Genomic DNA, 41,533 nt, shown 5'->3' with positions numbered 1-41,533 from the left:
GCAAACTACTATTTATCAATCATTTATTTTACAACAAAAGGGTTAATCTCTTAAATCGAGACATTGTCACAAATTATAAACCACAAATAATCAAAACATGAAGCTAGTAAAATTTAAGGTTCAAAATTTCAGAGGTTTAAAAGGAGAGCATAATGAAATTCAGTTCAAAAAGTCTGATATTATATTTCTTATAGGACAAAACAATACTGGTAAATCCACTTTTTTAAGAGCCTACGAATTCTTCACTAATTCCAAGCAGAAAGCGACTTTAGATGATTTCTATAATCAGGATATCACCAATACAATAAAAATGGAAGGATGGTTTGAATTAGAGAAAGATGATGATAAAGATAAATCCTATTCCAAATCAGACCCAGACTGGGCTACTAAGTGGGTGAATAGTGATGGATATATTAAAATAAAGAAAGAATGGAACAATATTAATCAAGATTTCAAGAAATATACATTTTCTCCTAATGAAGGACACTGGGTTCTTAACGGATTCGGGGGATTTGATAGTTTATTCGGCAAAGCAGCCCCTACTCCAATCTCAATAAATGCCATGGAAGATGAAGCTTCTTTAGGGGAGAAAGTGAACAAGTTGATTCAAGATCAATATTTAAAATCTTTGAAAGATAACCATCAGGAACAATATGAAAAAGTTCTTCAAGAAATACGTAATCTACAGAACTGCGTTATTGGTTGTGCCACTATCCAACAACAAGATGAATTACTCAACCAATCTTTCCAACACGTATTTGACGGATTAAAGCTTAGCATAGAAGCCAATACCTCCGAAAACATTAAAGTAGAAGATCTATTAAAAAAGAATCATACAATTACCATACAAAAAGATGGAATAGACAGAAAAGATTCTTTTCAAAGAAGCGGTCATGGTATCATACGACAGGCGCTCTTCAATTTCATAACCTTTTTATTAAATATGCAAGAAGAATCGCATCGAAAGGAGTACATTATCTTATACGAAGAACCAGAACTTTTTTTACATCCAAAAATCACTTTTAAGTTGCGCGAAGAATTGTATAATCTAGCAGCTCCCGGTAAACCATATCAAATATTGTGCGCCACACATTCACCTATGATGATTGACATATCGAAAGATCATTCTTCGCTTATTAGAGTTGTTAAAAATCAGGATGAAGAGACTATCACATACCAAGTACAAACTGGAGTTTATACAGAAATGTATTCGAAAGAAAGAGTACAAATGATAAACAGATTTAATCCTCATATATGCGAAGTTTTTTATGCAGATAAGGTTTTATTGGTAGAAGGAGATACTGAAACCATTGTATATAGAGAACTATTAAACAAGTTCTTTCCAGAGAAAGAAATCTTTGTCTTAAACACAGGTTCCAAAATGAACATTCCATTTTTCCAAGACATCTTAACAGCATTTCATATCAAACATTATCCAATCCATGATGTAGATTCTAAGCTAATCAATACAGTTAATGGACAAAAAACAAGTGCAGCATGGAGTCTTAATGAAAAGATATGGAAGAAAGTGGAAGCTGCCAATATTATTGAAAACGGATTATCAAACAGATATGTCCACAACGCTAATTTTGAGAACGCCCATAAATACAACTTATCGAATGGGAAGGATAAACCTCTGAATGCATTCCTCTTTGTTGAAACAATCAAGGATATCAACCAAGATGTTCCTTGCCTAAATTGGCTAAAAGATATACTAGGCGAATGTAAAATTCGGCATGATCAAGAACATGTAGAATCTATCGCAAAAACGATAGAAACAATCGAGAATGATAAAAAAACGTATAAAACAATCTCAATAGACGATTCAAATCACAGTATTTAAACAAGATAGTTCAGATAACAGATTAAAGTAGTTATGAGCTTTTTCTTCTAATACTCATTCAAAGAAAAGAAATCATTCTACTTTTATGAATTATTAAACACATTCCTTATGAAAGACAAGTTTCCATATTTTCCTCATTCCTCCACTACTACAGAAAAGAAGTGGGACAAAGAACTTTTTAACAATAAATTTATACATCAGTATATTCACCCTATCGCTATTGAGATAGAGTATCATTACCCCTATTACGGTTTGTTAGATAGAAAAGGAAAAAGAATCGCATTTTTTAATCGACATCGTGAACCTATACCTAAAAGTCACAGAGACAGTGAACTGCGATATTGGTACAAAATAGACATTAACAATATCGAATATTACACCTATAAGATTGAATATGAAGAATTTCAAAATATTAAATGTGAAGTAATTCAATTTTACGATCAATCCAATGCAGTCAATGATGAAAAAAGTTTCACTGAATATATTAAAAGACTTAATCATATAGATGAAACACTATTAGAAGTATCCCCTATGCAACAACGTTTTGCCCTGACAATAAAAAAAGCCTATGAATTGAAAAAAGAAAATGATTACCTAAATATTGAGAATGAACGATTAATGAGAATAAACAAAGAGCTACGTGAAGACATAAGAAAGAGAATAAGAGATGCAAATAATGCATAAGGAGCATAATGAAAATTCCTATTATATACAAATAAAATAATCCAAACGCTTCCCATTCCCAAAATAAAGCCCTACTTTTGTGGAGAATTCTGTTTGCTATATTTACAACAGTATTTCACAAATAAAATAAACCCAACAAGATGAAAGAAGAACCCGACAGTCTGTCTGTCCCCTACAATTTCTCCCGGTGTTTCAATGACCAATGCCCACAAGCCTCGAAATGTTTGCGCTACATAGCTGCACAAAATGAAACAGCCGATTACCTTTATATCTCCATCGTTAATCCGGCACGTTATCCTGCGGATGGAAACCAATGCGAATGTTTCAAGACTGCTGTCAAAGTTCATGTGGCGTGGGGACTAAAACGGTTGCTCGACAGAATCCCTTATGAGGATGCAGTCAGTATCAGAATGCAATTGGTAGGACACTATGGGAAAACAGGATATTACAGGTTTTATCGCGGAGAACGAGGGCTTATGCCTAAAGACCAAGCCTATATCAGACAACTATTCCGTAATAAAGGGATAAAAGAAGAACCAACTTACCAACATTACACAGAAGAATATATTTGGTAAGTTGCTGTCATCTGTCACAGTTTAGGGGTTAATAGTTTAGTAATGAACCGATAAGACTGTGACAGCAAGAGGTGACGGCAGGGTGATGGCATTTTTGCCATCACCTGGTTATTAGTCTTACGACATGATAAAGAGTACCGCTACGCGTATGTTTGGAAGGTATTTCTTGCTTTTTCAGTATTCTTCCGAAGGAATTAACCCTCTTGACAGACATCGGGATTGAACTGCCTTTTTGAATATCTTCCATAATCTCCGCTGGAGACAACCACTCCCCTTCTTCAGGCTGTGCGGCACGGAAATAACGGAAGAAAAGTTGCTCTTCCGGCGGGACTTGTTCAAATTCACGGTTGTTTTCCACCATGATCTTTTCTTCCTCCTGGTCGAACCAGTAACGTTCGCCATGTTCCAATTCGTACATAGCTTGTGCGTAAAGCTGCTCATAGTCTATCGGACGGTTGGTGTCAATCACTCCGGTCACTTCGATGCAAATAAAACGACGACTGCCGGAAGGGTCGGTCAACAAGTCTTTCTGGTTACTTGTAGCTATGAATGAGGCGTACCGACGCATTTCAAGCACGGCACTGCCATGAGGTTTCTTCACATTCAGTACAGGCTTTTGCAGAATATGTTTCAGAAAGCCTTGTTGTGTCGAACTCACCTGGTCAAATTCATCGATATTGATAAGCGCAAAACGATTGAGGTAAAGTTCGGCATCTTTCTTTCGGGAGAAATCAATGCTGTCAGTATAGTAGGAACGCTCGGAAGGGGGCATTATGCTCCGGCAAAAGGTGGATTTACGTGTCCCTTGCGGTCCGACAAGTAAGGGCGAAACACTGTTTGCATACTTTTTATTGCTTCCTTTCCAATGAGAAACCATATTGAGGAACCAACGGTGGAACAAATCCATCCAATACGGATTCTTACAAGGGACGGTGGCTGCCAATGCACGAATACGGTCTTTACCGTCCCATGCGGGAAGCCGGTAGAGGAAATCTTCCAACGGGTTGAATACAGGGACGCGGTTGGAGTAAATATAACGACTAATATCCCTATCCCACAACGGGATACCTTCCATCTGTGCATCCAAAGCAATGCTGTTCAGCGCACGTTTATCGAGAGGATTGAAACGGAAACGAAAAGAAAGCCTTTCACGATATTCTACCTCACCAATTTGGGTATTATGACGGAATTCATAGCGGCGTTTCATAAATTCTTCAGTCTGCAAGGCGAGTTGCTGCTCTTTAGTCAGGCTGATATTCTTGCCGAAACCTTTGCACTCGGTATATATATTGCCAATCATTTGCCGGATAAGCTCTTCCTGTCTATACATATAGAAGTGGAAAACAGTACGTTTCACAACTTCTTCTTGTGGAAGTCCCGAAGCAAAACAGTTTTTAGCCAGTTGGACAACTAAAGGATGCCATGTGTCTTTGCTCAATTCGAGCCCCGCTTCCCGGAGATCGGCATAAGCTTTCCGAAAAGCGGCTTCGAAAAGCATCAGGAAGGCATTTTCCGCATCATATCCCGGTACGGCACGGGTCAATGGAGATTTCTCCGCCTGAACCGCTTCACGGAAAGTGGTTTCTTCGGGCATTGATGATGGTTGAGAGAGATAAAATTGGACTGAATTCGGACGATATATGATGTCCGGATCGTGGGATAATCGCGAATATTGTTCCAGAGTCGGTTCTTTGGGAAGTATATCGAACGGGATTTGGGGCTGATAACATTTCACAGCCAGTCGATAAGCATGGGCATGGAATAGTTCCGCTTCTTCCCGTGTTTTGGGAAGGGAGTTGTCCGGTCGGGTGAAGGTAGTCCATATTTTCACAGTTTTGCCACTTGAACCCATAAAAACACAACGGGTTTGTGGTTGCTCACAGGCTTTTTGTTTCACTAAAGCGATTTCCGACTTATTGGATAAAGGGCCAATGGTCAGTTCTACAATACCGTTGTAGCTTTTCATCTGTTTCTGACCGTTTACTTTTCGGAATTCAGCGGCAGGAATTATCTTGGGCAGTTTATCGGCAAACATACACCGTTCATCGGAAAGGGTATATCGCAGATGTTCTCTGAATGTAGAAACAGGACGGGATTTTATTTCTGTCTTTATCTTATTTACCAGTATATCAAGATCCATTACGCTGAGCGCTATCGTATCTTCATTCTTACGAAATTGAGTAATTTTCATTAATTTGATAATAAATTGTTTTGTCAGCGCCTTTGTGATCGTTGAGACTGCTAAATTAGTCATAATATCCGAAACCAGCAAAGAAAACAAGTTTTTAATACAGAAAATTATTGATATATCAAGCATCTCTTTAACCGAAAGAAACGGGATTGCCACCGCCGAATTACGGGGCAAATTAGTTTTCCCTGCTTGAAACTAAAGTTCCAGCTAAGGGAAACTGTAGTTTCATCGGTGAGAAACCAATGGTTTCAAGCAATTGGAACTATAGTTTCAAGCGTATGAAACTAAAGTTTCGCACCTTGAAACTGTTGGTTTCAAGGCAGGACACAACTCATAAGTACGAGGATAATAAATTGAACTACTAATCCATTGATGGCTGATACTATTTATTTTCGAGCAGCGTCTTTATTTTGTCTTTGTTTTCTAGGTGACAGCATTATTGCCATCACACTGCTGTCACACTGTGCTGTCACACTATTAAATACTTATACTCTGCAAGTTAGATTATAATCTGTGACAGATGACAGATATATTTTATTTTTTATTTCATAGAGATGCTGATATGACTAATTTAATACTTTATATATCCTTCTTGTTCATACGCTTTCCCATATTTATGAATCATTGCCACCAATGGCCTTAAACGTTCGTCAGAAACCAACATAGCCCTATAACGCAAATACTGATTATCATAAAGCTGCCGGTTTCCGTCCTTGAGGCGTTTCTTCACATCCGCAGGAATGAAAAATTCCGCACGGTTGCCCAATTTGACATAGAATTCATTTAAAAAGATAGAAATGCCAGCCAAATCTATGTCTCCGAAATGAATATAGCGATTGGGAATTATCTTTAGCCAGTTACACAAATCCTTCGATTGCGGATAACGGGACACGAAAAGAACTTTCATTCCTTCAAACAAGTACTTTTGGGCACGGATATGCTGAAAATTCTCTCCATTCTCTATACCCACTACTACAACATCTTCAGGAATACGGAAATATTCGTAATCCTGCATGAAAATAGAAGTGCCTTGCAAAGGAGAAAGCACACATGGTTCGCCATGAAACGTAGCTTCTATAGGCGTATAACAATTAAGGAGAAAACCTTTGAACGTACGGGTATATCTCAATTTAGAGTCCCCCGCCTTCGCCACTTGCTCCGAACGTGACACTTCATCCGGACAGTTCTTCATCTCAATCCAATCTTCCAGCTCCATGCCGGAAGTATAATTCTGGGAGATGTAGATACGGCATCCTTCCGGGTCAATCATACGAAAACTACGCTTACTCCCTCGGGGAACAATAGTGATGATTCCCTCATCCATTAATCTATTTGCTATCAGTCCATCAAACTTTGTGTAAGGTATGAGCTCACCGCCCAGCATTTTCAGAACCAGCCTCGCCATTGCCAATGTAAATAAACTGCCACTCATTTTTCTATCTTATTATAGGTTAACAATGGGACAACCTGGGTATTTGACCGCCCGTCTTTACTCAATAAATAGGTATAACGATAGTCTTCCACATTGTAAGTAGTGGGAGAACTGTTTACCAACAAAATATTCCGGCAATTGGCAAAGTCCAAAATACCTTTCACATTGTTGGGGTGTAACTTGCCTATTTCATCCATCATACAATGGATTTTAAAGTCACCAAACTTACGTGACGCCTTTTCTTTGAATACATTAATCAGCATGATATTGACCATGGCTTTCACCAGAATGTCCGTACCGTCGGAACCTACATTGGCAATCTTCTCCACCCATCCCGTGTCATTATCATTCTCTTTCACGCGGAACTCCAGTTTGAATGTATCGGCAAGCGCCAACCGCCTGCGTCCCGGATCGTCGAGCAGGAATTTCATAAACGACAACAAATGCCGGACAGCCACCGCATTGACATCTTCACGGGAATCCTGCGAGAACAAGTCAACCTTTCCCATATTATATTGGTTCTCATCGCTAAACCGTTTAATCTCCAGCAATAACTGCATCAGTTTATCGCTGCTCTGAAGCGGGCGAAGAGCTATTTCCTTTATTACTCCGGCAAAATTCCGCTTGACAAAATCGTCGTTGATATCCTTTATTGTTCTGTGTATCTCGCTTTCATTACGGGTCAGTCCTCCCACTTCCTGCGAAATCCGGCGGATTATATCCGTATACCGTTCACTGATATGTTTCTGATAATCGGAAATCTTATCATTATCCACAAACTCGCACAGATTGGAAGCGAAATCATAGTAATCCTGTTCTCCAACCAGTTCCGTACGGAAATGAAACGTGTTTTTTGACGAGAAGTTTCCATTGAACTGCGTCACCGCTTTCTTGAATTCTTCTGTTTTTCTGATAGTGGATACGATGAGCGACTTCAACTCTTCCACAATAACATCGCAATTTTTCCGGGTAGGCTTCTCTCCTATTTCTGTCACAGAAGGCGGACAGAAAGTTTCATCTTTCCGGAACATATCCACTTTATTCAATCCATCCTCCAATAAGTGCAATTCCTTGTTAATCCGGTCGAGGTGCTCGTCCGCCCCTTTTTTCTGAACCTGCAACTTCTCCTTTTTCAGAGCGAAACGTTCGTCCAATGCAACTAGCTTCGCATCCTGTTCTTTCTTCCGGCTTCGCGTAGCAGGTTCTTTATCAAACAGTTCCTCCTTGTCTCTTTCATAATAAAGAACTTGCGGGCGGGATTTACCTATATAATCTAATTCTTTATTTATTTCGGCAAGCCTGTCATCATACTTGCGGATAGTGACCGTATCAGCACCCTTTCCATTCAATTCATTCTCCTGCGCCTGCTTCAATTCCTTTTTCCGCTCCGCAGTTTGCTGTTTCATCCGCTCTATCTCTTGCTGAATGCCGGCAACAAACTCCTCCAGTTCCTTCCGGAGTTCCGTCCTGCTGTCATTATACACTTTCCGGCAAGCTTTCAACAGTTTTTCCCGTTCCGCCAAATGCTTCTCCTTCTCGCCTTCCGCCACATAAAGACGATGACCGATATCATTCAGTTGCGCCTGTAATTCTTCGACACAAGCTCTTTTCCATTCCTCCTCTTTCGTCTTCCATGAGGCGTAATCAGCCTGCAAATTCTTCAATTTTGCAGGAATCTGCATTCGCTCGGCTTCCATCAGATGTTGTTCTTCCAAAATACTATGTATTTGCTTCGAATACTTCTTCTCCAAAGAAGAAACAGCTTCCCCCTCTTCTTCCGTCAGTCGGGTGAGACGGTCGGTACAGAGTTGCCGGGCTGCTTGTTGCCTGTCGCGCTCCTGCTTCATTTCCTCGGGAGTGCGGACAGAACGCTCGATTGCTGTCAGATTGAGTGAAACGCCGAACAAAGTAGCTTCCTTATTCACTAATTGAGGTTGCAGTTCATTGTTGTACAACACCAGTTCCTCATCCGCCACCTTGCCTATCGTCTCCTGCCAATCCGGTTTGTTCTTCTCCAGCCATTCACACAAAGAACCTTTTCGTTTCTCAATCAAGGCATCCAATGTTTGTAACTGTTCTTCAATCGCGCTCCGTTCTTTACGAACGGTCTCCATCTTTGCCTGAAATTCCCATTTCAACTCTTTCACTTTCCATTCACACTCCTGCCTCAACTGCTTTATTTCTCCTTGTTGCTGACGGATGCTATGTTCCAGTTCCTTGTCCTTTTTGCGCAGTTCGTTGATGCCGTCTTCACAATCGGACATTTCCTTTTGATGGGGATGTTCGTATTTCACCTTTTGAAGTTTCAGGTTACACTGTGCCTGTTCATCGCGCAACTGCCGGATACGATTATCCACAGTCTGCACTTTCTCTTCTTGCGTTGCCCTTACTTTCTCTTCTTCCACACGAAGTTGTTGCATCAATTCTTCCTGCTTGCCGGCAATCTCCGCATTCCGAGCATTTATCCGTGCTTGCTGGCTATTCTCAAAAGTACGGAAATCAGCTTCCAGTTTCTCAAACAGCAATCGGTACTTACTCAATACGTCCTCATAAGCCCTTGTCAGTTCCGATTTCATATTCCGGACTTGTTCAAGTTCCTGAATCAGTAATTCTTCGCAAGATACCCGTTTGATGATTTCTTCAATCTGCATCTGCTCGTAATGCAGACGTTTCTCACGTATCTTTTTGAGCAAATCGTTTATTATACCTATATCCCTAATCAAGCCATCACGCTCATTGGTGTACTTTTGTTGCAGTTCACCCATAAGCCGCAGCAACCGTTCACGTTCCGTCTCCGCTTTAGCCTGTTCTTCCTTCACTAACGGAATCTCATGCAAAGCCTGTTTCTCCGCAAAGTTAAGCTCCGCACGCCCTTCACCAATCTGCTTTTGAGTATAAATCAAGTCACGATAGGCGTTCATTACTTTCTCCGCCATCTTCCGGACAGGCACTTCTCCATTCTTGTTCTTTGTAAACCAAAGCATCACGTCCCTGTATTCCTGCTCGAATTCCTTTATCTGGCTACGATAGAAGTCCAAATCGACAGAGATATCCTCATCACTCATCGAACGGATAATGGTATCTTTTATAAAATCAGCATCCAGTTTGGAATTTAAAAAGACGTTCTGTATCGTACGGGGAATATTCTGATATTTTGCACTTTCCACAATGGCAAACTTGCGGTAAGGTATCATTTCATGCTTGCGGTTATTACCGAAAATAATGTCCCGATACATTTCATAGCTAGTCACTTGTGCAGTAATCTGAATCTTCGAACCGATATGTTCGCGGATGCGTCCCCACTCGGAATGTACCACATTGTGTTCGTCAATGAACCAGTCCTGTTGGAATGGCGCATCAATAAAACGGAAAAACACCCGTCCCTGGGATTTGGCAGCTACCACACAATACGCCCCATTCTCCCGCATCACTTCATAGATAATGTAAGAATTGGCGTATGGAAAGTAAAAAGCATCGAAGCTTTTCTTCTCCTTCGGAATGCCTAGTCTTAGTTTGTCAGCATTATAAAAGAATAGGATGGCACGGAGCAGCGTACTCTTACCGACACCTTGCGTACCTATAAAATGTACGTTCCCATCCAACTTCACTTCCGCATACGGAATATGGGCACTGTTCAGAAAAATAATCTTATTCAGGTATCTCATCTTGCACCTCCTCTGAAATTGTGATACAATCAACCAAGTCCTCCATATAATGGAAAGCCGACAATACTTTATACGTCCCGTCAAGTTCGTTTTCTTTCTCTATCAGTCCTATACTCTCCAGTTCTTTCAGCAGTTTGCCGACTACTTCATCATATTTCTTCTTATCCGAAAACAGTTTAGTTGCCTTTTCTTTCAGTTCGATATCGCATCCTATCTGAATCTCAATATCAGCAGCACGAAACAGAAAGCCCGGGCCGAATGCCGAATGATAGGTTTTCAGGAAACTCAAGTAATCAATCCACTTCTGAATTGCTTCCAGTTTACGTTCCAAATCGACTTTCGATTCCTTGCGAGTAAAGTAGTAATAACCGTCACCACCTTCCAGATAAAAACCGATGCCTTTATAGTAATCATAATAATCGGGCAAATCTTCCTCAATGGCATCATACAAGCGTTTCACTTGGGTAGAGACACTATTGGAAGAAATGAATCCCCCTTTGCTAAGTATATTAAATATCTCTTCAGTATATTTCATAGTCATCTGTTTTTAGCATTCAGCATACATCATTTGGCATATATTAAAGGGTATTCCACTTCATCGGAGATTTCATAAGTATCCGTAAAGCGAAGTTCGTCGGCATACTGTGATGCCAGTTGGCAGAAAAAGATTAATTTCTCTCCACGTGTCACCTCTTTCCGGTAGCGATAGTTCATCACAAAAGAGAACAGGTGGGTGCTGGACGCCATAAATGAATTATGCACTTCCTGCAAGTTTACGGTATCTATCATTTGCGACTGCCCATCCAGGTATCCTTCCGGAATGGCATCTGCCAGTTGTTTCATTCCTTTCGGAGAATTTTTCTGCCGCGCGACAAGTTTCTTCAAAATCTGAAAAGCCTCATCGGAAGTCCGTAGATTATCAATGGAAAGCTTGATGCGATAACCGACCTGCGGCTCCATCCAGACAGGATTTTTTTGTGCGGCAACAGAACGGATACTTGTATGTTCTTCCAACAAGAACTGGTCTTTCAAGTACTTCAACTTCTTTACTTTCTCAAAGATACGGTTCTGATAATCTATCAGATTCAGATAATGGATGATTTGTTTCTGGATTTCAATCAGGTTATGGTACGAGTCATTTAGCTGAAGTTTCACGTCACTAACTACATTCCGCATTTGTACGTCCATCGCCACCCGGAAGAAAACAGGCTGTCCGTAGTCTATCAATTCCTCACTTTTACGAATCAGCAGAGCAATATTATTCCGTTTCTCATCGAGGCGGACAAGTTTGGTCTTTTTTATCTTATAATTAGGTTCGTTCTTATAGGTATTATCCATGTTTCTTTTCAGATCCATCACATTGCGGACTGTAGTCAGAGCGATGTTTTTCAAGCAGCGTTTCACTTCACGCTGGTAGTTGTATTTACGTTGTTCGTTATTCTCTTTCAAGTAATAGTCAATGTTTTCATTCAGTCGTGTCAGGTAATCCTGCACGAAAGATACATTGATTTCTTCATTTACTTCGAGCACATCTTCAAAGAATTTCAGATAAATATCCTCCATTTCAAGAAAGTCGCCAGTGTCCCGGATGACTCCATAGTCTATCAGATAGCGGATACGCTCTTCTTTGTACTCCGTCATTTCAAGCGCATAATCATAACGGAACGAAAGAGATTTCCGTTTAGCAAACATTTCTTTCAAGAGTTCTTTCTCCCGGTCCAGACTTTTGACAAGTTCTTCTATAGAACGAAAAGTGCTCATATTAGTTTTGTCTTTTAATGGTGTGTTACTACTTCCAAATATTTACATAGTATATATTTCAGTAATAAGATATCACAAAAATAACACAAATGAAATAGTAAACCTAATTTCTGTATCAATATTTTTATTACTACAAAAATTAAGAAACTAACTCTACATATTCATTATACAACTATAAATTTCAAGTAAGAATTTGCAAAGGCAATTACTATTTATACCTTTGTGACTTCAACAGAGAATATGATTTCAATAGAGAATTAGTAACCCGTTAAAAGAGAAATTGATTATGCGTTCATTCATAGTATTTCTTTGTTTAGTCCCCACCCTCCTGTTTGCCCGACAAACTCAACTTGAGACACAGTTGAAAGAAGCCATCAAGGGAAAGAAGGCCGAAATAGGAATAGCCGTCATCATTGATGGGAAAGATACGGTAACTGTCAATAATGATATTCACTATCCACTGATGAGCGTATTCAAGTTTCATCAAGCATTAGCATTGGCCGATTATATGGGAAAACAGAGGCAATCGCTGGAAACCCGGTTACCCATTAAAAAATCGGATTTAAAGCCGGATACTTACAGTCCGCTACGAGATAAATATCCGCAGGGCGGAATTGAAATGAGTATTGCCGACCTGCTAAAATATACACTCCAACAGAGTGACAACAATGCCTGCGATATTCTTTTTGATTATCAGGGAGGTCCGAATGCCGTAAACAAGTATATCCATTCACTGGGAATTCGGGAATGTGCCATTGCCGGTACGGAAACTGCCATGCACGAAGACTTGAACCTATGTTATGAAAATTGGACTACTCCGTTAGCCGCAGCCGAATTAGTGGAAATATTCCGTAAGAAGCCATTGTTTCCCAAAGTGTACAAAGACTTCATATTTCAAACAATGATAGAATGTCAAACCGGACAAGACCGTCTGGTTGCTCCGTTGCTCGACAAAAAAGTAACCGTAGGTCATAAAACCGGAACGGGAGATCTTAATGCGAAAGGACAACAAATCGGTTGTAATGACATCGGTTTCGTTCTTTTGCCCGGTGGACGTACTTATAGTATAGCTGTCTTCGTGAAGGATTCTGAAGAAAATAATCAAGCGAACAGTAAAATTATCGCTGATATTTCCCGTATCGTTTACGAATATGTAGTGCAGCATTAAGATGGAGACAAAGTACATTCGGTACGAATGAAGATTGAAACAAAGTAATAGAAATTAGAAAATTCATTTATATGAAACTACATCATATCGCTATCTGGACTTTTCGTCTGGAAGAACTAAAAGAGTTCTATGTCCGCTTCTTCGGAGGAAAAAGCAACGAAAAATATATCAATCCCAAGAAAGGATTCGAGTCCTATTTTATCTCCTTTGGAGAGGGAACAGACTTGGAACTGATGAGCCGTACAGATGTACAGAACACTCCCATTGAAGAAAACAGGGTTGGACTGACACACTTTGCTTTCACCTTCCCCAGCCAGGAAGAAGTATTACGCTTCACCGAACAAATGCGTTCGGAAGGATATACCATCGCCGGCGAACCGCGTACTTCGGGAGACGGATACTTTGAAAGTGTAGTCCTCGATCCTGACGGAAACCGGATTGAGTGCGTATATCGGAAAACTGCAAACGAATCGAAAAACAAAGCAAGACAGGAAACTGACATAGAAAATATTCCCCCCGTGACGCTCCATACAGAACGTTTATTTCTCCGCCCTTTCGAAGAAAGAGATGCTGAAGCGTTCTTTGCTTGTTGCCAGAACCCGAATTTGGGAAACAATGCCGGATGGCCACCCCATCGTACGTTGGATGAATCCCGCCGGATACTTCATTCCACATTTATCAACCAAGAGGGAATATGGGCAGTGATACTAAAAGATACAAAACAGCTAATCGGTTCGGTAGGAATTATCCCCGATCCTAAACGCGAAAATCCGCAAGTGAGAATGTTGGGTTACTGGCTCGACGAATCTCATTGGGGCAAAGGGTACATGACCGAAGCAGTGCAGGGTGTCCTCAACTATGGCTTTGAAGAATTGCGGCTTAGCCTCATCACAGCGACCTGTTATCCGCACAATAAACGTTCGCAGAAAGTACTGAAAAAGAACGGTTTCATCTATGAAGGTACACTTCATCAGGCAGAACTGACTTACAACGGAAACATCTACGACCACCAGTGCTACTACCTGCCCGGCATCTCCCAACCTACTCCGGAAGACTATGATGAAATCCTCCATGTATGGGAAATGTCCGTTCGCCACACGCATAATTTCCTGACGGAAGAACATATCCAGTTCTATAAACCACTGGTACGGAAGCATTATCTACCCGCTGTTGAACTTTTTGTTATCCGGAATGCCAACGGAAAGATGGCCGCCTTCATGGGATTGAGCGACGAACTGATCGAAATGTTATTCGTACACCCCGACGAACAGGGAAAAGGATATGGCAAACGATTAATGGAATATGCAAGAGACAAAAAACATATGGATAAGGTGGACGTAAACGAGCAGAATGAAAAAGCACTCCAGTTCTATCTCCATTTGGGATTCCAAATCATCGGCAGAGATGAAACGGACAGCATGGGCAAACCTTTCCCTATTCTCCATTTGCAACTGCCGGAAGCTGATTCCGCTAATAGAGATTAATTTCCCCCAAACGAAAGCTACATGAACCTACGTGCAAGATTATCCGAACGAGTACACATTGAAGATATCAGAGAGGTACTCCACTTTATACAGGATGATGAACGGCTTAGAGAAGAAATCTACCAACTGATATTCGATGAAGACGCTATCGTCTCCTATCAGGCATTGTGGGTATGTACTCATTTCTCAAAGGCAGATGTAGCATGGTTGAGCCGGAAACAAGAAGAATTGATCGACGCTGCCATGACCTGCCCACACTCGGGAAAACGGAGAATGATCCTGAACCTGATATGCCAGCAACCTGCCGCCGATCCGCCACGAGTGGATTTCCTCGATTTCTGCATGGAACGCATGATATCCCGCGAGGAACCACCGGGCGTGCAATCGCTCTGCATGAAACTGGCTTATCAACTGACACGCTCCATCCCGGAACTACAACAGGAACTACGCACAATACTGGAAATCATGGAGCCCGACTTACTGGTTCCCGCTATCCGTTCCGTACGAAAAAACACCCTGAAAGCCATGAAAACAAAGAAAAACAGATAATTTCTATCGCTTTTATCTCACCGTTCAATTAGAGTATATTCAGATGGAATATCTGGGATATACCCGTCACCGAAATCTGAATACCGATACAGAAAGTAAAAAAGGCTACGAGCTTATTAATAATTTGATTTCCCACCGGTCCCAACCTCTGAATAAACCTCTGTCCTTGTGAAAGGAATACATAAAAGATGGCCGCCATACAAATAATGACAAGCGCAATGACCAAATAATTAATCCCAGTTTGCAACAATTTGCCTTTAACACTGGCAGACGCCATCAAAGTAAAGATAACCGATATACTGCCCGGTCCGATACTGATAGGAAACGTGATGGGATAAAATATCTTCTGCTCGATGTTTTTCCATCTGAAACCGTCTACATTCTTACTGGCTTCTTCTTTATCAGACGAACCTGAATCGCCCAACAGCTCCATTGCCGTCTTACAAATCAATATTCCACCTCCTAACTGAATAACAGGAATAGCCAAACCGAAAATCAATAGAAACAGATGTCCTATCACCAATGTCCCTACACCGATCATTATAAAATTGAGCGTCAGCTTCTGAATGGCTGCTTTCCGTTGTTGAGGATCGAGGTCTGTAAAGAATCCATTGACGACAAAACCATTCCCCAAAGGATTTATCACCGGAAACAGCGCCATAAACGATGACGAAAATATGATGAGAAGATTACTTAATGACATAATACCTGTTTTTTGATACTTTATTAATATCTGATATGTATCTAAAACATAAATGAAACGTTATTGTTTTGAGAATATGCTTTTGCGAGAGGAATCCGCATCGGTTGAATACCTTGTGAAAGCAGCTTATAATAAACCTTTAACTAGAAATTAAAATTATGTGTACAAGAGTCGTTTATTCGGGAAAAAATGGAATGGTGGCAACCGGCCGGTCTATGGACTGGAAAACAGAAATGCACAGCAATCTTTGGGTATTTCCCAAAGGTATAGAAAGAAATGGAGAAACGGGAGCCAACTCCCTGAAATGGACGTCCAAGTATGGCAGCGTGGTGACTTCGGCTTTCGAGATTGCCAGTACAGACGGGATGAATGAAAAAGGATTAGTTGCCAATCTGTTATGGTTACCCGAAACGGAATACCCGGTCAGAGATCAAAGTAAACCGGGACTTGCCATTACTGCATGGGTGCAATATATGCTGGATAACTTCGCCACCGTAGACGAGGCCGTCGCTTTCATTGATGAAAATACTTTCCAAGTGGTATCGGACCTGATGCCGGATGGTTCCCGCCTGGCAACCTTGCATTTATCTATTTCCGACGCAACGGGCGATTGTGCGATATTCGAATATACGGGTGGAAAGTTGACTGTTTACCACAGCAAGGAGTACAAAGTAATGACCAACTCCCCTACCTACAACAAGCAACTGGCACTAAACGAATACTGGAAATCAATAGGAGGATTGAGCTTCCTGCCCGGAACCAACCGTCCGTCCGACCGTTTTGCAAGAGCCAGTTTTTATATCAATGCCCTGCCCCAAACAGATGATGTGAGAATAGCCATAGCAAGCGTATTCAGCGTTATCCGTAATACTTCTGTTCCTTATGGCATATCCACTCCCGAATTTCCGGAAATTTCCACCACACAATGGAGAACGGTATCGGATAGTAAGAATTTGCTCTACTTCTTCGAATCAAGTCTGACACCTAATACATTCTGGGTAAACTTACGGGAAACAGACTTGTCGGAAGGAGCTCCGGTACTCAAATTATCTATCGCCAACGATGAAACTTATCATGGAAATGCAACGAAAGAGTTTAAACCGGCACAGCCGTTCAGATTTATGGGAGTAAAAGGATAAAATTATCCCCGGAAACGATCCATCTGAAGCACATCCCAAAAGTTTTTGTATCTAACTTTTGAGACGTATTTCGATCATTTCCGGGGATAAAATCTGTTTCTTTAACAGCTTGCCATTAATTGAAATAATAAAGGAACACAGCAATTCCTTCAAGTGCTTTTTTCGGTTGGTCTTTTATTTCGATAGCAAACTTGATTTCCGCTTTTGCCACACCACGCAGATTAGTCAGCGAGTGCAAAGTAGTCACCAGACGGATGCTCTGTCCTGACAATACAGCCTGACCGAATTTCATTTTGTCCATACCGTAGTTAATCATCATTTTCAGGTTATTTACCTGGATAATCTGATTCCACAGACAAGGAAGCATAGACAATGTCAGGTAGCCATGAGCAATCGTGCTATGATAAGGGCTGTCTACTTTCGCACGTTCCGTATCTACATGAATCCATTGATGATCCAGCGTTGCATCAGCAAAAAGATTAATACGTTCCTGCGAGAGTTCCACATAATCGGAAACACCTATCTGTTGACCTACTAGTTTTTCGAATTCTTCGTACGAATTGATAATTACTTTTTCCATAAGTCTTATCGTTTTTATGGGGGTTATTTACTATTAAATTGGGGACAAAAATAGGAAAAATAAACTGATATGCCACCAAATTTATAAATAAAAGCAAGGAATGAAGTATTTAGGTATGTTTTACAAACCGGAAGCCTGTTTCAGTGCTTCTGTCAGAATACTATACCCCTTACCATTCAAATGTAAATCGTCGAGAGTCAACTCCGGATTCAGCCTGCCATCCTGCAATAAACGATTGAATACGTCCAGATAGACAATATCTGTTCCCTGCAATTTTTCGTGTATCTTCCGGTTAAGGATCTGGATAAATTTATTCACAGCCGTACTGTAATCATCATAATCATTACGCGGAAAAATACAGAAAAGATATGTTTTCAGTGAAGGGACGGCAAGAACCGCTTTTACATAACGCTCTACATATTCATCTATATTTTCATCGTTCAACTGATAAATATCATTGGTTCCGAATTGAACAACGACCTGGCAACCGGAAGTGTCTACCGCAAAAGACTCCACATAGGCCAGCCCTTCACCGGGAGCACCATAGTTCAGACATTCCCATTGTGGGAAATAGATATCCAGTGCCCAAAAAGCCATGTGACTGTTGCCAAGAAAGGCAAATTTTGGTTTTTCTTCTATCCTATCCATACAATTTCATTCAAACGTCCACGTTATCTCACTCAAACTCTCAAACAAATATAGAATAAAATTCGCGGATTTACGTTACTTTTGCAAAGGTAATCACATTCATTCATATATATAAACCGATGATACATTTTTTCAAGAAACCCGTTTCTCACCTTGCGTTGCCGGAGAAATTCACTTATCCTTTCCATTATACACCTCATCCATTGTGTGTGTTGGCTGCGGAAGAAGTGAAAGAATATATTGCAAGCCGGAAAGAATGGCAAGAGGAATTGGCTTCCGGAAAGATGTTTGGAGTGTTGATTGTGCAAACGGACAACGGAATAACAAACAACGAAGAAAATCAGATTGGTTATCTTGCAGCTTTCTCCGGCAATCTGGGCGGAAAGAATCTGCATCCTTATTTCGTTCCTCCTGTTTATGACCTATTACAACCAGAGGGATTCTTCAAAATCGAAGAAGAACAGATTTCTGCCATTAATATCCGTATTCGTGAATTGGAAAACAGTAGTTCTTATCTCGATTCAAAAGAGAAATGGAAGATAGAAACGGAACAGGCTAAAGCTGTTTTGAATCAAGCAAAAGCGGAGCTTAAAATGGCAAAGGAGGCGAGAGAGATTCGCCGCCAGTCATCTCCGGAGCTTTCCGAAGAAGAACAAGCCTCCCTGATTCGGGAAAGCCAATACCAAAAAGCGGAATACAAACGACTGGAAAAGGAATGGAAGAAACGATTGGAAGAGCTCGAAACGGAAGTCAGGCACTTCGATATTGAAATAGAACGACTGAAAACCGAACGAAAAGAACGTTCGGCAGCTTTACAAAGAAAATTATTCGAGCAGTTCCGGATGCTAAATGCCCAAGGAGAGGTGAAAGACTTATATACTATTTTTGAGCAAACGGTTCAGAAAGTTCCTCCTGCCGGTGCGGGTGAATGTGCTTTGCCTAAGTTATTGCAATATGCGTATCTTCATCAATTAAAGCCATTGGCTATGGCTGAATTCTGGTGGGGCGACTCTCCTAAAAACGAAATCCGGCATCACGGATATTATTATCCTTCCTGCAAAGGAAAGTGCGAACCGATTCTGCAACACATGTTGCAAGGATTGGAGGTAGACGAGAATCCTCTGCTGAACCCTGTTCATGAAGAGGAAGAACTGGAAATCGTGTTTGAGGATGAATGGTTACTGGTAGTCAATAAACCGGCAGGGATGTTGTCCGTTCCGGGAAAAGCAGAGGACAGAGATTCAGTCTATCATCGTTTGAAGAAGAAGTATCCCGAAGCTACCGGCCCCATGATTGTACACCGGCTCGATATGGCTACTTCAGGATTATTGCTCGTTGCCAAAACAAAAGAGGTACATCGGGATTTACAGGCACAATTTGCAAACAGAAGTATTAAGAAACGCTATGTGGCGGTGTTGGATGGGGTGATAGTGCAGACAGAGAAGGAGAAGGAAACAAAACCAATAGCAGAGGAAACAACATTAATAGCAGAGGAAACTGTATCAACGAAAAAAACAGCAAAAGTAGAAAGAACTGATTTAGCACTAGAAAATACAGAACTAAGACCAGAAAGGACAGAAAAAGTAGAAAAAGACAAAAAGACAAAAAGAACAGAAAGAACAGGAAATACAAGAAGAATCGAACTCCCTCTTTGTCTGAATCCTCTCGACCGCCCTCGGCAAATGGTCAGTAGCGAACACGGGAAAGAAGCGATTACAGAATATCAGATCATCAGTGAGTCTGAAAGAATTACCAGTGAATCTGAAAACACTTTCAACGAATCAAACAGGATTAATGAATCAGAAAGTAGTATCAATGAGTCAAGAAAATACACCCGGATTATCTTCTATCCATTGACCGGACGCACACATCAGTTACGGGTACACGCTGCTCATCCGGAAGGCTTGGGATGCCCCATACTTGGAGACGAACTCTACGGAAAGAAAGCAGACAGACTATACCTCCATGCCGAATATATAGAGTTCCGCCATCCCATATACGGAGACATTCTCTGCATACAGAAAGAGGCCGATTTCCATAAAAATATGATTAAGCCATGAACCAAATTCTTTTTGAAATGTATATAGGGGTAATTACTAATTTTCAAAAAGAACCTGACTATGGACATCAAATTCCACATTACAAAGTATTTAGCTGTATCTGCTTTAGCAATGCTGCTACTGGGAGCCTGCTCCAAAAACAATATCTACATCAACTATCCTGACGAAGAAAACAACGGAGGTTCATCCGGCTCCGGCAATGATGACAACAACGGCAACCCGGCCAAAGAAAATGCACTGATTACTTTCAGTGCTTCCGTAGAAGGACGAAACATCACACGAGCCATGTCCCCCATGGGAAAAGGACTTCAAAGCTGGTTGTGTGCCTATACAGCCAACACATCGAACAATATCACAGGCGCTCCCGTTGCTCAAGGCAACTATGTCACCTCCTCCCCCGGTGTACTGACAGGAAATCTAGGATATAAAATGTATTTGAGCAATGCTATCTATAGCTTTTATGCCGTATCATGCAATTCCACCAGCCCGGCGCCCACTTTCACCAACGGACTATCCGAACCTTTATCCAACGGAGTAGATTATCTTTGGTGGCACGCGGTTCATCAGGACATCGCCAGTTCACAGGTAAATATCCCCATAACCTACCAACACGCAGCCACGCAAGTAGTTGTAGCGATCGCCGGAGGAGAAAATATCACTTTAAACAAGATACTTTCCGCTACCATCACTCCGCCGAAACCGGGCGCAATCATGGACTTGTCAACAGGTATCATCACTTCGGAAGTCAGCTATGACAAAGCAGCCGATATGGGAATCAACGACTTCACCGTACAATATATCATGCTACCCGTAAAGAGCTCCTCTCCCATGACCTTGACACTGGAGCTGATGGTAAACGGAGAAAGCTTTTCACGTACCTACACCACTCCGCTCACTCCACCCAACAACCTCCTGTCAGCCGGAAATTCATACCTTTTCCGGGCAGTTATCAATGAAAACTCCATCTCATTCGCCAATGTCAGTGTGAAAGAATGGACAGAGGTAGACGAAAGCGGAAACCCGCTATACCCTGTACAAGATTAAAATATCCGAAATAAAATCAAAGCAAACCAGGTTACGCAAGCCACAAACCGGGTTATGCAAACTGCAAACCGGGTTACGCAAACCACCAACCGGCAATCATGCCACCGTTTGCGTAACCTGACTATTCGTAAATACCTGCTTCTTCAACCTGCGATAAACGTAGATAAAGGCCGGCACGAGGAATAAGTCTGCCGCTATCCAAGCCATCGGATCACCGTAGCAGACAGCAATAAAACCAAATACTGGTACGGCATAGAGACTGACAAGAATACGAGCAATCATCTCCGCCACTCCGGAGAACATGGCAAGATTGGTAAAGCCCACTCCCTGAATGGTATAACGCAAGATGCACAACAAACCAAGCATCGGGAAAAACATACAGGAGACATGCAGGAACAACTCCGTATCCAGCAGAATCTCCGTTTCCGACGGGTCTACGAAGATCAACGCGAAATATTTAGCCCCTACCATCAGAAGAAGGAACGTGAAAGCCGCATAAATAATCATCATCAGAGCACTAGCCTTGATTCCCAACCAAATACGTTCCGGTTTACCCGCTCCGTAATTCTGTCCGCTATATGTAGCCATCGCAATGCCCAAACTCTCGAACGTACAGATAAAGAACATCTTGATGCGCATAGCAGACGTAAAGGCTGCCACACACGCCGTTCCCAAGGCATTATTCGCACTCTGAAGCATGATGCTGCCGATAGCCGTGATAGAAAACTGCAATCCCATAGGCACACCGATGTAGAGCAGCGTCTTAGCCAGTTTCGACTGAAACCGGCGTTCTTTCGGAGTACCTTGCAATATTTCAAACTTCCGGTACATATAAATGTAGCAAAGAACAGCCGACAATCCTTGCGAAAAGACAGTAGCAATAGCAGCTCCCGCCACTCCCCAGTCAAGTACCAGAATACAGAACAAGTCGAGAATGATATTCAGAACAGCCGCAAACAACAGAAACCAGAAAGGCGTCTTACTGTCTCCCAACGCACGGATAATGCTCGAAAGAAGATTATAGAAAAACGTACACGGCACACCGATAAAAGTGACAAGCAGATAAGCATAAGCCCCTTCAAAAATATTCTCCGGTGTACGCATGATCCGAAGAATATCCTCACATAAAATACAGGTGAGAAGCGCAATCACCACCGACATTCCCGCAGCCAGTTTCAGACTGACAGCCACATAACTGCGCATCGTACTGTAATCCCGCGCCCCAAACTTCTGCGCAACGGGTATTCCGAACCCTCCGCAACATCCATTGCAGAACCCGAGAATGAGAAATACCACTGACGTGCTGGCTCCAACAGAAGCTAACGCGTTTATTCCCAAGAACTTTCCTACAATTGCAGCATCAACAAGCGAATACGTTTGTTGCAACAGATTGCCGAGTAAAAGCGGCAGTGTAAACTTTAAAATGAGAGGTAATGCCGGCCCCGCCGTCATTTCTTTAGAAGTTGCCATACGTCTATGTTCTAAAATTGGGCGCAAAGATACGGAATATTCAACGAATTAATCCTTGTTTCCCATCCCTCTTTTAGTTGACATAAATCAAAAAATTGTGATTAAACACTAAACAGTTAATCACTTAACAAGTCGTTTAGGCGAACCATGCCACGAACAACCCAGGCAGAAAACCTCTGTCAAGTCGAACCCTTCCATCGAATCTTCCGGATATTTGGGAACGACTTCACCATTTTCGAGCACATAAACCAGCAGCCTTTCCCCCTGTTCATTCTTCACATACATGGCTGCAATCTTGCATTGCGGACATAATAACTTTTTCATGCCGCAAAGATACAGATTGTTTCCGTCATCCACAAGCTCTTCAGAAGATGTTTCAAAAAGCCTGTTCATGATTTACCATCAGAAAAGAAAATACCCACCAAAAAGATGCATTTTAACAAAATACGCCTGTGATTCTACATAATCTTCGCTATCTTTGTCAATCCAAAGTGTAAAGAAGAAAGAGATGAAGGTATCACGCATCGCACACGAAAAGAAAACAGTAGAGTTAATGATCCGCCTCTATTGTCGGAAAAAAGAAAAAAACAAGATTCTTTGTACCGACTGTGAAGAGCTGCTTCGCTATGCGCATGCCCGTCTCGACCGTTGTCCGTTTGGAGAGAAAAAGGGTGCATGCAAAGAATGCACGGTACATTGTTACAAGCCTGTCCTGCGCGAACGAATGCGACAGGTAATGCGTTTTTCCGGACCGAGAATGTTGTTCTATGCACCCTGGCAAACCATACGACATTTATTGAACCTATAACTTACTAAAAAAAATCAGTAATGAAAAAAGCCATTATCATAGGAGCCACCTCCGGTATCGGACAAGAAGTTGCAAAATGCCTGTTACTGGAAGGCTGGAAAATCGGAGTAGCCGGCAGACGGCAATCTTCTCTCGAAAACCTGCAACGGGCAGCACCGGATCAAATTCAAATCCAAGCATTAGACGTAACCCAAGAGGATGCAAGCGAAAAGCTGAATCTGCTCATCGACAAACTAGGCGGCATGGATTTGTTTCTTCTTAGTTCCGGCATCGGTTTCCAGAATATGGACCTGAACATGGAAGTAGAATTGAACACAGCACACACCAATGTAGAAGGCTTTATCCGAATGGTAGACACTGCATTCATGTACTTTAAGAAAAACGGAGGCGGACACCTGGCCGTTATCAGTTCCATTGCCGGAACGAAAGGGCTCGGAGTTGCTCCTGCCTATTCTGCCACCAAACGTTTTCAAAACACTTATATAGATGCGCTCGAACAACTGTCACACCTGCAAAAGCTACATATCCGTTTTACCGATATTCGTCCCGGATTTGTAGCCACCGATTTACTGAATGACGGAAAGCATTATCCACTGCTGATGGATGCCGCCGAAGTGGGCCGTCATATCTCCTGGTCGCTGAAGCGCAAACAACGGGTAGCAGTAATCGACTGGCGTTACCGGATTCTAGTGTTTTTCTGGAAAATGATTCCCCGCTGGATGTGGAAACGCCTGCCGGTAAAAACAAATTAACCCCAAAAGTGAACAAGCCGGGAAATGAACAGGTAATTAGCAAGATCAGATAACTCCTATTCCAATAATTCTACCTATATTTGTCCTGTAACATAAACTTATAATCTAACAAAAAAAGATGGAACAAAAAATTTGTCAGAGTTGCGGTATGCCGATAGACGACTCAACTTTTGGAAAAGAAGCAGACGGTAGCAAGAATCAGGATTATTGCCACTATTGCTATGCGGACGGACATTTCACGAAAGAGTGTACGATGGACGAAATGATCGAACTCAACCTGAATTACCTCGATGAGTTCAATAAAGACTCGGAAGTGAAATACACGGTGGAAGAAGCACGTAAAACGATGAAAGAGTTCTTCCCACAGTTGAAGAGATGGAAATAATCAATCATGAATATAGAAATGTGTCGAAAATAACCTAAAACCATATCTCGACATATTTTTACATTCTAAAGCTTTTTCACTGAAATCAATCACTATTGCCATTCAGTTCCGGGTGGCGTTCCAACCATTTTACCGCATAAGAGCAAGTGGCTTTCGGTTTCATTCCGTTGGCTATTGCATAGGCATAAGCAGCTTTCACCAGTGCGGCGGCTATTCCGCGACCTTCTATCGGGCGGGGCACGATGGTGTGAATGATGTCGAGAGAATCACCTAAGAGGCGATATTGTACAAAGGCGGTACGACCGTCTACTTCTGTCTTAAACAAATGCTGTTCGGGCTGATGAATAATTTCGTAATCCATAATCTATGTTGTTTTAAAGTTCATTATTGTTTTAAGTACTCTTGCCTAATAATTATCTATTATCAGGCACGGATTTTACGTTTTTCTTCAAAATGACGCATGGATAAAGCAACAGTGTTCATCAGCGTAATTCGTGCCTAGATTTATTATATAAACTAATTATGAAGCATATTTATAATCAAAATTGTTCTATCCATTGCAACCGGTTGGTATCGTAACCGCGGCGTTCGGCAGCGGTGACGAGTTTCTTTTTGATTTCCTCGGGCAGTTGCGGCGTGCGGCTTAGTATCCAGAGATATTTATCGGTGCTGCTGCCTACAAGGGCATAGTTGTAATTCTCTTCATCCAGCTCCAATATGTAATAATCAGAGTAGAAATTAAGGAAGAAAGAGACTTTCAGTTTACCCGGTTGCGCGGAATCGGGTATCTTGGCGTGTCCGTTGGCAGTCTTGCAGATATCATAAGGAGAATTGCGCTTGCATCCCCGGTTCTCCACACGAATCGTACCGTCGGGACGAAGCGTGTAAGTGGCCGTGACATCTACCAGCCCGTGTTCAAAACGGTTCTCGTAGCGGGCTATTTCGTACCAAAGTCCCATATATCGGTTCAGGTCGAGAGAGGAGACCGTGGTGTGATCCGTACCTTTAAAAAGACGTTCGACAGTAGGGATGGAAAAACGGAACCCGGCTTCCGTCAGACGTGTCGGGCGGACTTTCTGACCGGCTGTAAGGAAAGAAGCCGCTTCACCGTAAAATATACGGAAAGCCCGCTGCGGAGCAACAATCGTTGTCCATGCCTGATAAGCTTTTCCCATCTCACGGGTAAAAGAATATTGCGAAATCTGTTGCGGAGCGACCAGATTATACACACCCCGCGTTTCTTCGTGGGCGATAAAAAACTCCATGGCACGGCAAAGGTCGTGCATGGCTATCCACGGGAAAGACTGGGTGCCGGGACCGATGGCGGTAGCTACCTTCGTGGCTTGCAAAGGACGAAGCATCTGCTGCATCGCTCCCCCATCCGGAGAAAGCACTACGCCAAAGCGTGTAATGACGAGCCGGGTAGGTTGGGGACAGTGTTTGGCTTCTTTCTCCCATGCATAACAGAGATCGGAAAGAAAACCGTCGCCGCGGGTACGGGTATATTCGTCCGCTTCCACTTCCGGAGGATAATAGCCCACGGCGGAAGCTGAAATCATCAGTTTCGGTTTTGTCTTGACGGCATTTAATGCACGGATAATACGGTGCGTCACCACAATGCGGCTGTTGAACAATTCCTGTTTGTACTCCGGTGTCCAACGCTTATTGATGGGTGCGCCAGCCAGGTTGATGATTACGTCGCAATGCGTCAATGTCTGAATCAAATGTCCGGACATACCTTCGCGGAACATCGATCTTCCCAAGGGAATAATCCGGTGTCCGCCCTTTTCTGTGAGATAATTGGAAAGATGTTTACCTATATATCCGGTAGCTCCGGTCATTGCTATATTCATCTTGATTCATTATTTATTTTAACTCTACTAGAAAAACGTATAAAATGCAAGAAAAGTTCTTTGAAAAAAACAAAATGGGGCTATCTTTGCAAGGCAGACTTTAATACTGAAAGAAAAAAATCTCTGAACAGACTGACAAAGAGAGAGAAAATTTGTTCTATCAAATAAAGGAGACGATGAACGGCATCTACAAACAGGGCGGACGGAATACAGAAAGCGATCTGTTTGGAGAGAATGGCAAGTATGTGAACAGTCCGACAAAGTCTGAACAAGAAACTGAATGGTATTAATTGAAATAATGAAATAAATAAATGAAGAAACAAACTAAAATCAACTATATTCTTACGCTCATATTAGTATTTTGCATCGGCGCATCCATTCCTGTATTGACAGGCAGCAGCCAGGTGACCGAACAACATTCCGCCAAATCGGAAGTTCCTTATTGCGTCACCTCGCCCACCGTTCCCGCCCAGGTTACTTTTGACGGAGAAACCATTGACCTCCGCCGCTATGACCGCCGCGAACGGATGGATCGTGAAATGATGGCTTTCACCTATATGCATTCCACCACCATGCTACTGATAAAACGTGCCAACCGATACTTCCCCATCATAGAACCGATACTGAAAGCCAACGGCATCCCCGACGACTTCAAATACCTGATGGTAATCGAAAGTAACCTGAACAACATCGCCCGCTCTCCGGCAGGAGCAGCAGGACTGTGGCAGTTTATGCCCGCCACCGGACGGGAATTCGGACTGGAAGTGAACGACAACGTAGACGAACGCTACCACATTGAAAAAGCAACCGTAGCCGCCTGCAAATATTTCAAACAAGCGTATGCCAAATATGGAGACTGGATGGCTGTCTCCGCCGCCTACAATGCCGGACAGGGACGTATCTCCTCCCAACTCGACAAACAACTGGCAAGTCATGCCATGGACTTATGGCTGGTAGAAGAAACTTCCCGCTATATGTTCCGCATATTGGCAGCCAAAGAGATATTCAACAACCCGCAACGTTACGGGTTTCTGTTGAAGCGGGAACATCTGTATCCGCCCATTCCCTACAAAAAGGTGACCGTCTCCACTAGCATCAATGATTTGAATGATTATGCCAAATCACAAGGTATCACATACGCACAACTCCGTGATGCCAACCCCTGGCTGCGCGACACCTCATTAAGGAACAAGACCGGAAAGACATACACCCTCTATATTCCTACACAAGAAGGTATGTATTACGATCCGAAAAAAACAGAGGCTTATAATAAACAATGGGTCATTGACTGAAAATCCTCTCCCCTAACCTCTTTCTACAAGAAGATGCCGGAGGAACGTCCAAATAGCATTTAGTATGAACTGTTAGTATGAAACTGAAAGAAAGAATCCATCGTTTTTTACATGACGAAAAACTGAAACGAAAGTTGTACGTCATCATCTTCGAATCGGACACTCCCGCCGGGAAACTGTTTGACGTGATTCTGATCGGCTGTATTCTAGTCAGCGTACTGCTTGTCATCATCGAAAGCCTGAAAGGACTTCCCAGCTTTCTGACGACTCCGTTCGTCATTATGGAGTACCTTTTCACCGCTTTCTTCACTTTCGAGTACCTGACGAGAATCTACTGCTCGCCCCGTCCCCGGAAATACATATTCAGCTTCTTCGGAATCGTAGACTTGCTAGCCACCCTTCCGCTCTACATCGGCCTGCTCTTCCCCGGTGCACGCTATCTGCTCATCATCCGTGCTTTCCGCCTGATACGGGTATTCCGTGTCTTCAAGCTCTTCAACTTTCTGAATGAAGGCGAACGACTACTCACCGCCTTACGCGAAAGCAGCAAGAAGATTGCGGTATTCTTCTTATTTGTCGTCATCCTGGTGACTTCCATCGGCACGCTGATGTATATGATTGAAGGAACACAACCCAACTCCCAGTTCAACAACATCCCGAACAGCATTTACTGGGCTATCGTCACCATGACTACCGTAGGCTATGGAGACATCACCCCCGTCACCGGTCTTGGGAAATTCCTTTCCGCCTGTGTCATGCTAATTGGTTACACAATTATTGCCGTACCGACAGGGATCGTATCTGCCTCCATGATGAAAGACTACAAACGCAGAAGAGACAAAGAATGTCCCAACTGCCATCGCTCCGGACACGAAGACAATGCCGAGTTTTGCAAATATTGCGGACATAAATTGAATAATGACTAAACAATATCTATTCTTTATTTAACACGAAAAAGGTATTCACTATTTTCGTGAATCACAAATTAAATGCTATATTTGCAGAAACAAACGGAATATGATTATAGAATATGAGAAAGAGTATCTAAAAGAGTTATATGAGAATGGCAAGTGTAAAAGCAAAAAATATCGGTTTGATGCGGCTATTATAAAAAAATACCAGAAGCGTATCGACACATTAATCGCCGCTACCCGAATAGAAGATTTATTTGTCTTCAACTCTCTGAACTTCGAAGCTCTTCAAGGCCGTGCGGACTACTTTTCCATTCGCATAGACTATCACTATCGACTGGAATTTAAAACTCGCACTGAAGGTACAGAAATCATATTAACCATTTGCATAGTGACAGATATAACCAATCATTATCAATAAAAAGATTAAATTATGGATACAATAAAAAGATTACCAACACACCCAGGTGATATATTGAAAGAAGAATTGGAATGTCGCAGAATCTCTCAAAAGAAATTCTCGGAAATTCTGGGAGTTCCCTATACAATGCTTAATGAAATTTTAAATGGGAAAAGACCTATTACCAGTGATTTTGCATTAATGATAGAAGCCGCTCTAAACATTAATCCGGAACTACTCATCAATATGCAAGCACGATATAATATGGCTCTGGCACGTGAAAAGAAAGCACTTTCAAACCGATTAAACGAAATACGAAAAATGTGTGCCTCATTGCTATGAGTTCTTGCCAATACGCTCGAATAAAACAATAAACACACATCCCACCGCATAACAAGCTATGTCCGCCCAATCGAACGTAGAGCCCAGAATGATTCTGGCTGCACGGTTCGTGATCCCCAATGTTTCCACCAACCGGAAATATTGCAGCACTTCCACAAAACAGGCAAAAAGAAAGACATAAAACGGCATCCGCGGAATTCCTGTCGGGAGAAATATCCTCACAAAACTATACACCAGCACTACCACCAGCATATCTCCGACATAAGGACGTATGAAATTGTCACGCACATACAAAGCTATCAATACCTCGATGCAAAAGATCAGCAGAAAGCTGATTATATAAAAAAATCTTTTCTTCATTATTCACTCAATCACAGGGTTAAACATTCATTTGAGTCTGCGAATATACGATAAAATAGATCGAATACGTTCAAATATTACTAAATGATTGATCCATAAAAGAGAAATAATTGTATATTTATAGTTCCAAGTATTTTTCCACAAACAATAAAAAAACAGAAAGGAGATTGAACACATGATGTTGAACATAGATTTCGTCATTCGTTTATTGGTCGCCGGCATACTGGGGGCGATCATCGGACTGGATCGTGAATACCGTGCCAAAGAAGCCGGATACCGCACTCATTTCCTCGTATCGCTAGGCAGTGCCCTGATTATGATTGTTTCCCAATACGGATTTCAGGAGATTATAAAAGAAAGCAGTGTCACGCTCGACCCCAGTCGTGTGGCGGCTCAAGTCGTCAGTGGTATCGGATTTATCGGTGCGGGAACCATCATCTTCCAAAAGCAGATTGTACGCGGACTGACTACCGCCGCAGGAATCTGGGCAACTGCCGGTATCGGACTGGCAGTAGGCGCAGGAATGTACACCATCGGCATTGCTGCCATGGTATTGACCCTCATCGGACTGGAATTACTTAGTTACCTGTTTAAAAGCATCGGAATGAAAAGCTCGATGGTTTCTTTCTCTACTTCCAACAAAAACACTCTGAAACAGATAGCGGACAGATTCAACTCTAAAGACTACCTGATAGTCTCTTACGAGATGGAAACGTTGCATAAGGGCGAAGCAGAGTTTTATCAAGTGAGTATGGTCATCAAGTCGAAACGAAATAACGATGAAGGACATTTACTTTCATTGATACAGGAGTTTCCGGAGGTAACAGTGCAGCGAATTGAATAAGTCCCTTTACAAAAAAACAATAGAGACAAGAAAAGCAGAAGAAACAAGGAGGAGTATTTTAATTCTAAAATATAAAGAGATGAAACCCTATTTCTGCTTTTCCGTCAGATACTTCCAATAACGTACAGGCATATCCTGCCTGTGCTTTCTCGGATTCATACGTTCTTTGATACAAATGGCCTTGAAATAAGTTTTCCAGAGTTGTTGGAAAAGTTTCTCATCCTTGTCCATCAGACTTTCATCCAGCATCCCCGTAATCAGATGGGATTCACGGCTGTCATCATCAAACGAGATGGTTGTCACCTCCTGCAAGTCATAATAAAAACCATAACGGCGTTTCATGTCGTAGATAATCCACTTCTGATCGGCAAAACGGTCTTTGAAATGGTGAACGGTAAGAGGAAGCGCATTATACTGCGGTTCGAAAGCCGCAAAGAATGTACCATCCGCAGCTTTCTGAAAACGGACAAACTGCATCAGGTGCACACGTTCGCCATCCACTTTCTTCCATATTTGCGCCAATCGCAAAACGTCCGGATCGCCAAAATTGGTTTCGATGGAACGGGGTGAGTCGATCGCTTTACGGATATAACGAAAAATGAGCATCCCTACCTCCGGAAGCTCCGACAGCCAACTTTGTGTGAGGCAGCCCAAAGCGGAAGTAGAGACTTTCTTCTGCAATCCCCGCCACACACGCCCTGCCTTCTCTTCATCGGTGACTACGGTATGCAACTCATCATAAAATAAGGGCAAAGCATCTCCTTCCGACAACAAATCATCGGGAAAGGTCTTGCGAAAATAGGCGTCGAACACGGCAGTCAGCAGACCATCAAAGCTTTTATCGTAAACGAAAAATTTCAAGATTTATGATTTATGATTTATGATTTCTGGGTTATGATTTATTTTTAGGCACGGATTACAGGGATTAATGCGGATTCTTTGCAGCAATGACAACACTAAAAACCGTGTAATCCGTGTAATCTGTACCTAAATTATTATATAAGCTAATCAACATACTTAGTAATTCGTTTAATCAGAATTCATAAATCAGAAATCAGAAATCAAGTCGTAATTGGCGTTCATCCACTTTCTTTTTTGGTTTCGGGAGCAATAAGCTACGTACCCGTTGCGGCGAAAGTTCGTTCACAGTCAGCATTTGGAGAGGCAGTTCTTTGCAGGTAATGAAATATTGCGCCTTCTTCATCACCACTCCTATCTTCTTCAGTTCATAAAAACCCAGTCGCGAAAAACGGCGGGAGGCGACAATCAGCTTCGCCGACTTCACTCCCACTCCCGGCACACGGAGCAACATTTCGTAGTCCGCTTTGTTGATGTCGACAGGAAACTGTTCGGGATGGCGCAAAGCCCACGAGAGTTTCGGGTCTATCTCGAGGTCGAGATCCGGATAGGCATCATCCACAATTTCGTCCACCTTGAATTGGTAAAAGCGCAATAACCAGTCAGCCTGATAGAGCCGGTTTTCACGTACCAAAGGCGGTTGCTTCAATGCCGGAAGACGTTTATCGTATGTATTCACAGAAACGTAGCCCGAATAGTAGACACGTTTCATGGTCGGCCGTCCGTAAAGAGCCGACGAAAGAAAAAGAATATCTTTATCCGACTCGGAGGTAGCGCCCACAATCACCTGGGTACTTTGTCCCGCAGGCGCGAAACGGGGTGCATGGCGAAACTTCTGCCGTTCTTCCTTACTCTCCAACACACCTTGCTGAATGTATTTCATCGGAGCAAATACACTTTTATGATCTTTCTCCGGTGCAAGGAGTTTCAGGTTTTCTTCTTTGGGAATTTCGACGTTGACACTCAAACGGTCGGCATACAGCCCGGCCTCATTCACCAATTCACGACTGGCACCGGGAATACTCTTGAGATGAATATAACCGTTGAACCGGTACACTTGCCGCAAATCTTTGGCTACACGCACCAGTCTCTCCATCGTATAGTCCGGATTGCGGACTACTCCGGAACTAAGAAACAACCCTTCAATGTAGTTACGACGATAGAATTCCATCGTCAGTTCCACCAATTCCGAAACGGAAAATGTGGCGCGGGGAAGATCGTTGCTACGCCGGTTGATACAGTAGGCACAGTCGTAAATACAATAATTGGTAAGCATGATTTTCAATAGCGAGATACACCGCCCGTCCTCGGCAAAGCTGTGACAGATCCCCCATCCTCCGACAGTGTTTCCCAGCGTGCCCGGCTTATTGGAGCGCACCGTACCACTGGAAGAACAGGAAACATCGTACTTGGCAGATTCCGCAAGTATCTTCAGTTTAGCTAAGACGTTTTCGTTCATAATTCCCAATCTTGATTCTTTTCGCAAATATACGATTTAATTTGAGACGCGTATAGAAGAAAAAAAGTTTAGCAAATATATCAATACAAAACAAGTCAAATTTTATGATACAAAAAGCTACGCTTACAAAACGAGTTTACCAGATACAATATTTTATTACATAGATCAAATAATATAACAAAATAAATTAATTATTTTATCATAACAAATGTATTTTCATTAACTTTGCAAAGTCAACACATGAAGTGTTGCATTAATAAACAATTTAATTTTACACAAATGAAGAATCCAAACGAAAACGAAGAAGAAATGGAAGAACGAGAATGGGTTATCAATGGTTTTAAAACCTTCTCTGCCATAGCGCAGGAGTATTTTCCCGAATATTCTAACGCTGACACAGCCAGCAAAAGAATGAGAAACGAAATAGAACTCGACAAACAGCTCTTCGACGAATTAAAAGCCGCACATTACGTACACGAAACAACGCGTCTAAGTCCGAAGCAACAGCAGATCCTTTTCATGACCTGGGGACCGGAAAAAATAATCCTACGTTAGCGCATCACCCATAAGTAAAGATTTACTGCATCCTGACACCTCCGAAAACACAGAAAAAACGTGTTGAACGAACTATATTATATAGATTATTATATTTTAGTATTTATATATGTTCGGTTGGTGGTTCGCCTACTTTTTTTCGAGCGTTGCAAACGCATGACAGACAAGCAGTTGAGCCACCTCCAGGGGGTGTTCGTTTGGCTGTTCGATTTTTTGTTAAAAAAAATACTAAAAAGAAAGCCGCATGTCCCCGAATAGAGCCTCTATTTACGGCAAACAGAGGTTCTATTTCTAATAAACAGAGGCTCTGTTTCATCCCAACAGAACCTCTGTTTTTCTATTCATTCCCCCAATCTCATCTTTTACACCTGCGCGGTGTCACACAGAACAACATTATTTCCGTCCTACAGCCCCCAATACAGCCCAAATACCACCATACCGTTCAAAACACCTTCATTCCAGCCAAAAAAGATTTGCACGAACAGCCATTCATACACTACCTTCGCAGCCGCATCCGACAATGTATGCACATGGGAATAACCCCAAACAACAACAAGTAAATAAAAATACGCCTCAATGAAACAACTTCCAGAAAACCTCCTGCACGAAGGCTACATCCTGATTCCCAAAGCACTGTTAAAACGCCAGATAAACGATAAAGCTCCGGGAGAACTGGAAGCGCTCCTCCAAGTCCTGATACACGCCAACTACTCGGAAACCACGTACAAGATTCAGCAGATCGACATTGTATGCCAACGCGGAGAATCCGTCATCAGCCAGCAACACTGGAGCCAACTCTTCCAATGGAGCCGATCCAAAACCCTCCGCTTCTTTCAAAAAATCCAGGAAGAGGGCATTATCAAGATCATCCCGCACCAGAAAGGAATCTTCCACATTCATATCAACAACTATGATTTCTGGACCGGCTGCATCTCTCCGGAAGCCCGCGAAGAAAAAAAGAAAGAAAAATCCGAAGCGTTCGATGTTTTCTGGGATAAATATCATGAAACGATGCAAAAACCCAAACAGTACGTCGCCCGTGCCCACCGCGAATGGGACAAGCTCACCAAAGAGGAACAGCAGACAGCCATCGACCACATCGAGGAAGTCTACTATCACACCAACGACACACGTTTCATCCCCCTTGCCGCCACCTACCTGAAAGACAAGGCCTTCTTAAACGAATATATAGACTAAAAAACATCAAAAAGAAATGCAACCACACGCCAGCGAACTCGAAGAAGCCATCATCGGAGCCTGCCTGATAGAACAGGAGGCCCTGCCACTCGTAGCCGACAAGCTACGTCCCGAAATGTTCTACGACGATCATCATCAGCTGATCTTCGCCGCCTTGATAGCTATGTATCAGGCAAACAAAAAGATAGATATTCTCACCGTCAAAGAAGAGCTCACCCGTCGCGGAGTGCTCGAAAAGATAGGCGGGCCGTATACCATCGTACAACTAAGCAGCCGGGTAGCCTCCTCCGCCCACATCGAGTATCACGCGCAAATCGTCCACCAGAAATATCTGGCACGCGAAGCCGTAGTCGGCTTCAACAAACTCCTCACCTGCGCCATGGATGAGACAATCGACATCGACGACACCCTCATCGACGCGCACAACCTGCTCGACCGTCTCGAAGGCGAATCCGGACACCACGACCATATACGCTGCATGGACACCCTAATGACCGACACGCTGAAAGAAGCTGAATTGCGTATTGCCAAAAGCGTGAACGGCGTCACCGGCATCCCCACCGGACTGACCGAACTCGACCAGAAAACAGGCGGTTTGCAGGATAGTGATCTGATAGTGATAGCCGCACGGCCTTCCGTAGGTAAAACGGCTTTTGCCCTGCACCTGGCACGCAGCGCGGCAATGGCGGGCAATGCGGTGGCCGTCTACAGTCTTGAGATGCAAGGGGAACGCCTTGCCGACCGATGGCTGGCAGCAGCAAGCAACATTAATCCTTACCGGTGGAGAAACGGAATACCTACCTCACAAGAGATGGAAAATGCCCACACCGCAGCTTCAGAACTGTCGGGGCTCCCCATTTACGTGGACGACAGCACTTCTGTCAGCATGGATCACATTCGCTCAAGTGCCCGGCTACTGAAGAGCCGCAATCAGTGTGACGCAATTATTATCGACTACCTGCAACTCTGCGACATGGCTACCAAGCAGGCCAACCGCAACCGCGAACAAGAAGTGGCACAAGCCACCCGGAAAGCCAAGTTGCTAGCCAAGGAGCTGCATATTCCCGTCGTACTGCTTAGTCAGCTGAACCGCGAGTCGGAGAATCGCCCCGGAGGACGTCCGGAACTGGCACACCTGCGCGAGAGCGGAGCTATCGAACAGGATGCGGACGTCGTGATGTTGCTTTACCGACCGGCCATGCAACGCGTCGTCACCGACCGGGAAAGCGGTTACCCGACAGAAGGACTGGGGGTGGTTATCGTTGCCAAGCAGCGTAATGGAGAGACTGGGAATGTATATTTCGGACATAATCCGTCGATGACAAAAATATATGACTATGTTCCGCCATTGGAATATTTGGAAAAACATGCTAAATAAAACGATCTATTGTATAAATAATCAAGACAATTTATCAAAATAGTATTGATACATATCCGGTATAAATCTTTTTATATTATCAGAGAAAATAAAACCATATTTACTTGACTTCTCCTCTCTGATTTTGTATATTTGTAGTATCAAAAAGAAAACATATAATTATTCACTTAAACCTTAACTTTTCAAATTTATGGATGTATTAGTAGAACGCTATCAGCGCAGAAAGTATGTAAATCAGGAGGATGCTCCGTTACTGTATTACATACGTCAGAAATCGGGCAATGTAAGAGTGATGGACGTTGATACGATGGCTACCGCCATCGAAAGTAAATCGTCACTGACCGCCGGAGATGTGAAACACACCATCGAGGCATTTGTGGAACAGTTGCGTCTGTCGCTCACCCAGGGCGACAAGGTGAAGATTGACGGATTGGGTACGTTCCACATCACGCTGACTAGTGATGGTACGGAGACTATGAAAGATTGTACGGTGCGCAGCATCCGCCGTGTCAATGTCCGCTTTGTTGCCGACAAAGCGTTGAAGCTGATGAATTCGAGCCATACGAGTACACGAAGCGAAAACAACGTGGACTTCGTCCTGGGCGGAAAGGGCGATGGAAGCGATTCCGGAAACGGTGGTTCGGACGATGGTTCCGGCAGCGGTTCGGGGGGCAATAAACCGGGCGGTGGAGAAGCACCGGACCCAGCAGCGTAAATAGGCTGCCCGCACTATCTTCTTTGGCAGAATGAAACTTCATCCTTAGAAAAAACAGTATCACATGGTTTCAGGAACTGATCCATGTATGGTTCCTTGCCATGTGGTTGCTGTTTTTCTGTTTTTCTCTTTCCCGCATTTTCTTTATTTCTCTATTTTTTTCATTCTCGTGTTTTTTTAGTTTTCCTATTTTTAGTTTCTCTTATTTTTTAATTCTCAATTCTCAATCTTTAATTTTTAATCTTTAATTCAAGAAAGATGTTAGACAAAATCATTGATATTATTACAGCCATCCTCCCTTTTTTCGGAGGTCGCAAAAAACGTCAGCAAATGATGCAGGACGTCAAAGAGTTTAGCGAACTAGTGAAAGAGCAGTATGGCTTCCTTATGAAACAGCTCGAAAAGGTGCTCAAGGATTATTTCGATTTGAGCGACCGTGTGAAGGAAATGCACTCGGAGATTTTTTCATTAAAAGGCAAACTTTCGGAAGCTGTCACTTTACAGTGTGTCAATAAAGAGTGTATTCAGCGCAACAATGGTTCCGAATCTGCATCATCATCCACTTCTTTAATACCTGCCTAACGCATGAGAACGATTAATCTGATTGTCGTGCATTGCTCCGCTACCCGCGAGGATAAATCTTTCACCGAACATGATTTGGACGTTTGTCATCGTCGCCGCGGCTTCAATGGTGTGGGTTATCATTTTTATATTCGTAAGAACGGGGATATTAAGTCTACCCGTCCGTTAGAACGGATCGGTGCGCATAGCCGTGGTTTCAACCGGGAAAGTATCGGTATCTGCTACGAAGGCGGACTGGACTGCATGGGACAGCCGAAAGACACGCGCACTTGTTGGCAGAAACACTCGCTACGGGTTCTTATCCTGACTTTATTAAAGGATTTTCCGGGATGCCGTGTCTGCGGACATCGTGATCTTAGTCCCGATCTTGACGGAAACGGTGAGATTGAACCGGAAGAGTGGATCAAGGCTTGTCCCTGTTTCGAAGCGAGCAAGGAGTGGGATAAAGAATAGGTTTCTTTTTTCATTTACATACTCTATTATTAGTTGTTATTGGTTAATTGTTATTGGTTATTAATCAAGAAAACCCGGACTTTCGCAAGCCCGGGTTTTCTGCATCTTGGGAACGCCTCCTTTACCTATAGGGAAATGGGGGACTAGCAATTTGATTCTAGTACAACAAAAAGACGCTCCGAGAGTAAAAATAAAAAGGGATACCTGTGGGAAATGTGGGAGGCATCCCTTTTCTAAAGAAGAACAAAGAGGAAGGATGGACTTTCACAAGCTGTGTCCTTCGCTTTGTTCTGGGGTAAAAATATCTTCACACACAAGTGAAGAATGGGTTTATTTGTTTTTTCTCAATATATAATATATTATGAGATTCTCTATCCTATTAGTCTACCCATTCGGCAACTGTCACAGTCACTACTCTAGGTTCTACCGTTCCCCACGGAGAAGTAGGAATAGCTTTTACTTTGACTGTCATAGCCTTAGTGCCCTGGGTATCAGTCGGTCTCGTCAATGTAAGCTTACCGGTTGTGGGGTTCAGATCAAAGCTACCATTATCTTCACCAGCTACCAATTCAAATGCTACAGTGAAGCCAAATATAGTTGCACCAGAGCTATTATTATAGGCAGCGGAAGCACCATCAGAAGGCCAAAGCTGACGTGGAGTAGTTGAAGCATCTTTCCATACTAATGCTTTTGATACCTCAACACCCTCTTCTCTTGTAGCAGCAGAAGATACATTAAATGCCAGCTTGTCTTTACCTTCATCAGTACCCTTGTAATCAAATGTACCATTCATCTTAGCAGTATTGAATACAACAGGAATTGTTTTGGTAGAAATAACTTTCTCTCCACATTTTGCTTCTACTTTTACGCTAAAGCCAGCAGCAGCACCGTTATAAGTTTTATCTACTGAAAGCGCACCAGTAGCTGCATCAAGATCTACACCAGTCGGAACGTCACCTACAACAGAGAATTCAAATTTTCCACCAAGAGAGGTCAATTTACCATCACTTCCATTACCAACAAAATCCTCATAGTTAGTGAAGAGTTCTTTCAGATCTCTTTCGGCTGTCACTGCAGTTATTGGATCCCCTGCTTCCACCAGATTCAATATAGCCTTGGCTCCATCCCAAGCATTAGAGTTAGCCAATGTAAAATCAGCTTCTGCAGGATACTTAATATCTACATCTGTTGACAATACAATACTAATATGACCAGTAGTATTTGTAATCTTGGTAGTCACCGTACCTGTATAAGTGGCACCTGCAGGAACCTCCAATACAAGATTACCACTATTCTCATTAAATTTAATATCCGGAGTTTCCGCCACAGGAGTGTTTGATGCCGATGCTACATCAGCCGGAGCAATGCGTTCAAAGTTACACCCACTGAAATTAGCAATACTACCCAAAGCTGTCTTAATCTCATTAACCTTCTCGGTATTCAATGCAAGTCTTTGTATAGTTTTATGCCAAACAAGTGGAGTACTCGGATCAGCAAGTTCAATAGTTGTTGGATCCTGTATATCGATCAATGTAACTGTTCCGCTGTAAGTATTCGGTGTGAATGATTTATCACCTGTTAATACACCCGCAGGCGCTTTCGCTTTTACAGTAGACGTTGCCTGACATTGATGACCTAGCGTTCCACCAGCGTTGCCTGTTAATACACCGGTGGTTTCATTCATTGTAAAGCTAGCAGCACCACCACCAGTTACATCGAAAGTCACGCTGAACAGATTATCTACAGAGATACCGAATTCTTCGGGCTTAGTCTTAGCCGAAGGCTCCCCATCAACATTTCCACTACCATTATTATTAAGGATCGAATACACTGTCATCTTATAATAAGAGCCTGTTGCCTTATAATCTATACTTGCATTTTTAGCCACTTCATTTGCAGCAGCATTTACAGATACCCATTCAACCTCTTTAATATACATATTCTCCTTCACAGCAGCAAAGTAGTCTGAAGTAATATCATTCAAGGTTGTTTCACCTTTATCCTTTACTGTAAGTGCTACCGCATAGCTCTTATCAGCAGTACTGGCATCCAAAGTAACTGCGATTACATTAGGTTCGCCCGTTACAGCTTCTATCTTTTTAATCGTAAAGTGCGTACCTGTTGCACGAGTCAATTGGTGATAGTCGGCAGCAATCAAGTATTTTCCTTCCTCGCCTTTAATCAATTCAGCAACGGCAGATTGCGGTGATACACGGAAATTCACTTTCACTTCGTTAGCATTGAGTACAGGACTCCAATCGTCTGCATTACCTACAGCACCATACTTCACATAGAAAGTATTGAAGTTAACAGTTCTGTCAGCAGACTCCGGAATGTAAACGATGCTCTGAATCATACCTTTGATAGCTTTGATTTCAGCATCAAGTCTGGATTCAAGGTTTTTTATAACACCGCCAACTTGTTCGGATTCGCTCTTTATAATATCTTTAACCGCCTGGCTAAATGTACCTGTTGCTGGTAATTCGAGTGCTGCCAATTGTTTTTTCGTATCATCAATTTGCTTGATAATATCCGCATAACTCTTATAATCGGCACCCTCTTCAGTACTTACATAAGCATTGATAGCATCTAAAAGATTATCCAGTTGAGTTTGTTTCCCGATGGCTTCTTCACTAAAGAGCTTCTCATAAACATCTTTCACGAATGTTTCCAAAGTCGTTTTCACTCCGTACTGGGCAGTCAGGTAATTGTTAATACCACTCAACTCTGTAGAAATACCTTTCTGAACAGCTTCTGTTACGTATTGAGCAATTTTCCCCCATTTAGAAGTGTCGTCTCCCTCGTGTTGAAGGGCATTTATGATAGCTTGGTTTACATAAGCCCCAAAACTGGTACTTTCGTAAGCACTTGCATCCTTTTTACCAGATGTAATGTATGCCTGTTCTGCTGCAATCAGTTCAGATAATACGGTTTTAACATTCTCTAGTTCTTCAATCTTCTTTTCCAAACCACTGACACCATCCTCACCTTTGAGAATCTTTTGCAGAGTGGTCAGTTGATTTTGAAGATCTGCCAATCTTGTTGCCAAATCTTTAGCTTTATCGCCTGTGGCATCCGCCAAAGCTTGTTCCAGTGCAGCGATTTTTTCTTTCAAAGTTTTTTCACCATCCGGATTTTCCACAAGTGCGCTCAAGTCATTCAGTTGTGTCTGCAAATCCTGTTTTGCCTTTTCAACTGCGTTCTTCATGTCTTCTGTACTTACCGGACTGGTTGATGTGATTTTATCGACCTGCTCCTGCAAGCCTTTAATATCATCATCGTAGTCCTTACAGCTTGTCACCACTGTACTGACTGTAAGCGTCAATGCCCCGAAAAGCATTACCCTAACAAAATTTTTCTTCATAACTACTTAAAAATTACATTAATAATATA

39 protein-coding genes are annotated in these 41,533 nt (G+C 42.5%); 23 read left to right on the top strand and 16 right to left on the bottom strand.

Going from position 1 to position 41,533, the window contains the following annotated elements; genetic code table 11:
- Positions 1-97 precede the first annotated feature (97 nt).
- The 3 genes from LPH68_RS17440 (at position 98) to LPH68_RS17430 (ending at position 3,102) form a co-directional block, all read left to right on the top strand.
- Positions 98-1,843, top strand: a complete 1,746-nt coding sequence (locus LPH68_RS17440; protein ID WP_151923513.1) for an ATP-dependent endonuclease — start codon at positions 98-100, stop codon at positions 1,841-1,843.
- Between the two features lie 108 nt (positions 1,844-1,951).
- Positions 1,952-2,527, top strand: coding sequence for a hypothetical protein (locus LPH68_RS17435; protein WP_151923512.1), 576 nt, complete (start codon positions 1,952-1,954; stop codon positions 2,525-2,527).
- Positions 2,528-2,667: 140 nt separating this feature from the next.
- Complete coding sequence (locus LPH68_RS17430; protein WP_151923511.1) at positions 2,668-3,102, top strand: DUF6078 family protein; 435 nt, start codon at positions 2,668-2,670, stop codon at positions 3,100-3,102.
- 100 nt (positions 3,103-3,202) lie between these two features.
- On the opposite strand, the gene LPH68_RS17425 is transcribed toward LPH68_RS17430, so the two are convergent.
- From LPH68_RS17425 to LPH68_RS17405, 5 genes are all read right to left on the bottom strand, one after another.
- On the bottom strand, positions 3,203-5,293 hold the full coding sequence (locus LPH68_RS17425; RefSeq protein WP_134993551.1) for a BT4734/BF3469 family protein: 2,091 nt from the start codon (positions 5,291-5,293) through the stop codon (positions 3,203-3,205).
- 571 nt (positions 5,294-5,864) lie between these two features.
- Positions 5,865-6,725, bottom strand: a complete 861-nt coding sequence (locus LPH68_RS17420) for a hypothetical protein (protein WP_004314783.1) — start codon at positions 6,723-6,725, stop codon at positions 5,865-5,867.
- The gene (locus tag LPH68_RS17415) at positions 6,722-10,390 is read right to left on the bottom strand and encodes an ATP-binding protein (RefSeq protein ID WP_008771185.1); all 3,669 of its coding nucleotides are present in this window, start codon (positions 10,388-10,390) and stop codon (positions 6,722-6,724) included. The genes LPH68_RS17420 and LPH68_RS17415 overlap by 4 nt, the downstream gene beginning before the upstream one ends.
- Entirely contained in the window at positions 10,374-10,925 is a 552-nt protein-coding gene (locus tag LPH68_RS17410) for a hypothetical protein (RefSeq protein ID WP_004308256.1), read from the bottom strand. The genes LPH68_RS17415 and LPH68_RS17410 overlap by 17 nt, the downstream gene beginning before the upstream one ends.
- Positions 10,926-10,954: 29 nt before the next feature.
- Positions 10,955-12,151, bottom strand: coding sequence for a hypothetical protein (locus LPH68_RS17405; RefSeq protein WP_060451129.1), 1,197 nt, complete (start codon positions 12,149-12,151; stop codon positions 10,955-10,957).
- A gap of 286 nt (positions 12,152-12,437) precedes the next feature.
- Here LPH68_RS17405 and bla point away from each other — a divergent pair, with 286 nt between their 5' ends.
- The 3 genes from bla (at position 12,438) to LPH68_RS17390 (ending at position 15,352) form a co-directional block, all read left to right on the top strand.
- Entirely contained in the window at positions 12,438-13,319 is an 882-nt protein-coding gene (bla, locus tag LPH68_RS17400; protein WP_008997291.1) for a class A beta-lactamase, subclass A2, read from the top strand.
- A 71-nt stretch (positions 13,320-13,390) separates the two neighbouring features.
- Positions 13,391-14,803: a GNAT family N-acetyltransferase gene (locus LPH68_RS17395; RefSeq protein ID WP_008771183.1), complete on the top strand. Its 1,413-nt coding sequence runs from the start codon at positions 13,391-13,393 to the stop codon at positions 14,801-14,803.
- Between the two features lie 21 nt (positions 14,804-14,824).
- Positions 14,825-15,352, top strand: coding sequence for a hypothetical protein (locus tag LPH68_RS17390; RefSeq protein ID WP_008771182.1), 528 nt, complete (start codon positions 14,825-14,827; stop codon positions 15,350-15,352).
- A gap of 28 nt (positions 15,353-15,380) precedes the next feature.
- Here the strand turns inward: LPH68_RS17390 and LPH68_RS17385 are convergent, their stop codons facing one another.
- The gene (locus LPH68_RS17385) at positions 15,381-16,055 is read right to left on the bottom strand and encodes a MarC family protein (RefSeq protein ID WP_004304823.1); all 675 of its coding nucleotides are present in this window, start codon (positions 16,053-16,055) and stop codon (positions 15,381-15,383) included.
- Between the two features lie 158 nt (positions 16,056-16,213).
- Here LPH68_RS17385 and LPH68_RS17380 point away from each other — a divergent pair, with 158 nt between their 5' ends.
- Positions 16,214-17,194 (top strand): linear amide C-N hydrolase, encoded by a 981-nt coding sequence (locus LPH68_RS17380; RefSeq protein ID WP_008771181.1) that lies wholly within the window; start codon positions 16,214-16,216, stop codon positions 17,192-17,194.
- Between the two features lie 115 nt (positions 17,195-17,309).
- Here the strand turns inward: LPH68_RS17380 and LPH68_RS17375 are convergent, their stop codons facing one another.
- Together LPH68_RS17375 and LPH68_RS17370 are read right to left on the bottom strand one after the other, a co-directional pair.
- A complete protein-coding gene (locus LPH68_RS17375; protein WP_230297032.1) occupies positions 17,310-17,774 on the bottom strand; it encodes a MaoC family dehydratase in 465 nt (154 codons plus the stop codon).
- A 120-nt stretch (positions 17,775-17,894) separates the two neighbouring features.
- The gene (locus LPH68_RS17370) at positions 17,895-18,422 is read right to left on the bottom strand and encodes a GDSL-type esterase/lipase family protein (protein WP_008771180.1); all 528 of its coding nucleotides are present in this window, start codon (positions 18,420-18,422) and stop codon (positions 17,895-17,897) included.
- A 119-nt stretch (positions 18,423-18,541) separates the two neighbouring features.
- Between LPH68_RS17370 and LPH68_RS17365 the strand changes: the two genes are divergently transcribed.
- A complete protein-coding gene (locus tag LPH68_RS17365; protein ID WP_151923510.1) occupies positions 18,542-20,482 on the top strand; it encodes an RluA family pseudouridine synthase in 1,941 nt (646 codons plus the stop codon).
- Positions 20,483-20,542: 60 nt separating this feature from the next.
- Positions 20,543-21,526, top strand: coding sequence for a fimbrillin family protein (locus LPH68_RS17360; RefSeq protein ID WP_151923509.1), 984 nt, complete (start codon positions 20,543-20,545; stop codon positions 21,524-21,526).
- Between the two features lie 96 nt (positions 21,527-21,622).
- Here LPH68_RS17360 and LPH68_RS17355 read toward each other — a convergent pair whose 3' ends face one another.
- Both LPH68_RS17355 and LPH68_RS17350 read right to left on the bottom strand, forming a co-directional pair.
- A complete protein-coding gene (locus tag LPH68_RS17355; protein ID WP_004314776.1) occupies positions 21,623-22,996 on the bottom strand; it encodes an MATE family efflux transporter in 1,374 nt (457 codons plus the stop codon).
- A gap of 120 nt (positions 22,997-23,116) precedes the next feature.
- Positions 23,117-23,320 carry a hypothetical protein gene (locus tag LPH68_RS17350; RefSeq protein ID WP_008771178.1) on the bottom strand — a complete coding sequence of 68 codons (204 nt, stop codon included), beginning with the start codon at positions 23,318-23,320 and terminating at the stop codon, positions 23,117-23,119.
- A 184-nt stretch (positions 23,321-23,504) separates the two neighbouring features.
- On the opposite strand from LPH68_RS17350, the gene LPH68_RS17345 reads away from it, so the two are divergent.
- The 3 genes from LPH68_RS17345 (at position 23,505) to LPH68_RS17335 (ending at position 24,941) form a co-directional block, all read left to right on the top strand.
- Entirely contained in the window at positions 23,505-23,804 is a 300-nt protein-coding gene (locus tag LPH68_RS17345; protein WP_008021113.1) for a nitrous oxide-stimulated promoter family protein, read from the top strand.
- A 20-nt stretch (positions 23,805-23,824) separates the two neighbouring features.
- Positions 23,825-24,556 carry an SDR family NAD(P)-dependent oxidoreductase gene (locus tag LPH68_RS17340; RefSeq protein ID WP_049703238.1) on the top strand — a complete coding sequence of 244 codons (732 nt, stop codon included), beginning with the start codon at positions 23,825-23,827 and terminating at the stop codon, positions 24,554-24,556.
- Between the two features lie 118 nt (positions 24,557-24,674).
- Positions 24,675-24,941 (top strand): zinc ribbon domain-containing protein, encoded by a 267-nt coding sequence (locus LPH68_RS17335; RefSeq protein WP_004314772.1) that lies wholly within the window; start codon positions 24,675-24,677, stop codon positions 24,939-24,941.
- Between the two features lie 85 nt (positions 24,942-25,026).
- Here LPH68_RS17335 and LPH68_RS17330 read toward each other — a convergent pair whose 3' ends face one another.
- Both LPH68_RS17330 and LPH68_RS17325 read right to left on the bottom strand, forming a co-directional pair.
- Positions 25,027-25,302 carry a GNAT family N-acetyltransferase gene (locus LPH68_RS17330; RefSeq protein ID WP_117684263.1) on the bottom strand — a complete coding sequence of 92 codons (276 nt, stop codon included), beginning with the start codon at positions 25,300-25,302 and terminating at the stop codon, positions 25,027-25,029.
- A 178-nt stretch (positions 25,303-25,480) separates the two neighbouring features.
- Positions 25,481-26,794, bottom strand: a complete 1,314-nt coding sequence (locus LPH68_RS17325) for a TIGR01777 family oxidoreductase (RefSeq protein ID WP_151923508.1) — start codon at positions 26,792-26,794, stop codon at positions 25,481-25,483.
- A gap of 311 nt (positions 26,795-27,105) precedes the next feature.
- Between LPH68_RS17325 and LPH68_RS17320 the strand changes: the two genes are divergently transcribed.
- The 4 genes from LPH68_RS17320 (at position 27,106) to LPH68_RS17305 (ending at position 29,739) form a co-directional block, all read left to right on the top strand.
- Positions 27,106-28,086, top strand: a complete 981-nt coding sequence (locus LPH68_RS17320; RefSeq protein WP_008021109.1) for a lytic transglycosylase domain-containing protein — start codon at positions 27,106-27,108, stop codon at positions 28,084-28,086.
- A gap of 77 nt (positions 28,087-28,163) precedes the next feature.
- Entirely contained in the window at positions 28,164-29,012 is an 849-nt protein-coding gene (locus tag LPH68_RS17315) for an ion transporter (RefSeq protein ID WP_009040786.1), read from the top strand.
- Between the two features lie 91 nt (positions 29,013-29,103).
- The gene (locus tag LPH68_RS17310) at positions 29,104-29,418 is read left to right on the top strand and encodes a type II toxin-antitoxin system RelE/ParE family toxin (RefSeq protein ID WP_141409009.1); all 315 of its coding nucleotides are present in this window, start codon (positions 29,104-29,106) and stop codon (positions 29,416-29,418) included.
- 12 nt (positions 29,419-29,430) lie between these two features.
- Positions 29,431-29,739, top strand: coding sequence for a HigA family addiction module antitoxin (locus tag LPH68_RS17305; RefSeq protein WP_009040788.1), 309 nt, complete (start codon positions 29,431-29,433; stop codon positions 29,737-29,739).
- Here the strand turns inward: LPH68_RS17305 and LPH68_RS17300 are convergent.
- Entirely contained in the window at positions 29,734-30,099 is a 366-nt protein-coding gene (locus LPH68_RS17300; protein ID WP_117811035.1) for a DUF2809 domain-containing protein, read from the bottom strand. The genes LPH68_RS17305 and LPH68_RS17300 overlap by 6 nt on opposite strands.
- Positions 30,100-30,274: 175 nt before the next feature.
- Here LPH68_RS17300 and LPH68_RS17295 point away from each other — a divergent pair, with 175 nt between their 5' ends.
- On the top strand, positions 30,275-30,943 hold the full coding sequence (locus LPH68_RS17295; protein WP_087318901.1) for an MgtC/SapB family protein: 669 nt from the start codon (positions 30,275-30,277) through the stop codon (positions 30,941-30,943).
- A gap of 87 nt (positions 30,944-31,030) precedes the next feature.
- Here LPH68_RS17295 and LPH68_RS17290 read toward each other — a convergent pair whose 3' ends face one another.
- Together LPH68_RS17290 and LPH68_RS17285 are read right to left on the bottom strand one after the other, a co-directional pair.
- Positions 31,031-31,804, bottom strand: coding sequence for a TIGR03915 family putative DNA repair protein (locus LPH68_RS17290; RefSeq protein WP_117684260.1), 774 nt, complete (start codon positions 31,802-31,804; stop codon positions 31,031-31,033).
- Positions 31,805-31,997: 193 nt separating this feature from the next.
- Positions 31,998-33,260 carry a putative DNA modification/repair radical SAM protein gene (locus LPH68_RS17285; RefSeq protein WP_015532529.1) on the bottom strand — a complete coding sequence of 421 codons (1,263 nt, stop codon included), beginning with the start codon at positions 33,258-33,260 and terminating at the stop codon, positions 31,998-32,000.
- Between the two features lie 279 nt (positions 33,261-33,539).
- On the opposite strand from LPH68_RS17285, the gene LPH68_RS17280 reads away from it, so the two are divergent.
- The 6 genes from LPH68_RS17280 to LPH68_RS17255 all read left to right on the top strand — a co-directional run bounded on the left by LPH68_RS17280 (position 33,540) and on the right by LPH68_RS17255 (position 38,140).
- The gene (locus LPH68_RS17280; protein WP_151923507.1) at positions 33,540-33,815 is read left to right on the top strand and encodes a DUF4248 domain-containing protein; all 276 of its coding nucleotides are present in this window, start codon (positions 33,540-33,542) and stop codon (positions 33,813-33,815) included.
- A gap of 576 nt (positions 33,816-34,391) precedes the next feature.
- Entirely contained in the window at positions 34,392-35,012 is a 621-nt protein-coding gene (locus LPH68_RS17275) for a hypothetical protein (RefSeq protein ID WP_151923506.1), read from the top strand.
- 16 nt (positions 35,013-35,028) lie between these two features.
- Positions 35,029-36,390 (top strand): replicative DNA helicase, encoded by a 1,362-nt coding sequence (gene dnaB / locus LPH68_RS17270; RefSeq protein ID WP_009040791.1) that lies wholly within the window; start codon positions 35,029-35,031, stop codon positions 36,388-36,390.
- A gap of 190 nt (positions 36,391-36,580) precedes the next feature.
- Positions 36,581-37,105 (top strand): HU family DNA-binding protein, encoded by a 525-nt coding sequence (locus tag LPH68_RS17265; RefSeq protein ID WP_151923505.1) that lies wholly within the window; start codon positions 36,581-36,583, stop codon positions 37,103-37,105.
- A 258-nt stretch (positions 37,106-37,363) separates the two neighbouring features.
- Entirely contained in the window at positions 37,364-37,687 is a 324-nt protein-coding gene (locus LPH68_RS17260) for a hypothetical protein (RefSeq protein ID WP_004314756.1), read from the top strand.
- 3 nt (positions 37,688-37,690) lie between these two features.
- A complete protein-coding gene (locus tag LPH68_RS17255; RefSeq protein WP_151923504.1) occupies positions 37,691-38,140 on the top strand; it encodes an N-acetylmuramoyl-L-alanine amidase in 450 nt (149 codons plus the stop codon).
- Positions 38,141-38,519: 379 nt separating this feature from the next.
- On the opposite strand, the gene LPH68_RS17250 is transcribed toward LPH68_RS17255, so the two are convergent.
- Positions 38,520-41,504, bottom strand: coding sequence for a cadherin repeat domain-containing protein (locus LPH68_RS17250; RefSeq protein ID WP_087318896.1), 2,985 nt, complete (start codon positions 41,502-41,504; stop codon positions 38,520-38,522).
- Positions 41,505-41,533: the final 29 nt, after the last annotated feature.

Source organism: Bacteroides sp. 1_1_30 (genome assembly GCF_020982715.1).
In the GTDB taxonomy this organism is placed as follows: Bacteria; Bacteroidota; Bacteroidia; order Bacteroidales; family Bacteroidaceae; genus Bacteroides; species Bacteroides xylanisolvens.
This window is presented reverse-complemented; position numbering and strand designations above follow the sequence as displayed.

Coding starts and splice junctions, on each gene's coding strand:
- LPH68_RS17385 (WP_004304823.1), bottom strand. CDS start 16,055: ATGTCATTAAGTAATCTTCTCATCATATTTTCGTCATCGTTTATGGCG.
- LPH68_RS17395 (WP_008771183.1), top strand. CDS start 13,391: ATGAAACTACATCATATCGCTATCTGGACTTTTCGTCTGGAAGAACTA.
- LPH68_RS17330 (WP_117684263.1), bottom strand. CDS start 25,302: ATGGATTACGAAATTATTCATCAGCCCGAACAGCATTTGTTTAAGACA.
- LPH68_RS17430 (WP_151923511.1), top strand. CDS start 2,668: ATGAAAGAAGAACCCGACAGTCTGTCTGTCCCCTACAATTTCTCCCGG.
- LPH68_RS17350 (WP_008771178.1), bottom strand. CDS start 23,320: ATGAAAAAGTTATTATGTCCGCAATGCAAGATTGCAGCCATGTATGTG.
- LPH68_RS17390 (WP_008771182.1), top strand. CDS start 14,825: ATGAACCTACGTGCAAGATTATCCGAACGAGTACACATTGAAGATATC.
- LPH68_RS17250 (WP_087318896.1), bottom strand. CDS start 41,504: ATGAAGAAAAATTTTGTTAGGGTAATGCTTTTCGGGGCATTGACGCTT.
- LPH68_RS17280 (WP_151923507.1), top strand. CDS start 33,540: ATGAAGAATCCAAACGAAAACGAAGAAGAAATGGAAGAACGAGAATGG.
- LPH68_RS17310 (WP_141409009.1), top strand. CDS start 29,104: ATGATTATAGAATATGAGAAAGAGTATCTAAAAGAGTTATATGAGAAT.
- LPH68_RS17255 (WP_151923504.1), top strand. CDS start 37,691: ATGAGAACGATTAATCTGATTGTCGTGCATTGCTCCGCTACCCGCGAG.
- LPH68_RS17440 (WP_151923513.1), top strand. CDS start 98: ATGAAGCTAGTAAAATTTAAGGTTCAAAATTTCAGAGGTTTAAAAGGA.
- LPH68_RS17285 (WP_015532529.1), bottom strand. CDS start 33,260: ATGAACGAAAACGTCTTAGCTAAACTGAAGATACTTGCGGAATCTGCC.
- LPH68_RS17335 (WP_004314772.1), top strand. CDS start 24,675: ATGGAACAAAAAATTTGTCAGAGTTGCGGTATGCCGATAGACGACTCA.
- LPH68_RS17345 (WP_008021113.1), top strand. CDS start 23,505: ATGAAGGTATCACGCATCGCACACGAAAAGAAAACAGTAGAGTTAATG.
- bla (WP_008997291.1), top strand. CDS start 12,438: ATGCGTTCATTCATAGTATTTCTTTGTTTAGTCCCCACCCTCCTGTTT.
- LPH68_RS17355 (WP_004314776.1), bottom strand. CDS start 22,996: ATGGCAACTTCTAAAGAAATGACGGCGGGGCCGGCATTACCTCTCATT.
- LPH68_RS17365 (WP_151923510.1), top strand. CDS start 18,542: ATGATACATTTTTTCAAGAAACCCGTTTCTCACCTTGCGTTGCCGGAG.
- LPH68_RS17410 (WP_004308256.1), bottom strand. CDS start 10,925: ATGAAATATACTGAAGAGATATTTAATATACTTAGCAAAGGGGGATTC.
- LPH68_RS17380 (WP_008771181.1), top strand. CDS start 16,214: ATGTGTACAAGAGTCGTTTATTCGGGAAAAAATGGAATGGTGGCAACC.
- LPH68_RS17375 (WP_230297032.1), bottom strand. CDS start 17,774: ATGGAAAAAGTAATTATCAATTCGTACGAAGAATTCGAAAAACTAGTA.
- dnaB (WP_009040791.1), top strand. CDS start 35,029: ATGCAACCACACGCCAGCGAACTCGAAGAAGCCATCATCGGAGCCTGC.
- LPH68_RS17320 (WP_008021109.1), top strand. CDS start 27,106: ATGAAGAAACAAACTAAAATCAACTATATTCTTACGCTCATATTAGTA.
- LPH68_RS17295 (WP_087318901.1), top strand. CDS start 30,275: ATGATGTTGAACATAGATTTCGTCATTCGTTTATTGGTCGCCGGCATA.
- LPH68_RS17325 (WP_151923508.1), bottom strand. CDS start 26,794: ATGAATATAGCAATGACCGGAGCTACCGGATATATAGGTAAACATCTT.
- LPH68_RS17405 (WP_060451129.1), bottom strand. CDS start 12,151: ATGAGCACTTTTCGTTCTATAGAAGAACTTGTCAAAAGTCTGGACCGG.
- LPH68_RS17315 (WP_009040786.1), top strand. CDS start 28,164: ATGAAACTGAAAGAAAGAATCCATCGTTTTTTACATGACGAAAAACTG.
- LPH68_RS17425 (WP_134993551.1), bottom strand. CDS start 5,293: ATGAAAATTACTCAATTTCGTAAGAATGAAGATACGATAGCGCTCAGC.
- LPH68_RS17265 (WP_151923505.1), top strand. CDS start 36,581: ATGGATGTATTAGTAGAACGCTATCAGCGCAGAAAGTATGTAAATCAG.
- LPH68_RS17360 (WP_151923509.1), top strand. CDS start 20,543: ATGGACATCAAATTCCACATTACAAAGTATTTAGCTGTATCTGCTTTA.
- LPH68_RS17305 (WP_009040788.1), top strand. CDS start 29,431: ATGGATACAATAAAAAGATTACCAACACACCCAGGTGATATATTGAAA.
- LPH68_RS17275 (WP_151923506.1), top strand. CDS start 34,392: ATGAAACAACTTCCAGAAAACCTCCTGCACGAAGGCTACATCCTGATT.
- LPH68_RS17435 (WP_151923512.1), top strand. CDS start 1,952: ATGAAAGACAAGTTTCCATATTTTCCTCATTCCTCCACTACTACAGAA.
- LPH68_RS17420 (WP_004314783.1), bottom strand. CDS start 6,725: ATGAGTGGCAGTTTATTTACATTGGCAATGGCGAGGCTGGTTCTGAAA.
- LPH68_RS17300 (WP_117811035.1), bottom strand. CDS start 30,099: ATGAAGAAAAGATTTTTTTATATAATCAGCTTTCTGCTGATCTTTTGC.
- LPH68_RS17340 (WP_049703238.1), top strand. CDS start 23,825: ATGAAAAAAGCCATTATCATAGGAGCCACCTCCGGTATCGGACAAGAA.
- LPH68_RS17260 (WP_004314756.1), top strand. CDS start 37,364: ATGTTAGACAAAATCATTGATATTATTACAGCCATCCTCCCTTTTTTC.
- LPH68_RS17370 (WP_008771180.1), bottom strand. CDS start 18,422: ATGGATAGGATAGAAGAAAAACCAAAATTTGCCTTTCTTGGCAACAGT.
- LPH68_RS17415 (WP_008771185.1), bottom strand. CDS start 10,390: ATGAGATACCTGAATAAGATTATTTTTCTGAACAGTGCCCATATTCCG.